The following is a 56,317-nucleotide window of genomic DNA, read 5'->3' as shown; positions in this document are numbered from 1 at the left end:
CGGCATCCACGCTCACCACGTCGCCTTGAGAAATGGCGTCCACCGCTTCGGGGCACTCCATGATGGCCAGCCCCGTGTTGATGGAGTTGCGGTAGAAGATGCGCGCAAAGCTCTTGGCGATGACCACGTCAACGCCCGCCGCCTTGATGGCGATGGGCGCATGCTCGCGGGAGCTTCCGCAACCGAAGTTCTCGTCGGCTACGATGATGTCGCCCGGCTTGACGCGCTCGACGAACGAGGCATCCAGATCCTCCAGGCAATGCTTCGCCAGCTCAACCGGATCAGACGTGGTCAGATGGCGAGCCGGAATGATAACGTCGGTATCGATATCGCGCCCGTAACGGTGCGCGGTTCCTTTGAAATGCATGGCAGCCTTCCTTTCCTAGTCCAGGTCTTCCGGCAGGCCGATATGACCCAGCACGGCGCTTGCCGCAGCAACGGCCGGCGAGGACAGGTACACCTCGCTGGTGGGGTCGCCCATGCGGCCGACGAAGTTGCGGTTGGTGGTAGCGATGGCGCGCTCGCCAGCGGCAAGAATGCCCATGTAACCGCCCAGGCACGGACCGCACGTAGGAGTGGATACGGCGCAGTTCGCGTCGAGGAACACGTCCATCAGGCCCTCTTCCATGCACTGACGGTACACCGCTTGCGTAGCCGGGATCACGATGCAGCGCACGTTGGGATGAATCTTTCGACCGCGCAGCACGTCGGCAGCTTGGCGCATGTCCACGATGCGACCGTTCGTGCAGCTTCCAATAACAGCCTGGTCGATGCGCACGTCGCGCGCTTCGGCAACCGGGCGCGTATTCGACGGCAAATGCGGGAACGCGACCGTCGGCTGAATGGACGCTGCGTCGATCCGGTAGACCTTCGCGTACTGCGCGTCCGGGTCGGAATGGTATTCAGTATAAGGACGCTCAACGCGGCCGTCCATGTAGGCGCGCGTCACGTCGTCAACCTCGATGAGGCCCGCCTTGCCGCCCGCCTCGATAGCCATGTTGGAAATGGACATGCGCTCGTCCATGCCCATGTTGGAAATGGCGCTGCCAGTGAACTCCATAGCTTGATACAAAGCGCCGTCTACGCCGATCATGCCGATGATATGCAAGATAACGTCCTTGCCGGTCACGCCGGGAGCAAGTTCGCCGTCGATCTTGAACAGCAGGCTTTCGGGCACCTTGAACCATGCCTTGCCGGTAGCGTATCCCACGCCCGCATCGGTGGAGCCTACGCCCGTGGCGAACGCGCCAAGTGCGCCGTACGTGCAAGTATGGCTGTCCGCACCGATGATAAGATCGCCCGCGCCCACAACGCCCTGTTCGGGCAGCAGCGCATGCTCGACGCCCATGCAGCCCACTTCGTAGTAATGGGTAATGCCCTGCTCGCGCGCGAAGTCACGGACGATCTTGGCCTGCTCGGCGCTTTTGATGTCCTTGTTAGGAACGTAATGATCGGGCACTAGGGCGATCTTCGTAGGATCGAACACCTTCTCAACGCCGATCTTGCGGAATTCCTTGACGGCGATAGGGGCCGTGACGTCGTTGGATAGCACGAGGTCGAGATCGCATTCGATCAGCTGACCTGGCTCCACTTCGTCGAGCCCCGCATGGGCGGCAAGGATTTTCTCCGCCATGGTCATGGGACGTGCCATGTTTCACTCCTTTGTATGCGGCGGTCTCGTCTGGACTCGCGTTCGAGCCGCGAGCAGATAGGGAATCGTTGCCCATTGTACCACTGGGATTTACCGGTAAAAAAGAAGAGCCCCAAAGGGCCCTTCAATGTGAAGCGATTTCCAGATAAAGCCGGCCAACTACCAAGATCCGTGGTAGTCGTAGCCGTAATAGCCGGCGGAGCCCATCGCTCCCGCAACGAGCGCCGTAACCATGCCGCCGATCATCAAACTCAGCAGGAAGCCGAGCACGATCCAGATAACGAAACCAATAATCGCAAACTTGAGCGCATCGTTTTTCACCTGCGCAACCTTGTCGGCGTTCACCAACCAGGCGATGATGATGCCCGGAATGCCCAGCAAAGCGCCCACTACCAGCCAGCCAAACTTCATGCCGCCGGTCAGCTGCATGAGCGGTGCAGGCGGATAGACGGGCTGCGGGACGTAAGGGGGCTGAACCTGAGGTTGGGGCTGGGACTGGCCCATCGGGGGCTGCTGCGGAGGGACCGGAGCTGTCGTCGGGGGCTGAGGAGCTGCCTGCTGCTCGGAAGCCTGCGGGGCCTCGGGAACAACCTGATCGTTCTTGTTCTCTTCGCTCATAATGAACCTGCTTTCCATCGGTGTACTTCGTTTTCGTCCATGCGATGCGGCTTTCTCAGACGTCTCGCATGGACGAAACGCGCGGCACGTCAATACCACCTGCCCCCAGTATAGAGGGCGCGCGCACCGCAAAAGAGCACCGTCAACGAATCGAAACCCAAATACATCGGATGGTGTAGCTTGAAAAAAGGAGACGAAGCGGGCGCTCCATGCTCTGCACGCAAAAAAGACCCTCCGCCGAAGGTCTTTGAGAGCATTTCGAAAGCAAGGAAAACCCAGAAGGCAGTCGCGTTTACGAAAGCGCCGTGCACAGCGCGTCGAGCAAGGCGATCGCAAAGTGCTGGGCGGATCGACCGACTCCAGCATCCTCCCACATGGTGCCGGGCAGCTCAATGGCAATGCGCGAAGGAGCGGACGAATCGGCAACCCCGATGGCCGTCTCCAAACGAAGCGACAAGGTGCCTTCGTCGTCAAAGCTCACGCGAGGAACGTTCTCGGTAACCTCGTCAGGTAAAACAATATGAACAAGCAGCATGTTGTCATCAGGGGCAACCAGCAGCGAATCAGCGCTCATGATCTTGGACGCAGGGTTGGTTGCCAACGCCAAGTTCGACATGCGCGAAGCCACGCTGCGCGTGAACTCCTGCGTTCCGAACAGGCAAAGCGCGTTGTGCTCCAGCACGTCGGCAGCACGCGCGAAGCCCAGGTGATTGGAGCCATGAACCGCTTCCTTGCCCTCCCAGGAGTGATGAAGATTGCGAATGGCAGCATACGTGTACGCCCCGGCGATTCCATCGGAAGGCAATCCCATGTTCAGCTGGAACTTGCGAAGGGCCAGCTCCGTGAACGCGCCGAAAATCCCATCGGTCGCGCCGCAGGCGAACCCGAGCGCGCCCAGCGCCCGCTGAAGCTCCAAAACGTCATGCCCGTGAAAATGAGGCATGCGCAGATACAGCGTACGATCGCCGAGCGTGAACGAGGCGTCGACCAAAGCCGCCCACACGCGATCGTCGATCTCGTCGGTCACGGGAATGTTCCGCTGCCCGCAGAACGCGCGAACGGCGGCGGCAGTCGCCTCGCCGAACGTTCCGTCAACGCCCGCAGGAGCCAGCAAGCCGATCGTCGCCAAACGCTGCTGCACGTCTTCGACGGCCGGACCGGTGTCATGTCGCTTAATGGTATCCATGGCTGCCATAGTAGCGTACCCCCGTCGAACAAACCCGGGATCCATATGATGTTCCACAAGAGGAACAGAGCAAAAGATCCAACGGGAAAGTCCGCCTCGCCCAAAGCCTCGCGCCCCGCCCGAACCCCAGCGAACCACGAGTCCGGAGCGGAAAGCGAGCAGGGCGACCGCTCGGTCGCCCTGCTCGAATCGCTCGTTCATCGAAATGAGACATTGACCCCGTCCCTTTGTCTCATTCCTTACCTTACTTCAGGCGATTGACGAACCAATCCGCCATGCCGACCAGCAGGTCGAGCGCCGTCGACGGCCGCACTAAATCGATCAGGCGATTCTTGGCGATGCCGGTCAGGTTTTCGGCGTAATTGCGCGCATAATCAATGCTGCCAGACTCCTCCATGATGGCCACGGCCTCGGCCAGCACCTTCGGATCTTTCTCCTTCGACGAAAGAATATCGATCAAGCGGTCGCGCTTTGGGGAATTCTGCAACGCATGAACCACCACAAGCGTGCGCTTGCCCTCGGTGATGTCGTTTCGGAAGTCCTTCTTCGTGCTTTCCTCGGACCCCACAAGGTTCAAAAGGTCGTCCTGGATCTGGAATGCAAGGCCCGTGTCCAAACCGTAGTTGCGCAGAGCCTCGATTTCAACCTCGGTACCGCCGCCAATGATGGCGCCGATAGCCAAGGGCACCGCACCCGAGTAATGCGCGGTCTTGTGCGTGGCCATGACCAAGTAATCCTCGGGCGTGATGTCGTAGCGACCGTCGCGCGCCCAGCCAATGTCAAGCGCCTGGCCCTCGATGGTTCGGCGCGTCATTTCGATAAGCTCGGAGATAACGCGCACCTTCATGGAGTCGTCGAGATTCGGATCGGAGATCACGGTCCCGTTCACCAGGGAAAGCGCGAGGTCGCCTGCGTTGATGGCCAAGCCGTAGCCCTCGGTCAAGTGCATGCACGGCTCGCCGCGCCGCAACTCCGCTTCGTCGGCGATGTCGTCGTGAATAAGCGCGGCCGTATGGAAATGCTCGATGGCAGCTGCGGCGCTCGTGGCGCGCGACATGTCTCCCCCGACGGCGCGACATGCAGCGAAGCATATGAGCGGCCGATGGCGCTTCCCCCCGTTTTTGCTGTACTCGATAAGAGGATCGTACAGGTAGCGATCCATATCGGGGTGCGAGTCCTTCGGAATATAGGCATTGACCAGGCTGCCGACATGATCGGCATAGACCGTCAAATACTCTTCGAACGACTCGGGGGTCTTTTCAACTGCGGCGATGATCTCGTTGATGTTGTCCATAGCGCTTTCTCTGTAGGCTTTGACAAATTTCGGAAATCTCATGGTATCACAAGAATTGAATATGGTTTCTCGACGGTTCCCCAGCGGTTCATTTTTTCGCTTTCTCCGCATATCCGCCAAAGATTATGCGAAATGGAACATAGCCGAAAGCATGAAGCCTCACCGAACGGGGCAGCGCCATGCATCAGGAACGCGAAATAGCCGAACGGCCACAGCCTCACACGGCTGCCGCACGCGCGTACAGTATGGTAGGAGCGGTGGGACTCGAACCCACAAGACCGAAGCCGGCGGATTTTAAGTCCGCTGCGTATGCCAATTCCGCCACGCTCCCCCGTTGCCGCGCATCGTCGATCAGCCCCAAACGCACAAGGCTTTTTTCGATGCGGTATATGGTAGCAAATTTTGAGCCGTATGACCGGATGAACTAGCGCGTTGCCGCATCCAGAATAATGCCGTGCAAGATATCCGACTCGCTTACCGTGAAAGAATCCATGCCCGCCGAATCAAGCACGCTCTGCAAGATGACCATCCCCGCCACGATCACGGGGGCGCGTCCGGGGTCCAGCCCCACGATCTGCTCGCGATCGGCAAGCGCAACGCTGCGAAGCTGTTCGTACACTTGGTCGAGCGCAGGACGGTCAACCAGCGCTTTGTGAACGCGAGCGGTATCGTAAACGCTCATGTGCTCGCGAATGGAAACCACCGTTGTAGCCGTTCCCGCCACCGCGACCAGCCGATCCGCATGAAAACCCGACGCCCTCAACTCTTCGAAAAACGAGGACATGCCCGAAGAAATCCACGCACGAGCGGCCTGCAACTCGGCGCAGCTTGGAGGATCGGAGGCCAAGAACTTTTCCGTCACGCGACGACATCCGATGTTGAACGAATGGGATTTCACGGGATCGCCGCCCGAAGGGCCTGCCACTATCTCGGTAGAGCCCCCGCCGATGTCGACGACCACAAGCTGCTCGCCGGGAAAATCGCACGAAGCCCCTTTGAACGAGAGCGACGCTTCCTTCTGCCCCGGAATAACCGACAGGGAAACGCCCAGCGCGGCAAGCATGTCTGCGAACTCCGCGGCGTTGCGCGCGTCACGCGCTGCCGACGTGGCCATAGTGGTCGCGCGCACGTGCGGATGATCGGGCGAGGCGAAGGAATCCAGCACCTCGCGATAGCCTTTCACGGCAGACGCCACCCGCTCCATGGCTTCAGGCTTCAGCACGCCCGAAGCGTCCACCCCTTCGCCGAGGTTCGTGATCTGGTATTCGCGATCCAGCTCGTGCAGTCGTCCCTGCTCGTCCACGTCCGCAACCAACATGCGGCACGTCACGGTTCCGATATCTATTGCCGCGTATCGGCCGGCATGCAGCGCACGCGAGCCGTCAACGTCTTTTTCCACGAAAGGCCTCCTACTTGACACCGAACAGCGCATCGAAAAACGGCGAGTACCAGGTATCGGGAGCCTCGATGCTGCCGGGGGTTATGTTGGCGCGAAACGTGCTGGCGTCCTCTTTCTCGATTTCAAGGCCGCGCACGGTAGCCGTTTCTTCGCCGTCTTTCACCCATCCGAACTGCTCATGAGCGCGCGCCTCCACGCCGGAATCGGTCTGAAGGGACGACACGTCGCTTTGCAGGGCCTCGTTGCGCTCTTCGAGAGCGGCATACTCAGCCTGCAAGCGATCGTTTTCACGAACCGCGTGATAGTACTGCTGGGCGGCCGGATACAGGAACACGCACGAAAGAACCAGGCACGCGGCAACCGCCGCCGTGGCTATGAACTTCGGAGACGACTTCAACGCCGCAACGGAGCCGAACGAAAAGCCGCGCTTCTTGGACGCACGGGGGCTCGACTCGTTCTGCATGCGCGCAGCCTGTCGATGCTTCGCGCCCATCTCGCCTTTGTACACGGCAGCGCGAGAGCCCGACGCTTCCCCGTCCGACCCCTGACGCGCGTCCCCGAACTGCTTGGCGAACGCCCGACCCGCCTTGTCCTTGGCGCGCTTCTTCTTGAAAGCGGCCATCCGGGACACGCGTTCGCCGCCGCGGTTCTCGGCGCGATCGCCATCGTCTCGATCCGCTTCGTCGCCGCGGCGCGAAACCGGACGATCCGCCGCTGCCGAACGGCTTGAAGCGCCGAACGGATCATCGGACAAGCGGGCATGGCGGCCGACCGAAGCCGGGCGAGACGACTCGACGCGCACGGCATCCCTTCCGCCGCGCGCAGAAACGCGGGGCTGTTCGAAACGCGAAGATGCAACGGCGCGCACCGTCGACACCGAAGCGCGCGACGAAGAGCCGCGGGCAGAAGTCTGCCTAAACGGCGATTCGAAGGTGGAAAGATCATCGGAGAACCGAGGGGGCATCGATGGCACGACCCTCGATGAGCGGTATGCGCCCACGTCGCGTTTTGCCTCATCGAACGAGAGAATATTCGCCTGCCTTGACACCTGGATTGCGCCCCTTTTGCATCGTGTTTCGTTGAATGGTTTGTTTAATGCGAGAGCTGCTGCAAGGATACCACACCGCAACCCGAGCTGCTACCGAAGGCAACGGCTCGAAACAGCCTGTCTCCAATTTGTTGAACGCCTTGATAGCCGCGAAAAAAGGGCCTCGCGAACGCGGCCCGAACACCCTTACAAATCGAGTTTCTTAATATAAGAACTCCATTTTTTATACGAATCATCGCTGATAGCATGCTCCATGAGGCACGCCTCTTTCTCGGCTTGCTCGTCCGGTACTCCAAGAGCCTTGGTCAAGAACGTGAACAGCATGTGATGCCGATCGAGCACCGACGCGCCGTATTCGTACCCCTCGTCGGTCAACGTGATATCCCCGTAGTAAGGTTGCTCGGCCAGGCCCTTTTCCTTGAGCAGCGAAACGGCTTTATTCACCGAAGCCTTGGAAACGCCAAGCTTCGTCGCAATATCGACCGACCTCACGGACACTTCCGTCGTACCCCCCAGCATGACGATCGCCTCAAGGTAGTCTTCGTGCGACATGGACATCTTTTCCACTGAATCCTCCTTCGATCACCGTGCTATGGTACCACACGACATCGCAAGAGCAGGGGAAGCCCAAACAGAATGGAAGTAGCGCGAGGAGAGTGCCGGCGAGGGAAGAGGGGGAAGATCCCTCGCCGGCTGCTGTGTGGTGGACGACCAGACGAGGGAGTCTCCACCACCGGGTCAGCAAAAGAGGAGGTGTCTTTCGGGTTTGCTTTCGCGTCCCTGTTGACATTTGTTAGTATAGGTTAACTTTGATCCGCACGTCAACTACTTTTGAGGAAAGTTTGCCTTGGCATACAATTCCTCCATATATCGCGGAGCCGGGGGCAATCCCCTTCGATGCTCGCTCAGCGATGAGAGTCCGCGGCCTTCTTCATGTCGGCCATCATCTGGTCGACGGCTCCGCAGCCAGCGCAGCCTCCGCAACCTCCCGAGCACGATCCTCCGTGAGCACCATCGCCCTTGTGACAGTCGCACATGCCGTTGCGCCACATGCGGCGCACAGCCAGAAACACCAACGCCGCGACCAACAGCCCCACGATCACCGTAGCAGGGGTGAATTCCAAACCAAACATGTCCAGCTCTCCTTTCCGATACGCTGCAAATGCGGGCGGGCGGCGCCCCGTCTTGGCGCGCCGCCCAACCCCTTCAGCAAGATTCCTGTTCGCGATCCAGCTTCACGAGCCTACGCAGTGCCGCCTTCGACCTTCAAACCGTCGACTGCGTTTTTCTTCTTGTACGACGGCATGGGACGAAACATCTGGAACAACATGCCGCCCAGAACCACGATGGCCACAACCGTCCACGCGTTGAACTCCACCTCGCCAGACAACAAGCCGCCGAACTGGTAGAACATAAGACCCACGCACCATGCGAACACGGTCATGTACCCGATGGCGAACCAGGTCCACTTCGCGCTCTCCATCTGACGACGGATAGTGCCGATAGCAGCGAAGCACGGCGCGCACAGCAGGTTGAAGGCGCAGAAGGCCAAGATCGCCGGAACGGAGCCCGCCATCATGTCGGCGAACGCGGCCCACATGGTGGGGTCGGTCTCGCCCGCATCGCCCAAGCTGGTGATGATGCCAACGGTAGCCACGACGTTCTCCTTCGCCACCAATCCGGTGACGGACGTGACCGTAGCCTGCCAGTCGCCGAAGCCAAGCGGCGCGAACACCCAGCCGATCGCATTGCCCAAGCCAGCCATAAGGCTTTGCTGGATATAGCCTTCGGCCTCGGAATCAAGCAAGCCGAAGCCCGTGCCCGTGTCGCCGAAGTTCATGAGGAACCAAATGACGATGGTCGACAGGAAGATAATGGTACCGGCCTTCACGATGTAGCTTCGAATGCGCTCCCACGTAGCCAGCAAGATGGACTTCACCGTAGGCAGATGGTAGGACGGCAGCTCCATGACGAACGGGGACACCTCGCCCGCGAACATGCGGGTCTTTTTCAGCATGATGCCGGAAACGATGATGGCGATGACGCCCAGGAAGTAGAACAGCGGCGCAACCCACCAGGTTTCTGCGGTATTGCCGCCCGCGATGGCGCCGAACACAAGCGCGATGATGGGCATTTTCGCGCCGCAGGGAATCATCGTGGTGGTCATGATGGTCATGCGGCGATCCCGCTCGTTCTCGATGGTCTTCGTGGCCATGACGGCAGGCACGCCGCAACCGGAGGCCACCAACATGGGGATAAAGCTCTTGCCCGACAGGCCGAACCGGCGGAAGACGCGGTCCATGATGAAGGCGACGCGCGCCAGATACCCGCAGCCCTCCAAGAACGCAAGCAGCAAGAACAAGATGATCATCTGCGGAACGAATCCGATAACGGCTCCCACGCCCGCGACGATGCCGTCCATGATAAGGCTTTGGAGCCACGGGGCGACGTCGGCCGATTCAAGGGCTCCTCCCAGCACCGTGCCCAAGCCAGGAACCCACAGGCCGAACTCGGAGGGATCGGGCTCCTCCTCTTTGAGGGATGCGATCTCCTCTTCGCTGGCCCCGGCCTCCTCGGCTTCGGCCACGCTCTCTTCCCAGGCCCCGACCGCTTCCTCGTACTGCTCGCCGCCGGTGTAGAGCCATCCATCACCGGAAATGCCGTCGTTCGCCCAGTCGGTAACGACGCCCGTTCCCACGGAAATGGCCAGGTAGTACACAAGCGCCATGATTACCACGAAGATGGGCAGGCCCAGCCAGCGGTTGGTCACCACGCGGTCGATCTTCTGCGTTGTGGTCATGCCCTTGTTCGAGCGCTTCACCGTGTCGGCAACCACCTGCGTGACGGCATCGTAGCGTTCGGTTGTGATGATGCTTTCGGCATCGTCGTCAAGCGCGTCTTCGACCTCTTTGCGCAAGGCATCGATGGCGCTGAGGTCTTTTGCGGGAAGGTCCAAGCTGGCAACGGTCATGCCCTCGCCCTCAAACAGCTTGATGGCGAACCAGCGCGCCGTAGAAGGAGAAACGCGCCTGCCCAGAATGCCCTCGATCTTGACAACGGCGTCTTCGACGACCGCATCGAAAGGCAGATGGGGCTTCGGAGCTGCGCCTTCCTTCGCCGCTTTCACGGCGGCGTCCAAAAGCTGCTCCATGCCATGGCCCTTGAGCGCCGAAGTCTCGATTACCGGGCAGCCCAGACGTGCGGACAAGCCGGGAACGTCAATCTTGTCGCCGTTTTTCTTCACCAGGTCCATCATGTTGAGCGCAACGACCACCGGCACGCCCAGATCGAGGATTTGCGTGGTCAAGTACAGGTTGCGCTCAAGGTTCGTAGCGTCAACCAAGTTGATAACGGCGTTCGGCCCGCCCTTCAACAGGTAGTCGCGCGTCACGATCTCTTCAGGAGAGTACGGGGACAGCGAGTACACGCCCGGAAGGTCCGTGATGACGATGTCTTTGTTGCGGGTGTACTTGCCCTCTTTCTTTTCGACGGTCACGCCCGGCCAGTTGCCAACGTATTGGCTTGCACCGGTCAGGTCGTTGAACATCGTGGTCTTGCCGCAGTTCGGGTTTCCGGCAAGCGCTATTCGAATTGTCATGGTCTGCCTTTCCAGCAAGTTAACTTCTGCTAACTCATTCCCAAAAAAGAAGCGCTTTCGCGCCGATCCTCGTCATCTGACGCATGCTTCGCGCACGCGCGAGAGCGTCAGCCGACGAGGATGCTTTCCGCTTCGCTTTTGCGCAGCGACAGCTCGTAGCCGCGCACCGTAACCTCGAGCGGATCGCCAAGCGGCGCAACCTTGCGAACGAACACGTCCGTGCCCTTCGTGATGCCCATGTCCATGATGTGGCGCTTAAGGGCTCCTTCCCCCGTTAGACGGCGAACGGTAGCCACCTCCCCAATCGCCACGTCGCGCAGCGTTCTGTTCTGACCTTCAGTCATGCACGTTCTCCTTCCTTAACTCTATTTCCGCTTTGCTCACCCGACAGAAACGCCCCGCGCGCGGCACCTTGGTCGCTGATTGCGAAACCGTTCGGCACGGCGTGGGACGAAGCACGCACGAAAGCGCACGGTGAAAGACCGTGCTTGCGCGCAGAAGCCGCTTTTTAAGCTGCAGTAATGATGCGCGATGCCACCTGCTGGCTCAACGCAACCTGGGAACCCTTGATCTCCACGATCAAGTCGCCAGCCGCATGCGCGACAACCTGCACCTGGACGCCCTCGACGAATCCCAGGGTTTCCAGATGATGACGCAACTCGCCTTTGCCCCGCACCTTCGCGATCACGGCCACCTCCCCGCTTCTCAAAAACGATAGCGGCATTTGATGAACCGTTGCGCTCGGCACCGAGACTTGAGAAATAGCTCCCTGCGTGCTGGCAGCCACTGCGTTGTCCATGTCGACTCCCATCGAGTTAGCTTTGTGTAACATAAAGTATCTTATAGCAAACATTCCGCAAATGGAAGCCATAGTTAACATTTTCTACAGACGGGCGTGAAAGCGAGATCGCAAGCCAATTGCGGTCTTGGAGCGCACGATGGGCGCAGCCTTCGGCGAAGCGCGCAATTCCCTTGCCGATTCTCCCGCCTGCCGACGAGGGCCGCATAGTATACTGAAAATGGATAATGAACTGCAGGACTTCGGGCAGAAAGCGCAGAACATGGCTGAAAACCTCTATATCGATACGCGCGGGCGGACCAAGCGACCGGTTACGTTCACGGAAGCCGTCGTCGACGGCCTGGCCGCAGGCGGCGGGCTGTACGTTCCCCAGAACATTCCGCAGCTTTCCCTTGAGGATATAACCGCGTTGGCCCAGATGCCGTACGCGCAGCGCGCATCCTACGTCTACCGCGCCTTCGACGTTGACCTGCCGGCCGAAACCGTGGACGCGCTTATGGCTCAGGCTTACGGCGACAACTTCGACGACCGGGCCGTCTGCCCCATTTCGTCGCTCAACGCGAACACGCACGTGCTGGAGCTGTGGCACGGCCCCACGAGCGCGTTCAAGGACATGGCGCTGCAGTGCCTGCCGCGGTTCTTCTCCGCCAGCGCCAGCCAGCTGCGCGACCAGGGCAAGCTGGACCACCAATTCCTCATTCTGGTAGCCACCTCCGGCGACACGGGCAAAGCGGCGCTCGAAGGGTTCCGCGACCAGGACGGCGTGTCCATTGCCGTCATGTACCCCGACGGCGGCGTGAGCGACATACAGTTCAAGCAGATGGCTACGCAGCAGGGGCGCAACGTGCAGGTGTGGGGCGTGCGCGGGAACTTCGACGACTGCCAAACGGGCGCGAAAAACGTGTTCAACGACGACGCGTTCGCGCAGAAGCTGCTCGACGAGCAGGGCGTGGCGCTTTCCAGCGCGAACTCCATCAACTGGGGACGGCTGCTGCCGCAGGTGGTGTACTACGTGTCGGCCTACGCGCAGCTGGTGGCGGATGGCAAGCTGAGCGCCGGCGACGAGCTGGACGTATGCGTTCCCACCGGCAACTTCGGCAACATCCTGGCCGCGTACTACGCCAAGCGCATGGGCGTGCCCCTTGGCATGCTCCTGTGCGCCAGCAACGAGAACCGCGTGCTGACCGACTTCATCAACACGGGCACGTACGACATTTCCGATCGCGACTTCGTGCTGACGCCGTCGCCGTCCATGGACATCCTGGTATCGTCGAACCTGGAGCGCCAGCTGTTCGAGCTGACCGACCGCAATGCCGAAGCCATCGCCGGCTGGATGGCCGACCTGCGCGAACAGGGCCGCTTCCGCATTGACGAAAGCACGTTCGCCCGCATGCGCGAGACGTTCGCATCCGACTCCATCGACAACGCCACGTGCCTGGCAACCATCAAGGCCGTGCTGGACGAGCACGATTACCTGCTGGATCCGCATACGGCCGTAGCTTACCAGGTGGCCGAGAACCTGCGCGGACAGAACCCGGTGCTCATTGCCAGCACCGCCCATTGGGCGAAGTTCGGCGACAACGTGTACCGCGCTCTGCACGGCATCGAGCCGGGCGCACCGCTGCCGGACGACGTAGCCGCCCTTACCGGGTGCGCGCTCAACGAGCTGATCGCGCGCGAAACGGGCAAGCACGACATCCCTCGCGGGCTTGCCGAGCTGGACGAGCTGCCCGTTCGCTTCACCGACGTTATCGACGCGGGAACCAGCGACATCGAAACCGCAGCACTGCGTTTTCTCGACAACCTGAGCAAACGATAGACGACCGGCCACGAGCGCCGTACGAGAAAAGGACGAGACCATGAGCGAGCTTGCGAACCTGAAGCCGACCATTCGACTTTCCATCATGAACCCCGATTCCGACAGCGGATCGCTGTTCGGACGCGGCATCGCCAGCCTATGCCTGGGCGTGCGAGAAACAGGATCGCTCAACGCTGCTGCGAAGAGCATGGGCATGGCGTACAGCAAGGCTTGGCGCATCATCAAAGACACCGAGTCGGCACTGGACATGCAGTTGCTGCATCGCGACGGGGCGCACGGCAGCAGCCTGACTGATTCATGCAACAAACTGCTTGACGCGTACCTGTCCATCGAGGAGAAGCTTCAGGAAGAGGCGGAGAAAGCGTTCGCCGACATTTTGGTGTAGCGCCGGGGCGCGAAAATCATGCGCCCCGATAGTACCAAACGGCAAGCTGGGTGCGGTTCTTGCATCCCAGCTTCTGCAGGATCGTGCTGATGTGATTGCGCACGGTTCCGTCGCTCAAGTACAGCTGCGCGGCGATCTCCTTGTTGTCAAGGCCTTCGGCCACCAGCGATACGACGGCCTGCTCGCGTTCGGTGAGCAGGCCGTCGTCGCAAACGCCGCGCGAGCCCGCCGCAGACGGGCAGCCTCCCATGAGCTTGCCCACGCGGCCCACCACTTCCTCCCCCAGCACGTTCTGGCCGAACATGACGCTGCGCAGCGCCGGCGCAATGGTGGCGACCTCCTGCTTGATCAGGTAGCCGCGCGCGCCCAGGCGCAGCGCGCGAACGATGTACTCGTCATCGGAGAACGTAGTCAGAAACACGATGCGCGCAGAGGGGCGGGCGTTCAAGATGCGCTCGGCCGCGGCCAAGCCGTCCGTGCCCGGCATCTGGATGTCCATGAGCAGCACGTCGGGCTCGTGCGCATCGTAGAGCCGTACCGCGTCTTCCCCGTTTTCGCCGCAGGCGACCACGTCCACGTCGGGCTCGGCCGACAGAATGGTCGCGAGCGACGCGGCAACGAACGCATCGTCGTCCACGACGACCACGCGAATGGACCGTCCGTTTGCCCGGGAACCGTCGATCATACCCGCTCCTCCCCCGCGCCCTTCGGCACGGATGCGAACACCTTGCATCCCTTTTCGAACGACACGCGAAACACGCCGCCCAGCGCACGGGCCCGATCTTCCATCGTGGTCAGGCCGATGCCGCGCCCGTCTTCGCCCATCGCGGGCGGACGCATGCCGTCGTCATGCACGACAAGCCGATAGAATCCCGGATGCTCCACCACCGAAACGTCCACCTTGCCGGCGTTGCTGTGGCGCACCGCGTTGGAAAGCGCTTCGCGCACGATGGCGATGAAGCCGTAGCCGATCTCCGCGGGGACGTGGTCCGCCCGAAACTCAAGGCGAACCGGCAGCGCGCATGCCTCGGCCGCAGCGCGCACCTGCGTTTCCAGGTCGAACGCGTCGTCGTGCAGGTCGTGGACGCTCGAACGCACGGTGCCCATGGCCTCGTGCAGCGTTTCGCCCACCTGGACAAGCTCCGAGCGCACGCGCTCGTCGTCTCGATGGACCACCTGCAGCGCCTCGGTTTGCATGATGGCGCGCGTCAGAAGATGCCCCACGTTGTCGTGTATCTCGCGAGCGATGCGGCCGCGCTCGGCCAGCGTGGCCAAACGGACCTCAAGATCTTGCCGCTCGCGCAGCTGGGCGTTTTTCTCCTCGAGTGCCAACGCTCCTTCCCGCAGGCCATCGCGCAAATGACGGGCCTCTTCCTTCTCGCGCAAGCTGACGGCGGTACGACGTGCAAGCGCGTAGGCGAGCACGCATCCGAACAGCATGACAACGGCCGCAAGCGGCTCCATGCGCAGAGCGCACACGAACGCGGGAAGCAGCCATCCAAACCGAAGAACCCAGCAAGAGCCGCGCGCCAGATCGTACACCGCAAGCGGAAGAAACGTGCCGAGCACCGGATCGACCAGGCACGCGAGCGCATAAGAGCACGGCAGCCACCGCGCCCAACGACGCGGAAGCACCTCCGCAAGTGCCGAGAACAGCACCGCGACCAGCATCGCGGCCACGTACGCGCCGCTCCACGCGACAACGGCCACGCCCAACGCCGTGCAGGCAAGCACGGCAATCTTGTCGACGATTCTCTCCATGCGCCCATGGTAGCAGGTCAACGCAAGCTTTGCGGAAAAGGCACGGCCGCGCCGACGCTTTCGTGACAGATGTCATGACCTCGCGACCAAGGGATGACCGCGCTCACTGGCGAACTCCGGCCAAACGGGCGATTATGGTGACAACGCTTGCGGGCTTGCGGAAAAACGCGCCGCGAAGCGTCCGAGAAAGGAACCTCCATGGACATCATAGCCGTCGACAACCTGGTCAAGCGTTACGGCAGCGCCATCGCGCTCGACCATTTCAGCCTGCATATCGCCCCCGGAGAAATATTCGGGCTGCTCGGTCCGAACGGATCGGGCAAGACCACCGCCATCAACTGCATCTTGCAGCTGCTCACCTTCGACAAAGGAACCATCAACCTGTTCGGAGAGCCCATGGCGCCGACGCGCTACGATCTGAAGCGACGCATCGGCGTGGTTCCGCAAAACGTCGCGGTGTTCGAGGAAATGACGGTGCGCGAGAACATCGACTACTTCTGCTCGCTGTACGTGTCCGACCGGCTGCGCCGGCGTGCGCTCGTAGACGAAGCGATCGCGTTCGTAGGCCTGGAGGAGTTCGTCAAGCACCGCCCCCGCAAGCTGTCGGGCGGCCTTTTGCGACGCCTGAACATCGCCTGCGGCATCGCGCACAAGCCCGAGCTCATCTTCTTCGACGAACCCACCGTGGCCGTGGACCCGCAAAGCCGCAACTCCATTCTGGAAGGCATCAAGCGCCTGAACGCCGGAGGCTCCACCGTGGTGTACACGAGCCACTACATGGAAGAGGTGGAGGACATATGCAGCCGCATCATGATCATGGATCGCGGCCGCACGATAGCCACGGGAACGAACGACGAGCTCAAAGCCATGATAAGAACCGGCGAGCGCATCCGCATCGAGCTGGACGAAGCTCCCGAAGCGCTTGTGACCGACGTGCGGGAGCTGCCGCACGTGCTGCGCGCATCGTTCGACGGCGAGGCGCTGGAAGCCATCTGCGACAACGGCACGCACAACGTGGCCGACGTGCTGGACGTGCTGAAGGCCCACGGCGCAGCCTCCGGGCGCATTTGGGCGGAACCGCCCACCCTCAACGATGTGTTCCTGGAAATCACCGGCACCGAGCTGCGGGATTCCTGAGGAGGAGCCATGTGGACCACGTTCAAATACACCGCGAAGATGCTCACGCGAACGCCGTCGCTGTTCGTTTGGGCCTTCGCCTTCCCCATTCTGCTTTCGACGCTGTTCATGTTCATGTTCTCGGGGCTTGATGCGCAGGAGTCGATCAGCCCCGTGCCGAGCGTCGTAGTTGCGGACGCCGCGTACGAAGGCTCTGCGTTTGCGCAGATGATAGATCAGTTGAGCACCGGTGACGACCCGCTTCTGGACGTTCGCCAAGTGGCAAGCGAGGACGCTGCGCGCGACCTGGTCCGAAGCGGCGAGGTAGCCGGCGGGTTCTCCGTCGACGACGAGGGCAACCCCGTGCTCATCGCAGCGGCGGGAACGCAAAGCCCTTACAGCAGCTTGAGCCGCATCAACGCGACCATCCTGCAGACCACCGCCGATTCCTACGCGCAGAACGCGGAGCTTTTGACGCAGATCGCGCGCACCAACCCGCTTGCGCTGGCCGACGCCGACGCCGTGCAGCAGGCGCTCGACGCCCCGGCAGCAACCGAGCAGGTGTCGCTCACGCACGGTTCGCCTTCCCAAAGCGTTCGGTTCTACTACGCGCTTTTGGGCATGGCGGCCCTGTTCACCAGCCAGGTTGCCATGTTCGCCCTATGCCAAGTGCAACCCAATCTCTCGATTCTAGGAGCGCGACGCACGGTAGGAGCGCTCAGCCGCACGAAAACGCTGGCAGCCACGTTGACGGCAAGCTGGTCGCTGGCCCTCGCGTGCCTTTTGGCGGCGTTCGCCTACATCCGCTTCGTCGTAGGGGTGGACTTCGGAGGAAGAGAAGGGCTGTGCATGGTGGGGCTGGCGGCTGCCGCGCTGTTGGCCACGGCGCTCGGCACCCTTATCGGCGCGCTGCCGAAAATGAGCCTTCCCGCGAAATCGGGCATCCTGACGGGCGCGACCTGCTTCCTGTCGCTGTTCGCGGGCCTGTACGGCGAACCGTGCATGCAGCTTGCCGACGACATCGCCCGCGCATTTCCGATAACCGCCACGTTGAACCCCGCAAAGCTGACGACCGATCTGTTCTACAGCCTGTACTACTACGACGCGCTGGGGCCGTTCTTCGAGAAGATGCTCGTTCTGCTTGCATTCGGCGCGGTCCTGTTCGCTCTGTCCGCTCTTTTCATCAGGAGGCAACGCTATGAGCATCTTTAAGGCAGCCCTGCGCGTTGCGCTCAGCCACCCTGTGTACCTGCTGGTGTACGCCGTATGGCTGAGCGCCATGGGCGTGTTCGTCACCAGCGGCGTTGCCGCGGACACCGGTCAAGACGAATTCGAAAGCTACACGGCCAATATCGCCGTGATCGACCGGGACGGGTCGGACCTGTCGCGCGGCCTGGAAGATCACCTTGCCGAACGGGCGACGCCGGTCGAAGTGGAGGACAATACGCTCGCTTTGCAAGACGCCGTAGCAACGGGCCTGGTCGAATGCCTGTTCATTGTTCCCGACGGCTTCGGGGAAGCGTACGTGAACGCAGCCCGGACGGGCGGAGACGCACCTGTTGTGGAATCGGTTTACAGCTACCAGTCGATGTCGGGATCGCTGTTCGATCAAGACGTCAACCGATACCTTTCCCTGGTGGCCGCCGCTGCCGCCCTTAACGAAACGGCCGACGCAAGCAGCCTGGTGAAGCAGGCGAACGAGGCGGCCGCGCATACGGCGAGCGTGGACGCCGTCACCTCGGCAGACGCCGCAGCCCCTACCGATCAGCTGGCGTTCTACCTGCAATGGAGCACGTACACGCTCACGGCGGCCATCATCGTATGCGTAAGCCTGCTTATGAACTCCTTCAACCGCACCGACGTATCCCGACGCAACGTCTCTTCGCCGGTGAGCCCGCTTTCGTACGGGCTGCAGATGACCTTGGGCTGCCTGTCCGTAACCTTGATGATAGGAGGGTTCAGCATCGGCCTGGGCGTGGCGGTGTTCGGATCGTCGCTAGGAAGCGTGCCGCCCGCTGGAATAGCCTTGACGTTTGCGGCTTCGCTGGCGTTCTCGCTTGTCCCGCTGGGCATCGGGTTCTTGCTCGGACAGATGGGGACGAGCGAGCCTATCGCGAACGCAGCCGGCAACGTGCTGGGCTTGCTCATGGCGTTTTTGGGCGGCGCATGGGTCAGCCTGGATCTGCTTGCCCCCGAAGTGCAGGCGGCTGCGTACTTCACGCCTGCATCTTGGTTCAACGACGCCGTGAGCCGAGCGCTTCGTCTCGACACCGCGTCCTGGGATGCGATCAGCCCCATTCTGGGCGATATCGGCATCGTGCTGCTGTTCGCCGCCGTCTTGATCGCGGCCGGCCTGGTTGCCGGAAAGCTGCGAGCGTCAAGCTCGGAGGCCGGCGGCAACGCCGCAGCCGCACGAGCGTAAGGAGAATTGCCGGGGGAGCCGACGCAGCACCGTCGGCTCCCCGAAAAGGCAACCTCGCAGGAACCCCTCTGCGACACGGCTCCCTACGACACGGCTATGCCGTCGTAGAGGGGAATGCGCCAGTTGAGGTACGCAACCGTGTTGCACGTGAGCACCGTGGTGCGCGCGGGCAGCCCCTCCGCCTCAGCCGTAGCGTAGGCGCCCGGCTCGCACGACGCTTCGCGCAGGCGATCGTGATCTTCGAACCACACGGAAGGCCCGCGAGCGAAGGTGATCCGATCGCCGTAGAAAAGCGTTTCGCCCGGCGGCAGAAGCGCATCTCGATCAAGCAACGAGCCCGCATCTTGATCGGCGTAGAGCGTGCGGTCGGCGAACAGCGCCGTGCTGCGATCGGTTTGCGCATAGCTCACGGAAACCTTGTTGCGGCCGTACAAGCGAAGGCCTTCGCTTGGCAGCGGGGACCCTTCCGCGTAGCGCTTCGTGCACGAAGCGTCCACGAACCATCCTTCGAACCCCGCGCAATCCTGTTTGACGGCCGCTGCGGCAGCCTCGGCGCTCGTTCGGTACGCCACTCCCGCGGGCAGAAGGTCCCCGAACCCCGAAAGAACCTGGCCATCCGCATAGTACGTCACTTCGGCGAGCGCTTGCCAACGCGCGTAGCACGTCGTATCGGCCGCTATCGAAATGGACGTGCCGGCTTTGCCCACGAAGTCGCCTCCCTCCGCAGCCGAATACCAGCCTTCGAACACGTGCCCGGGCTTTTCCCCAGGATCAGGAAGCGCAACGCTGCCGGGACGCCATTGGGCGTACAGCGTCGCCTTCCCCTTCGTGGATCGCATGTTCTTGACCAGGGAGCCGTCGCCGTAAGACTCGCCCGAGCCGTCAGGACGCGCGTTCCACGACGCCCACGGCCAAACGCATGCCAGCGAGGCGACGCCCGTCGACCCGCCTTGCGCGTCGCACGTCAGCCGGTACGAGCGCTCGTACCCGTTCATCGTCAAAGCTTTGGGCGAGTCGTACACGTGCACGGAATCGCTCGTCGACCCGCCGGTCGCGCCGTTTCCCTCGTACGAGACAAGGTAGGACACGGGCTTCCACTGGGCATACAGCGTGATGGCGTTCGAGCCGCTCGGCGAAGGGCGCCCCGCACTTGGATCGCGCCAGAAATCAGAGGGGCCGTTGTTCCACCCGTGCGGCACAAGGCTTTCCGCCTGAAGGTTCCAATCCTGATAGCCAATCTTCTGACCAGGACGAACGTTCACGGGACCCCGCCTTTGAGTCGACCACCCCTCGAACGTGTACCCCACCCGAACAGGCAGCTTCGAAGACACCGAGCCGATGCTGCCGATGTACTTGTAATGGGAGCCGGGCGCGCCCGAGCCGCCGTTCGCGTCGTAGCGTATGCTGACCCGCGGCCAGAAGTCGACGCTTCCGTAATTGAGAAAGCCCGTTCCCTCAGCGTTGCCCACCCCGGCAATCGTGCTGTGGATGTAGATATGGTTGTGCACGAGCCCGTCCAAGCCTCCGTGACGCGAAAGGACGTTGCCTCCCCATCCGTACCCGTACGTAGCGATGCAGCCGAACCCCGTGCCGTTTTTGCTGCCGGTCAAATCCCCGGTGCCCATGCTCGCACCGCCCCTGGACCAACTTCCGTTGCCCGCCGTGTACCAGACGAGGTCGTCCTGCCCGCCGGCATCCCCCCAGACCGCGAATTGGTAGGCCACCACGTAAGCGTTCGTCCCGCCCGGAAGTTCCCAGTTCGGCATGCCCGGCCTGGGACCATTCGGGTCCGAGCCGATCAGCTCAAGGTAGCCCGAAGGACTCGCAGATATCCAAGCACGGTTGTAGATGCTGGTCGTGTCGGAATGCAGGTACTCGTATCCGAACGCCTCGCGCGGGGAACACGCTGCGACCCCGGCGGTCAACAAAAGTATCGAAAGCAACAGCGAAGCGGCCTTCGCGTAAACCCTGCGCATACCTTACCCCCTTCCTTCGTCGCGCTTCGCCATTGCCCGCGAAAACGCCTTTTCGGCATCGCTTTGATCGCGAAAGCTCGACTTTGCGATTTCGGACAGATCTTGATCGGACAACGCAGCTGATTCGACATCTCGATAAGCAACAGCCGCCCGAGCAGGAGAGCCCGACTCATCGAACCGGACCGGGACCGGATCCCCTGCGGCGCGCATCGACCCGTCCTCCACCATGATCACGGGCAGTTGCAGCGACAGCTCGTAAAACCCCTCGGGGACATCGATGGCGCGCGCACCCGGCTCTTCGAACAGCACCTGCTCGTCGATTTTTGCGCCGTCGGCCGAGAACCCCGAGACGAACGCCCCCAAGGCAACGTTGTCGCCCGACCACCCTTCGCAGGAAACCGTCACCTCGAGACGCCGAAGGGAAGCGGGCGCTTCGGCTTGCCCCTCGCGCTCGAAACCGGCCGCGAACCCACCGAGCGAAAAGGCAGACCAGGCCGCAACCGCAGCCCCGAGCACGGCGGCGGCAATCGGGACGGGCCTTCGCGAAGCTGATTCGATCGCGCGCCGCATCCTGTTCGCAAGCGAACGCGACCCGCATGTTCCGTGCTGCATACCCGCCCCCTACGCCATCGTATCGTTCAAAAACTCCAGCAAGCTAACCACGGTGGGCACCACCACCAACGCAACCGTCGGCGGCAGAAAACACATCGACAGCACGATGTCGAGCTTCGTCGGCATCGTGCGAATGCGCTCGAGCACGTCAGCCTGCGCCGTTTCACGCGCCACGGCCGCCTGCGACGCAAGCCCTTCGGCAATGGACGACCCTTGGGTGATGGCCTGCGTCACGTGCGCTGCGAACGCGGATACGTCTTGGCTGCGGCAACGCGCGGCAAGGTTTTCAAGCGCAGCTTCGCGCGAATGGCCCAAAAAGTTCACCTCCTGGTCAACAATGAAAAGCTCCTCGGAAATAGGCCCGATCAGGCTTTCCGCAACCTCCCTGAAGCACTGCTCGACCGGAGATCCGGCGGCAAGCGCCACGCTCAACAGCTCCATGGCTTCGGGCAGAGCGGCCTCGATGTCCCGACGCCGACGTTTATCCTTGCATGAAACAACCAGAGCAGGAAACATCCACCCGACAGCAACCCCTATGCAAAAAGCAAGCATCCGCACGGCAGCGTGCGCACCGGGCGCAAACGCCGCCGCAAGCATCGCCAAAAGACCCGCTGCGACAGCGCAAACAACGCGCAGGCTTCGCCAAGTTTCCGGCTCAAGGCGAATTCCCGCCCGAGCCAAACGATCGCGACGCGCGTCAAGGTCCGTGCGGGCAACCGGGGCAAAACGGTCAAGTCCGCAGGACAAGGCGGACAGCACCTCGCGCGCGCAGCGGCTCCAAGCCCTTTCGCCACGGGCAGGCTCAGCCGCGCGTCCGCGTTGCACCGGCACAGCAAAAGCGCGCGATTGCGGCGCGCATGAACGAACCAAGATTTCGTACGATGCAAGCCCGAGCAACGCCCCCAACATAAGCAGCGATCCTATAACCACAGCGTCCAAAACGACCGCCTCCTTCAAATGGATGTGAACCCCAAAACTCGCCCTCGAGCCCATCACCGACCAATATTCGATACGCTCGTTATGCGCTGGCACGCCAGCAAGCCGCCGACCTCGCACAACGCAGCCGCCCCCACCACCGCCCACCCGAGCGGCTCCTCTGCGTAAAAGCGCGCGAAATCAGGGTTGGCGACGAACATGAGCAGGAAAATCACCGGCATGGCCGCCGCAACGAACCACTTCGCCAACCGCGTGCCCGCAAGCTCCGTGCGCAGCTCCCGGCTCATCTTCAAGCGCGCGTTCGCATGCGCGGCGATCATGTCGAGCACAGGGGCGATCGCTCCTCCGAAACGTTGCTGCACGCGAACGGCGGCGGCCAACGCCTGCACGTCGGGGCTGGCCGTCCTACGAGCCATCTCCTCAAGCGACACGTTCAACGGCGTCCCGTATGCAGCATCGGCAAGCACGCGGGCAAGCTCCTCGCGAAGCGGGTCGTCCACATGCGCTGCAACCGCGCGTATCGCACGCTCAAGCGTCAGCGAGCTGCGGACGCCGCCCGCAACCTGAGGCAAGGCCCGGCAGAACTGCCTGTCCAGAAGCGCGCTCCTGCGCGTTCGCAGCACGCCCACCCGCAGCCAAACCGCGGCGGCGGCCGCACCGCCCACGAAAAAGCCAACGGGATAGCTCCCCGAAAGCGCCACCGCCAAGCAGCCTGCAAGGAACACTGCGCACAGCGCCTGCGCAACCCACATCGAAGGAGCGGCTTCGATACCCGCCTCGTGCAGCGTTGCCGCAAGCGGGCTGCGCGAGGCCTTTCCGCGCGCCGCAGCAGCAGCCTTCCCGGCTGCGTACAGCTCGGTTTCGCCCAAGCTGCGCGATCTCAGCTCGGCGCGTTCCCGTCGAAACGAAGAGAACGCAATCAACGACAAGGCCGAGCAGGCGCATAGCAAAACCGCCGGTATCGCAAGACCAATCATGAAAGCCCCCTGTCACGTCGAGAAGAACCACGCAGGGTCGTACCACGCCCCCGCCGTTCGCATACGTTCCTTGATACGTTGCGGCTGCACGCCCCGCGCACGCCATGAGCCCGCAATCGCACCCGCCGCGTCAACGCCCTCCACCTCGAACGAGAACAGCTCGGAGCGCGGTATCACCAAACTTCCCTCGGGCAAAGAATCCACCGCGACAATGCTCGTCACCTTCCTCCTGCCGTCGCGCAGGCGCTCGACGTGCACGATCAAGCCGCCTTGCAGCGATTCGGCGATCTGCTGCACGATGACCTCGCGGCTCAAATCCCCGTCGGCGTACCCGACCATGGTTCGCAAACGGCTGATGGCGTTCGCCGGATCATTCGCATGCACGGTGGTCATGGACCCGGGATGGTCCGTCTGCATGGCCTGCAGCATGTCGTACGCCTCGGCCCCACGGCATTCGCCGATGACGATGCGATCAGGACGACGTCGCAAAGCAAGCGTCACCAGATCGCGCATGCTCACCGCGCCCTCGCCCTCCGCGTTCGCCTCGCGCGTCTGCATGCGCTCCACGTGCGGCGACAACAACCTCAGCTCCGGGGTGTCCTCTATGGTGATAACGCGCTCGTCAGGCGGAATGAACCCCGAAAGCGCGCCGAGCAAGGTGGTCTTGCCCGACCCCGTCCCCCCTGATATGACCATGGGGCAGCGGGATTGCACCGCCGAGCACAAGAACTCGGCCATGACCTCCGAAAGGGCCCCGACGCCGATCAAATCGCCGATCCCCAGCGCATCGGCCGAGAACGTTCTCACGTTGAGCGCCGGCCCATCCGGCGCCACGGGAGGAACCACGTAGGTTGCGCGGGCACGGCCTCCCGGCAGCATGGCGCATCCCATGGCATGGGATTCGTCGCAGCGCATGCCCGCCTGCTCGGCAATCCTGTTGATGATGCGCCGAACGTGCTGCGCGTCGTCGAACACCACGTCGGGCCTGCGCTCGATCATCCCAGCCCGCTCGACGTACACCACAGGATCCCGAAAAGGCAGCGCGGGATCGGACGCGTCGACGCCTCCTCCGTTCACCATGATCTCGGTGATGGAGGCGTCTTCGAGAAGCGGCTGCAGCGGCCCGTAATGGAGGAAGTCGTCTATCATGGCCTGCGCAAGCGCTTCGGATTCCAAAGGTGACAGGAAAAGCCCCCAATCCCGAGCAGCCGCGCCCACCGCGCTCCTGATCAAAGATTCGACCGCCGCCTCGTCGAACTGCCCGCCTCGCAGCTGAAGGGCCGCCTCGTCGCGCACGGCGCCCTTCAGCGAACGCTCGATCGCCCTATCCACGATCATCGCCTCCAAGCAGGGCGTCTTCCGAGGAAATCATCACCAAACTCACCCGCCCGGCGTACTGGGCCTCGCGAATCGCATCGGCCTCCTCGGGCTTCACCTCCACCGTAACCGAAGCGTACGAGCCGTCGCCGGACGCGGCGGCGTCGCCTACCGCAAGCACCCGCGCCTGCGCGCACAACGTGGAAAGAACGAAGGCTCCCGAAGAAGAGCCTTCGGCTGAAACCACGCGCACCGTGTCATGCACGCCGATACGACCGGCAAGGCCCGTTTCCGCATCCACCCCCACGGTAACCGCTTCCATCCCGGCATGCAGGCGAGCCGACAAGCGACCGCCGTCGGCGGAGCCCGCGACGAACGAAGGCAGCACCTGCGTTCCAGCAGCCATGTCCACGAGCGCGCACCTGCCCTCGAGGCCTTCCTGGCCCATCTGAGCAAGCCCGATAGCCTCGGACGCGCGATACGCGGCGGGTATGTCCTTCTCCACGAACGATTCCGACGTCAGCACGTCGCCCGCGCGAATGTCAGCGGCGGCCACCAGCACGGGAACCGCCCCGGCCGTCGCCTCCTCGACCGCCGATGCCGAAGCAGCCCACGCCCACAAACCGTAGACGATCGCCGCGAACGACACGGCAACCGATACGGCAACCAACGCGGCAAGCATCCGCACGCGCCGGTACGTTCGCTGCGAACCGTCCGGCAACCGAGCGCCGGAGGGACGAGACTCGACCGAAGGGGAATCCGGCGCTTGCACAACCGGCTCCCTTCGATCGAAGCCTCCGTAGCGGGACGTCCGCGCAGACGCGTCGCCCGCCTGCGCATCGGCAGCCTTCGACGCCCGCTGCGCGAACCCTCCTTTTCGAACCGAGGGCCGCAAACCGTCCATCGCCATTTCAACGCTCCTTCCCTTTACGCAGCCTGCCGCTCCGGCAGCGCTGAGCGCAACGCTTCCACCAGGGGAGCGGGGTATTCGTCCAACGACCCCATGGAAACGAACGAAACGCCGTTCGATCCCGCTCCCGCCCCGTACCTGCCGCACCGTCGTTCCTCCGGTCGCCATGCGCGCTCGCTTGCGTAGGGCACGGCCACCATCACCTTATGCGAGGCGACGGGCAAGCTCGGCACCCCGAAGCCGCGCGCGAACACCGTAGGAACATCCTCTTCAAGCTGAACCCCTATCCCCCAGAGCCGCTCGGACGACGGCAGCAAGGATTCCTCCGCCTCGTAGAACCACACCGTTGCAGAACCGGCGAACCCTTCCTCCCGAGCCGTGCGAACAACAAGCTCGGCCACCTCCCGTCCCGGGTCCTCGACGTTTTTCGCGTACAGGGCGAACGCCGGGTCCATGCAGGCCGAGCGAACCGCATCGAGCGCGTTTTCCTGCCTGGCCTTCGCGACGTACGCAATCCCCTGGTCGATGGCGAACGACAAGACCGAGAAAAGGAAGAGCGTCGCGATCACCGCAAGGGGCAGCATGTTCGCCGTCTCGTTGCAGCGCAGCCGACGGCTCACGACGCCCTCCCCAGTTGGATCTCGACCGCACAGCCTTCGACGTAGCGGCAATCAACCTGACGGACGAACGACTGCCCGCTCAGGCCGGGCACATCCAAAATCGAAGGAACGTCGTAGCGCACCTCGTAGGAAAGAGCCGTCACCTTCGAGCGATGATCGACAGGCTCGCCGGAAACCGAGAAGCCCGACGCCTCAACCTCCTCAAAACGGGATAGAACCCGGGCGACGCTCAAGCTCCCAGGATCCAACTGCGTAGCCGAGCCCAGGATGCCCGCCTTGACGAAAGCCTCTTTGTCGGCGGCATGCCGCAGCCCGGCCACGTCGAGCTGACGGCACGCCCGAACGATATCGGACGACAGCTGAGTCGCCGCAAGCATCATGCCGCCCACCTGCATGGTCGAGAACACCACCAGCAGCAGCAACGGCGCTGCAATCGCAAACTGCACCGTCTCGCTCCCTTTATCCGAGCGAACCATCAAGACCTCCTTCCCTATCCTTCGACGACAACCCCGGCCGAACGGGATTCGCACGAAAACCGTCCCTCGGCATTGCCCGTCACCGCAGACAACGCGTCTCCTATCGGCGTGAGATACCGACCTTCGAGGCGCACGGCAACCTGAACGGGCCGGCGCAGCAGCCTCACCGGACAAGCCTCGAACGACTCGCCCGCATCGACGTAAACGCGATGATCGTAGGCAACGACCTCTTCGGCCCCGTATTCCACGACAACGTCCACGACAAGCCCCTCGGCACCCAAGGAGGGCGCAGCCCTGAGCGCCGCATCGTAGGCGATCGGCGTCGCACCGCCGACAGGAGCCGTCGAGGCGGCCATGCATGCCGCACGGGCCGCATCGTCCGCCGAAACCCGCAAGAACACCGCGCGCCCGATATCGAGGATGCCGCACAGGAACACCAGCAGGATCGGGAGCGACACCACGAACGCGACGACGCTTCCTCCTCGTTCGGCGCAAACCTGCGCGCCCCCTTCGCGCAGCGGAGCGCGCAAGCCGCAAAACCTCACGCCGCGCCCGAAGTGACCTTCGAGAACATATCGGTCACCGACGTGCCCGCTTTGGTGATGGCGCCCTGAATGTTGCCCTGCAGCAGAATCAACGCCGCGCCCAAACCGACCGCGAACCCCAGCACGATAACCGTTTGGACGATTTCCGAACCCCCGTCTTCCTCCCCGCGAACCAAAAGCGCCTTGACCTTGCTCTGCTTCGACCATGCGTTTCCCCGCTTTTCCATAACTCCTCCTCGATTCGGTTTCGCCAACGCCCGATAGCGCTGGCTCCTTTACATGCATACGGCAACGCACACGCCGCCGATCAGCCACAATGCTAAAAACGGTGCCATAGGGATGCCGTCGCGAAGCGAAAGCCTGCGCGTTGCCAAGCCCACTGCCGCAACCACGCCGGCACCTGCATAGCATGCCGCCAGCCCCACCGGCGCCGCCGCTCCGGTAGCCAGGGAAAGAGACGCCATGCATCGCACGTCGCCATGTCCGATGGGGGCCGGCCCGCGCACGCCCCACCAACGGTTCACGGCGAAGCACACCGCAACCACAACCGCCCCGAACGCACACCCGGCGCCCATGCTCGCAAAGCCCGCCCACGACGCTTGAAACGCAGCCCCCGCAACAGCCAGCGCGATGCAGCATTCGAGCGGCAGCATGCGGGCGCGAAGATCGCACGCAACGGCCGACAGCATGAAGAACGCGCACACCGCCAGGCATGCCGACGGCACCACAGGCAAGCCCGCAAGGGCAATCGCGGCGCCCGATGCGGCTCCGATCAGCGCAAGCGCCGCCCGCTTGGGCAAAGTTGCCGGAAAGGAGCACCGTTTTTCCTGCTCGCGCTCCGTGCGTGCCGCGCTCGCGGGCGCCACCTCCAGGCCCTCGTCTTTCAACGCTTGGACCCTCTCCCGCGCAAGGCATCCCGACCGGGCGGCCCTTAGGGCATCTTCGAGCCACAGAGCCACGGCTCCCTCTTCCCCGCGCGCAGTCGATGACAAAGGCCGATCGGGAAAAGACCGCTTGAACGACCGATACCCCTCGAAGGACTGCCACCACCAAGACGTTGCACGACCGTACGCCCGCTTCAACAGCGCATCTGCCGCCCAAGGGACCAAGCACCATCCCAACGCGCCGCCCGCAAGAGCAGCAAGCGCCAAGCCGAGCACAACCTGCCCGGTCATGCTTTCTCCGTCGTTGGAGAAAGCATGCGCGAATCGATCATCGAGGCGCGCACGTGGCTGGCGTGCGAGGGGCGTCGCCGAGCGCCCTCGTCGCGCGGGGCGTCGGGTTGGAATCGAACGATGAACCCGCATGCGTCGTTCTTCGACTCGGACGATCCCGCCGCAGCTTCGCCGCCTGCCGAGCCGACAACGCAACCGGCTGCAGCGCCTTCATGGCGGCCAGCCGAGCAAGAAACCGGGGCGAAGCCGGGGAATTCGAAGCGAAGCGTCCAGCTTGCGCACTCGGCGACCCCAAGCCCCCGTGCCGCATCGCGGGCGCCCTCGTCGGCAAGCCCACCTGCCCGAACAGGCACCGCTCCTTCTTCCGCCGATACGCCCGTCACGCCAGACGCCGCAACCGCCTCGTTTTTCGGTTGAACTGAAAAACCCGAATCAGCTGCGCCATCGCACGCGCTGCTGACCTGCCGCGCAGCAGGCGCGACGGGCCGAGGCAACGACAGCCCTCCCTGACTGGAACCGCTTCCGTACCGGTGCAAGCACCCGTAGCAAACCTCGGCGTCGTCGAACGCCCCCGAACCGCACACTGGACACGTCTTCACGATCCCTCTCCTTTCATCCGTTCCAACCCTATGCGATCCCCTTCCACGAACCAGGGCTCAGCGCATGACGAGAACCGCTCGATCACAGCAGCGGCGCCCCGCTCGCGAAGCCTGCGAAAAGGACCGACGTCCCGACACGACCTCATCACCACCCCTTCCGCATCAACGAACGCGATGTCCAGACGATGCCGCATGCCCACCGTATGCACGTCGCTGCACGGCAGCAAAAGCAACGCCCTGCCCGTCGGCTTGGCCAGCAGCAAGCCTCGAACGCGGCGCGAAAAGCCGGTCGCCACGTCCAGCGGCACGGCGTTCGCCGAGACGCAACCCGACGGGACGCGGCAATCGGCATCGACGCCCCGGCCGTCGCCGCCGACGCTCCCCGAAGCAGCCCTGCCCTCTTCCCCTTCTTGCGCGCACATCAAGACACCCCTCCTTCCAACGTGTAATGCACGGTCACGCTCGTCGCATCGCCCACGCGCGTGCAGACGACGAACAGCCAGCGATACGCCCCCGAACCCTTCACGAACGATCCGCAGCCGAACCGCTCGCCCTCCGCTGCAACCCAGCCCTTTTGCGACAGCAGGTCCCGAAACGAATCGAACGCGCGCTCCGATTCTTCGAAAACCACGAACCCCACCACCCCGCCGCCTGCGCGAGCATCCACCCGCACGTCGTCGGCGCCATCGGGCAGGCCGACCTCGTCTTCGAAGCCCCTGGGAAGCTGCTGCGACCCGAAGGATTCGGTCGAGCGAGCAGCCGAATCGAAAGGCTCCCCGATTATTCCCGCTCCCCGCAAAGCCTCGACCGCGGCCTCTTGGAGGGGGCCCGGCCGTGCAAGCTGAAAAACCAGGTCGAGCAGCGAAGCTGCGGAGATGATCGCAACCACCGCCAGACCCGCTCGCTTCGCACGTCGCGCCATCGTTTTCCGAGGCGAGCGATCCGCCCCGTCAATCGCTCGCTTCCGATCCTTGCCCTGAGTCGAGCTCATACGATCACCCCCGGCTTGTAGCAGCTCACCACGAAAGACGCCGTATGGCTCAAGGAAGGAAGCGCAACCCCGAACACCGACGATTTCAAACCAAGTCCGAACAAAGTGGGCGAGAACTCAAGCGTAGCCGTGAAGCGCGTATGCCCCGCCGCCACGCCCTCGACCGAAACCTGCGCTGCCTCGAAGGGACGATCGAACGATGCGGCAAGGTCGGACGCCACCCGCGCTCGGCTTTGCTCGACGCCCTGCCCGTAAGCAGGGGAGGTCGCGTGTATCCGGACGGCGTCGCGAAACGCATTGTCGAACGCCGCGCACTCCGAAAAGAACAGCAGCGCGTTCGTCGCAACCACGGCCACGACGATAAGCGCCGGAAACGCCACCGCAAGCTCGACGGTCATCTGGCCCGACTCTCGAAGCTTTCGCCCTACTCCCATACCCTCACCCCCGTCACGTGCGCGTACACGGCCCTCACCTCGTCGGCTGCGCGCTCGACCACGTCGATCGCCGCATCTTTCACAACGGGCGGCAAGGTGATCTCGATCGGAACGGACGGGCCTCCCTCGCCCAGCAGCTCCACAACGGCGATCTGCACCTTCCCCTCGAACGACGCGATCCCCTCGACCGCCCCTTGCTCCACCGCGCCCACCATCGACGTGAACACGTCGTTTGATTTCGCAGGATGCGCGATAGCCTGCTCTTTCAAGGTCAACAGACGTGCGGAGAAAACGCTCCCGTCGGCCCGCGCAACATGCGCCGAGCTCACAAGCACCGGCTTCAAGGCATCGAGGCTTGCAGGCTGAAGCCCCACGGCCGCAATAGCGTCCCGAAGGGCGCGCGCCGCCCAGGGACCCAGGCCGCTGCTCCCCGCCAAGGGCATGCCGTCGAGAGCCGTCGAAACGGCGTCGTCGAGCGCTTCTTGCCCGCGCGCGTACGATTCGAGCAATGCCGACCAGCAATCGAGCACCGCGCTCAAAGCGCCCGCGGCAACGCCCGCATCCGGCAACCCGTCCAGCACCGACGAGATCACGTTCGACCCCTCGCCCGACGGATCGGCCCCGAGCGTGGCCGCCGAAACGGCCGCGCGAGCCCCCAATGCTTGCGATCCCTGCACGAACGAGCTGGCGAACCCGTTCGACGCCGCCTCCCTTCCCGTGTTCGCTGCAAGGACCACCACGCCGAACCTTCCGGGCGGCTCGGCGCTTATGCGCATGTCGCCGGCATGGCCCACCGCTTCGCGAATGCGGTCAAGCAGGCCGGAAACGCGGGTTTTGACCTCGCTCGACAAAGGATCGAGCTCCGCACGTGCCTTTTCATAGCGCTCCGCCGCCACCGCCACCGCCTCGTAGTGGTACTCGAAGCCGTTTTCGATCGAGCTTGACGCGGCGGCAACCTTGCCCATGCTGGAAGCCGAGAATTCGCACTGGGCGCACGTCGGGTACGAACCGGCTTCCATGTGCGCGATGGAACCGAAGCCGTCCGCCCCGCCGGCGCCCGGGCATCCCGACCAAGCATGCATCGTCGTCCGCCCCTCGGAATCCGTCGTGCATGGGTAGACGGCTTCGGTGTACAGGCTGGTAGCCCTCATCTCCGCGGTGTTTTTCGGCAAGCGCGGGAACAGCGCGTCGAAAGCATCCTCGGTCTCCCGCACGTACCCGCGCGCAACCTCTTCCGAAGCGAACGCGTAGAACCTCGAACGAAGCGCCGATCGAGCGCGATCCCCGACGGACGGCCCCTCGGGAACCTCCATCGCAAGGCGCCGCGGGTAGTACGCCTGGGCCCGCTCGAGGGCAACCGAGAACGACCATGCGTCAACGCTTTTGTACAGCGGGTTCTCCAATCCCGACATTCCCGCGAGCGCAGACGCGCGCTCGTACATGCAGGCTTCGGGGTTCGCGCCGCAATCGCGTTCGAAAGCGGCCCTTTTCGCCTCGCTCGCCCGCTCAGCAGCACGTTCCGCCTCTTCAGCCGCACGCTTCACGTCGGAAGCGTCGCGATCGACCTCGTCTTGCACGGTCGACGCGCCCTCATGCGCGCCAACGGCGATGTCCTTCCCTTCGAAAGGAGCCAGAACCGCCAACGCCACGTAATTCGATGCGCCCGCATTGTTCGCCGCAGCCACCGAAGCGGCGCTCGCCCCCGAGAAGAACGGCAGAAGACGCTGCAAGCGACTCAAGCCCGAAGCTGCTTTTTCGGCAAACGAATCGCGCGCACGGGACACGTCGCGGCCCGCCTTGAGCAGCGTTTCGGACGCCGACGCCATCGTCGGCACGCACAGGGCGACCACGCCCAAGCCCGTCGCCACAAGGCTCGTAAGCGAAAGCGAGAGCACCACCGCATCGCACACGCGCACGACCACCATGAACTCGGCTACTTCGTTTTGAGCTGCCAAAGCGGCGGCGTCGGCCACGTTCTGCACCTCCGAAGCCGCGGCGTTCACCCGGCACACCTGTCCAGCCGAAAACACCAGGGACAGAGTGAGCAGCAGCGCCAGGACCATTCCCGCCGAAGTCAGCCCCGTTTCGTCGCGAAACGGATCGCGCCACCTCATTGCAACCACGCCCCTATCCAATCCCTCGGGCTTCGGCCCGCCTCCATGCGGCTCGCCCAATCGGGCTGCGCGGGCTGCCGGCAGCTCACTTGCACTTCAAGATTCCCCCGTTCGTTCACGAGGCCCAGCAAAGCCGCTCCGGCATCCAGCAGCGGTAACGGCCGCAGCTCGTTGGAGACGGTCACGCTCACGGTGTCGGATCGCTCATCGCCCTCGAAGACGACGTCCCAGCTGCAACCCCCTTCGTGCACGTGAAAGCACGCGACCGGAGGCACGGCCCCCAAGCGATGCCTCACGAACGCTTCGCAGCTTTCGTCCATCGGCCCTGCAGCATCGGTCTTGGTCGCCAGAAGACGGCATGCCTCCGAAGCGGCCGCATGCATGATCATGCGGTCGTACAGCACGATCGCCGGCTGCATCAGCAGCAGAAGCCCGACCAGCAGAACCGGTATCGAAACAGCCGCCTCCACCGTCGCCTGCCCTATGGGCTCACGTGCGCGCAGCGCCGTCGCCGCTTCTCTTGCCATGCCCGATGCCACCTCCTTCGAACCTTCCGACCTTCAGTACAGGAACACGTCCGCAATACCGCCCGCCAGCACTCCTTGAACATGATGGGAAGCCGAAGCCAAGGCGTGATCAACGAACGAACCGCTCTCCAAAGAGCGCCGCAGCGCCCCCAGCGCCACAAGGACCGAGACGAACGCCGCCGCAACAATGGCAAACTCCACCGTGCTCTGACCTGCGCATTTCCAGCGAATCTGCCCATCAAGCCAAGCTACAGCCCATTGATGCCCTCCGCGATGGCGTTCCAAAGCTCTTGGAGCTTGGGTCTGAACACCGTGATGGCGATAATCGCAATGACCACCAGCACGCCGACCAAAATCGCGTACTCCGTGGTTCCCTGCCCCTCCTCCCGACGCCGCAAACGGCCTACTTGGCACGTCGCCTTCGCCAGTAACCTGCGGTATTCGTCCATGAACGTCCCTCCTTGCTCCGGGGGCCATCTCAAAACCCCTCCATCAGTTCCAACAGCACGGGGCCCAAAACCAGCAGCAGCATGGCTGGCAGGATGAGCGTCCCCGTAGGCACCATCATCTTCACGGGCGCTTTCGCCACGCGCTCCTCCACGCGAGCGCGATGGTCCGCGCGCGCTTCCGCCGAAGCCGCCTCCAGGATCTCCACGAGGGACGTCCCGAAGCGCAACGACCTGACCACGCTCTCCACCACCCGCCCAAGCGCGGGCGCATCGTAGGAGGCGGCCAAGCTGCGAAGCGCCTCCTCCCTGGTGGAAAGCCCCGACGTCCAAGCCCTCTGCGCCGCAACGCACTCCCGAGCGAAGGGGGTCTTGAAATGGGTCCCGTACAGCTGAAAACTCCTATCGAACGAAAGCCCGCTTCGCAATCCCAAAGACACCACTTCGAGCATTTCCGAAAGGCTTCTGCCAAGCGCTTCGACGCGCTGCCGCTCGGCCCTGCGAACCGCCCGCGCGGGAGACGCCGCCCCCGCCGCCGCCCCGGCCAGCGCCCCGATTGCCGCCAGCTCCACCGAGAACAACGATCCCGCTGCCATGCCGCCCAGCATGCCCGCGCCTGCGAGGCGCACGGACGCCTCGACGAACCCCTGCGCGGACACGCCGTCCCTCAAACCCGCTTTCCCTGCATGCTCGGACAACCAGGCTTGCGCGCCAGTAAAACGCGCGCCCCCCGAAAGCGGTCTGGTGGCGCCCAAGGCAAGCAGCCGGGTCAATCGCTGCAGATAGCCAACGACCCCGCGCGCCGCGAGCATCGGCTCCGCCTCCAGCGAGACGCACGCACGCCTGCGCCGATAAGCTACAGCCCGCGCATCGGCCCACACCGCGGCGAAGCACCATCCGCCGACCCCGGCCGCCGAAGCCGCGCCAGCAGCCAAGACGAAAGAAAGCTCCGCGAACGACATCAGTCCACCTCCACGGCCAGCATGCGCCGCACGGCAAGCACGCCCGCCGCCTGCATCCCAAGCGCAAGCGCCAAAAGCCCCACGCCCAGGGGGCTTTCGAAAAACGGCTCGAGAAACCCCTCGCTGACAAGGGAGAAAACCGCTATCAGGGCAAAAGGCATGACGCTTACCACGCGCGCCGACAGCTTGGCCTGCGCCGTTTGAACGCGCAGCGACCTCTTCAAATCCAGCTCGCCTTCCACCATGTCCCGCGCGGCATCGAGCACCTGCCGCATGCTGCCGCCCGTCTGATGCTGCACGTCCAGCGCAACCGCGACGAACGCCAGCTCGGGCACCGACGCTCGGCTTCGCAGCGTTTCAAGCGCCTCATGGGCCCCGCGTCCCGCCTCCATGCGACCGGCCGCACGTTCGAACAGCTCCTTCAAAGGACCCTTCGATTCGTTGGCTACCTGCTGGAACGTCTGCATAAGAGACAGCCCCGACTGAAAGCACGCGCCCATCGACTGCAAAGCGTCGGGAACGGATTCCCGCAAAGCATCGCGCCTTTTATCCCGCACGGCCCTCAGCCGAGCAGCGAGCATCGCGCACAAGCACGCCAAAACCGCCGCGCTGCACGCCCAAGAAGACGTCGCCAAGCTCAAAGCCGCCGCAAGCGCGCCCGCCCATGCCACGAACACGGAAAGCAGGGATTCCTCGGAAGCCGAAAAACCACGAGACCGGGCAACCCGAACCGCCTCCTTGGCCAAATCATCCAAGCCAGGCCACCGCAGCAGCCACCGGGAGGCAGGACGCGCCCACCGAACCCCGTTTCTCAACCGCCACGCCAGGCGGCCCGTTCTTTCTCGAGCTGCAACCGAAGCGGATCCGAGGATCGGGGCAAGAGGGCGCCCGCTCGCCGCGAGCACCGCGGAAAGCCCGAACCCGAATGCCGCAAGCGCCCCTACGCCGCCAAGCGCGCCATAGACTTCCACCGCTCGACCTCCTTCCAATCGGCAACGCCCATGCGCGGCAACCGGTCAAGCCATCGAGGAGCAGCCGCCCATGCGCCCGCATCGGACGAAGACTCGCGCATGAACAACGTATGCACCTCGCAGCGGCGCCGTTCCTGATCGAATTCCAGCTCAGCCACTTCGGAAACGAATCGACGCCCGTCCAGCGAGCGGGTCGTCTGCACGACGACGTCGAAGGCGCTTGCCACGTTCGACTCGATCACGTCCACCGGAAGGTCCACCGCGTATCGAACCATCGTGGTCAACCGCGACACGACATCGACCGGGGAGTTTGCATGCAAGGTGGTCAGCGACCCGTCATGGCCCGTGTTCATGGCCTGCAGCATGTCGATCGCCTCCGCCCCGCGGCATTCTCCCACCACAATACGGTCGGGCCTCATCCGCAGCGCATTGATGACCAACTCGCGGATAGGCACTTCGCCCGTGCCCTCCGCAGAGCGAGGGCGGGCCTCCAAGCGAACCACGTGCGGATGCTCGAGGAACCGAAGCTCCGCAGAATCCTCGATGGTTATGATGCGCTCGCTTTGCGGAAGCGCGCACGAAAGCGCGTTGAGCAGCGTGGTCTTGCCGCTGCCGGTGCCCCCGGACACCGCGATGCTCCTGCGCGCGCGAACGGCCCACACCAAGCATTGCCGCATAACCTGATCGAAAGACCCTTGCGCAACCATGTCCTCAAGCCTCATGACGCGCTTGGCGAACTTGCGCACGGTCATAACGGGCCCGTCGAGCGCAAGCGGAGGTATCACCACATGCACGCGATGCCCCTCGGGCAAGCGTGCGTTCACCAGCGGCGACGCCTCGTCGACGCGACGCCCAAGCGGACCCAAGATGCGGTCTATCAACGCCCTCAGCTGATCGACGCTTGCAAAGCGCTGATCGCTGCGGTGCAGCTTCCCTTCACGCTCGAAATACACGCTGTCGGGCCCATTCACCATGATCTCGGTGACCTCGTCGTCAGCGAGCAACGGTTGAAGCGGGCCGAACCCGAAAACCTCGTCGACCAGTTGCTCGACCAAGGTGCGGCGACGATCCTCGGAAAGCGATGCCCACGACGCATCTTCGAACGATTGACGGCAGGCGCACTTCAACTCGTTGCGCGCTCGACCAGGATTTTCGGCCATCATCGAAGCGATATCGTCTATCGAGACGTACCGCTGGATCTGGCTTCTCAAATCCTCCAGGCCAAACGGGCGAACGCGGTCCCTCTGAGCGCATCCTCCATCCACGGCAAGCACGCGTCCCCTCAAAGACATGACGACCCTCGCTTTCCTCCCCGCGAGCGCCTTCCCTTCAGCAGCCGCAACCCCGATCCTCGTGCGCCGAACAAGCTCTCGCCCGCAACGGCGCTTGCATTGGGAAGCACTTCGAGCATCAGCCGCTCAAGGCTTGTGCATAGGTCGTTCTTCGATTCAAGCAGGTCAAACGGCATACCCGCGCCCAGCAACTCCTCAACGTCCCGCCCGCCGTTTCTCACCTCCGCAACATGAGCGCCCTGTAGCGCGCACGATACGTCGATGGACGTGAGCGGAGCGTTCTTGGCGCAACGATTCAACGCGAAGAGAAACGGACTGGTGGCGATGCCGCACCGTACGCACAAATCAAGCGCATGCTGACAGGCGCGCAGCGAAGAAGGCCTCTGATCGATAAGGAAGAGCGCCTTCGAGCTCCGTTCGAGCAGCACGGCATGCTGCTCGGCCCAAGCGGCGCCGGTGTTGCAGACGATCACGTCGAAGCGCTTCATAAGCTCGTCGAGAAGCTGAGGCGCCGCTTGCACCACGGCCTCCGCATCCTCAAGACGCTCGGGAGCAGCCAGCAAGGCGGGCATGCGGCCCTCCGGACGCAAACCGGAAAGGCGAGCGGGCGCGGCCAGAGCGTCCTCTATGCGCAGCGGGCTTCGAACTCCCAGCAAGTCGGGCACGTCGCCGAACTGCAAATCGAAATCGATCAGCAACGTGTCGAAGCCAAGTCCCTGCGACAGCAAGGCGGCGATCGTCGAGATGCTGCTTTTCCCCGCCCCTCCGCTTCCGCTTACCACCGGCATGAGAAACGCCGATCCGGAACGCACCGCAACGGCAGACGCGGACGAAGCACCGGGAAACGACCGGGTTCGGCTCGCCGCGAAGTCCTGGAAAGCGCACGTTGGAGCCGACGCCGCAGCTGAGGCTGCGGATGCAGTTGCGGCCGAGGCTATGGAAAAAGCCTGGTTCCCCGCTCGCGCAGGCCCCTCGACCCGCGCTCCCGATGCGGAAACGGCTTCCGCTGCCGCGCGGCGCTTGCGCTGCGCGTAACGCCCCAAGAACGCCTGCCGCGTCAAGAACGCATCGATCCCCGTTGCGCTCACGCGGCTCTTGAGCGACCCCGACTCCTGGAAGGCCAGCATGCACACGACCCTGTCCGGTCGGTCGCTTTTCAACGTAGCCGCCAAGTTGACGGGCGCCACATCCTCGCTTGAAACCACCCACACCTCATCGACCAGGCGATCTTCGCGCAAGAACGTGCGCGCATCCTCAGCAGAGGAGAACAGGCGCAGCCATGCCTGGGACGGCAGGTTCTCCCCCGCAAGCCCCATGGTTTCCGGATGCTGCAAGCAAACGGCATCTGCACAAAGCGCTACCGACGGCATCGTCATTTCCCATCGCCTCCTTTTCCTTCGTTCGAACCGGAATCGCCGACAGACGTCGTTGCCCTCGCCGCCGGCAACGCGAAGTACAGTTCCGTTTTCTGAGAAGCGGCAACCAGCTCCTGCACCGACTCCGGCTCGACAGCCACCGTTATCCACGACATCTTGGCTTCCGACGAACCGCTCGCAGCGCTTGCGCTTGTAGCCAGCACGAGAACGTCTTTGGCGATCGTCTCGGTCGAAGTCCCTCCCGTCGCGTACACGTCGACGCGCGACCCGGACGCGACGGCGCCCCCGACAGCCTGCACATCCTTTGCCGGCACGCTGACCGCGGTCAAACCTTCGGGCACCTCCAGCTGCGCACCCGAATCGCGAAAACGGCGCTCCGAAAGAACCTCGCCCGCAAGAATGGTCGAGGACGCCTTGCGTCCGATCACCTTTTCGACGTCCTGAATGGATTCGCTGGGAAGAAGGTCCGCCACCCATAAGCGAGCTTCTATCAGTCCGGCGTCGACAACCTCGCCCGCCGCGATATCGCGCTTCGCCACGCATACTTCCAACTGCTCCCCTCCGTAGCGCGCCAACGCTTCGGAGCGGGCGGCGTCCGCCTCGCCGCGCACGCCTTGCGTATAGGCAAGTACGCACGCCGCGCATGCCAAACCGCACACCACGCCTACCGCCATCGTCTTGCCCCGCTTCATGAGACCCCCTCGCCATCCGGTTCCTTACTACCAGTATGACCAGCTCATCTAGCAGATACATGACGCAGCTCTCCCTGAAAAACCGTCCAGATCCAAGACGTTTCCAGCACTATGGACAACCGTTTCAAGCGGAATTGCCACGGCGTTCCAGCAGGGTTACCCCTCAAATCAAGCGCGGATCTAGCGCGGATCTAGCACAAAACCAACGCCGCAGGTCAACGCGACGACAAAACAGGCGCGGTCGACCCGTGCAAGACGAATCCGCGCATCGTTTCGAGAGGTTGAAATCAGCAAGGAGCGAACCGACGTCGCATGCCGCGTTCTTTCCACCTGCTTCGATCGCGTAGGGCGATGACCCGAACCAGGCAGGGACGACTTCACGTCGAATTCTTGTGCAGAGAGGCGCCGATCGAGCAAAACATGCACGAAACAATTTGCGCAATGGCAACTTCTATGGGAGAATGGGAACCCGCCGAAAGGCGGAACGTTTTTCGGGCGATTGGCGCAGCGGGAGCGCAGGTCCCTTACAAGGACAAGGCCGGGGGTTCAAATCCCTCATCGCCCACCATGAATTTCAAAGGCCAGACGATCGTCTGGCCTTTTTCCTGCACTTCTCAACCCCTGGTCCAGGGGCGCGAACGAGCCAAGCCCGAATCCGGGTCCAACCGCCAGCAAACGTCTAGCGCCCGTACGGCAAAGCTCAGCTTACGCTTCGCCGCGCCGCCACCTGAAGAAAGAACACGTCGCAACCGCGCCGGACAGCGCCGCAAGCGCAGCAGCATCCGCGTACGCAAAGCCGTCGCCCGTCTTCGGAATTGCCTTGACCTGCGAGCTTTGAGGCAGAGGACGCGGAGATTCGTTGCTTGGAGCATCGGGCTTGGGCGTGGGCTTCGGATCGGGGCTGGGCTCCGGGTCCGGTCCAGGGCCGGGCTCAGGTTCGTCCGGAACCACCGGAAGCGCCCTGTTCGTCACCACGATCGAAGGATCTGCAATCGTGCCGTACGCATAGTCCACCTCGAACAAAGCGGCAACCGACGGATCCACGAACGCTTCGCTCACCGTATACGAAAACGGCCGGCCCTGCATATCCGCCTTGGGAAGATTCCTCCACACCGTTTGCCAGGGAGCAAGCTCGAGTTCGTCTTCCGTCCCGTCAAGAACAACGGGCGCACCGTAAGGCTCTCCGTTTCTCAGCAACTGAAAAACAACGGCCGGGAAATTGTCTGACACGCCTTCCCATGCTTTGCGCGCGGGAACTTCGATCGTCGACGGCACCACAACAACCACGTTGCTATGCGCGCCGTACCCGTTTATCGTGAACGTCCCCTCGTTTTCGATCGGGTGTCGAGCCTCCTCCTTCAAAACGACGGAAACCCTCATGACGACCTCACGAGACGAAGCGGCTTCCGGATAGCTCACGACAAGCTGCGCGAGCTTTTCGCGCGTCAGCGCTGCGGAGACGAACGTCCCCTTGCCGCCGCGGTCTTCCTGAACGATAGCGCACTCCTCGGGAGCAAGAAGAACCCCGTCCAGAAAGCACTCCACGCGCTCAACCTGCAGCATAGGATCAACCAAATCGCTCAACACGACCGAATCGTAGGAAATGCGCAGATCAGCAGCCGGCAGGAAGCTGAACGCATACCCCACCGCCGATCCCAACGTCGAGGTAACCTCGAACACAAGCTCATCGCCAGGTTCGGATTCGATACGATCGACGCCGTTCACCGTCTTGGAAACAGAGGGGAGCCGATCAAAATACAGTTTGAACGGGGTTTTGCCCCCAAGATGGTTCACGCCGGGAAAGGACGGAGTCGGAGCCGCAGCGTTTCCGCTTTTCCCGTCAACCAGAACCCATCCCTGCGACGTGACCGTGATCAGGTATTCGTCCGATCCCGCCTTGTACTGATGCCGCACGGGAAACATCCCGTCAGGCATGTCGGTCACCTTGAACGTGTACGTGCCGTTCCATGCCAGGCCCTTGAACACCAGGTACCCGTTGCCCGACGACGACGCCACCGCCACCACTGCCCCAGCGTCATCGTACAGCGTGCCCTCCACGCCCGAAGCCATGTTCCCCGGGTCAACCAAAGCAGGTTGAGCTCCCTGCGCCATGACGCAGGCAAAGTACAAGGTCGAGGTCTGCGTCTCTTCGTCGTTCCATTCGTCAGCTTGCGCGGCAACAGCACCGAAGATCGCCGTCCACGCAAAGGACGCGACCACAGCCGCCGCAAGCATGCAGAAAACCTTCTTCAACGCCATCGTTGCCGACTCCTTCGATTCAACCGGCCGCTTATTCGACCGAGCAACATCGCGCATTCCGAATTCGCAAGACGCGCAGCAAGCGCGAAGGGAACGTGCGAGATCCGAAGCAGCGCAGCCCTCGCATGCGGCGAGCACAGCGTTTTCTGCAACGCCCTGCGCGATGTTGAGGCGCATCCTAGCAAAAATAGCGCGAATCAACAATTAAGAAACCAAAGCATTGCCCCAGGCAAACCGCATAAAACAGCAGAAAGTAAGGAAAGGCGAACACGTATTGAAAGCAAAGGAAAAGCATTTCGAGCGAAGTCAACCGTCAACGAGCCTTGGCAGACATTCTGTCGTAAGCGAAGACCACGCCCGCTACGACAACGGTCATAACGGCTAGGAAAGCCAGAATATCCGAAAAGGAGCACATGCCCACCAGCACGCCCATAACGACGCTCAGCGCAGACGTGCCCGCATACGCGGTCAAATTGATGGATGAGATAATGGCCGACGTCTCGGAAACATCCACCGCCAACAGCAACATGCGCAACGTTGTGGACACGCATATCCCCATGGACAGGCTAAACGACACCGCCGCCAGCAGAAACGCCGCCTGGAATCCAGCCGCCAGGAGAAGCGACAGCAAAACAGTGGAGACGGCAAACAGCAGCACGCCCGCCTTCAAGGCGACCATGGGGGCCAACCGCGCCGCCAGCGGACCGCCGAGCGCGCTCGGAGCCATAGCGCATGCCAATACAAGGGAAGCGGTCAGGGTCGAATCGGCGGCAAAGCACTCCACGGAGAGCGGAGCGGAAAACGACTGGAAGAAGGTCCCTACGCTCCAGGTGGCAATGTAGACGCACCCGGAAATCAAGAACAGCATCCGAGCCGAGCAAGGAACCAGCACGCGCACTTTCGTTGCCGTCCGCCACGAAACCCGCTTCTCAAGCGGCTCGGGAACCAGCGGCAAAAGCAAAGCGATCAACGCCAAAACGGCGATCATCGCCCCGTACACAATATCGGTGCTGGTCGTAGCGCCATAGAGAAATCCCACGCCAAGCGAACCCAGCATGATGCCCACCATAGATCCGCAGCTGGCCATAGCCGAACCCCAGCCCATCCGATAATCGGAAATGCAATCGACGATAAGCGCGGAAACGGCGCTCATAGCCAAACCGCCGGCAACTCCTTGCACGAACCGCGCGGTCAAGATAGCGCCGGCATCGGCGGCGAACAGGAACAACGTGCAGCCAGCCACCGCCAGCAACAGCGCAACGAAAGTCGTAGCTTTGCGGCCAAGCGCATCAGACAAGCGGCCCGCCAGCAAAAGCGTCAGAATGACGCCGCTCAAATAAGCGAGCATCGTGAACGAGATCTCGGTATTCGTCAAGCCAATGGTCGCCTGATACGTCGCGTACAGAGGAATGGGAACGGCCGTGGAGGCGAATACCGCGAAGAACGCCGCCGTGGCAACGAAGAACCCGCGAAATGCCTGGCCTTTCGATAGCGACCGCCTTTTCATGCGCCCTCCCCGTTGCTGAAACCCGAAAGCATCCCCTTGAAATCACGTGGCCCCGCGCCATTATAGAAGCGCGTTGCGCCTGATGGCAAGCATAATTTGCAATCGAGGAAAAAGAGATGTCCCCCAGGATCGAAGAAATCGAGCTCACCGTCGAATCAAAGTCGACGGAACGTCGCGAACCGGTTCGCCGTCAGCGCACAGGCTCCAAGACGAATGAAGCCGAAAAACCTCGCGCCCCTACCCTTTCTTTTCCTTCGGAGCCCAATCGCGCAAACCGGGAACCGCGCCTCCAGCTACGGCCCACAGATACAAGCTGGCCACGCTTCCGTACGGAGAATACCGCCGCCGATACTTCGCAAACAACTGAGGCGTGATGCGACGATGATGGTGCACCATGCGCAGACCACGCTGAATGGCCAGGTCGCCGTAGCTCATGATGTCGGGACGCTGCAGGGAGAACAGCATGAGCATTTCCGCCGTCCACACTCCGATACCGGGAAGCTTCGAAAGCCGCCGGCACACCTCGTCATCGGACAGGCCGTGCAGCTCCTCCAGATCGATCTCGCCAGCCAGCACGCGCTCGGCGGCGCCCTTGATGTAGCCGGCTTTGCGATACGTGATCCCCACCGATTGCAGCTCGTCCTCGGAGCACGACGCGATGCCTTCGGGAGACACCGTACCGAAGGCATCCAGCATGCGGTTCCAAACGGTTTCCTGCGCCTTGGTCGATATCTGCTGTCCCACGATGCTGTTCACAAGAGCGGCGAACAAATCCGGATGCACCTCGCGCTCGATATGTCCGACCGCCGCAATGACCTCGGCCATCCGCGGATCGCGCGCGGCCAGGTACGCCGTTTCTTCTTCCCCGTATCGAAACACCGGCATGACCGCTCCTTCGTCGTTGTTTCAACCAGTATAGCAACCCTGCGCAACGCGAAAGACCCGGCCGAGGGAGGAGGCCGGGTCTTCGACTATCTTGCGGGCGACGGGGAGGGAGGGTTGCCGCCCACAAGCGGATATGCTTGGTTGCTTTCCTGTCGGCTACTCGCGCAGCTCGTGGCAGGTGCCGCACTCGAACGTGCCGCGGTGGTGACACTGCGCGCAATACTTCATCGCGTCTTTCGCAAGCGCCTTCGAGTGATTGTTGTGGCAGCTCGTGCACGTCGGCGGATTCGCGTCGTGCTTCTGGCCAGCGGGAATGTCGTGAGGGTTCACGGTGGTGCCCTTGTCGTCGGTCAGCGCCTTGGAGTCGGCGGTCTTGGCCGCAACGTCGGCCATCGTACCGTGGCACGACTCGCACGTGGCGGGATCAACCGTAACGACGGTCGCCTTCGTAGACGTCTTGTCGCCGAACTTCACGTCGGCATGCTCGGTCTTGAGAACGTCCTGCTCGGTATGGCACTGAACGCAGGTCACGTTCTGAGCCCCGTGAGCCGCGCCCTGCGGGCAAGCGGCATCGGTGGCAGACTCGGCCTCAGCCGTATGGCACATAGAGCAGTCGGACTCCATGGTCCAGTTGACGGGCTGTCCGTCCATGGCCGTCGCGCCGGAGCCCTTGTCCTCGGATTGCGCGGGGGCCTGCGAAGCCTCCTGTGGCGCGCAGCCGGCCAGCGACCACATAGCGGCCGCCAGCGCGAGGACGACGCCGAGGACGGCGAGCACGACAAGACGCTTGTCGGCGGTGTGTGCTTGCACGGTCATGCGTTACTCCTATCTCGTCTTGAAAGCTCCTCGAAGGGAGCGGTCGTTCATCCGGCCCCGCCGCGCAAAGCGGCAGGGCCGAACCAAGAACCGGCGGGCGCATCCGGGGAGGATGGCGCCCGCACGATTGCTACAGGGATGCTACTTCGCGTCCCATGCGTCCAAACCGGCAGCATGGCGAGCGGAGATACGGCCCCACACCTGGTTCTCGGCGTTGTTGCCGCCGGTGATGCCGTAGCTGTGCGCCTGGAAGTTGCCGAAGCAGCCCGCCGCGTACAGACGCGGGATGGGGTTGCGCTGCGGATCCAGCACCTGGCCGTTCTCGTTCTTCATGGGGCCGCCCAGCGTGGAGCAGGAGCCGGGGTACACCGAGATGGCGTAGTACGGGCCGCCGTCCAGCGCCACGAGGCTCTTCGCCGCGCGGTCGAAGCGCGCGTCCTTGCCGGCCGCGCAGAAGCCCTGATACTCCTCGAACGTGGCCTTCAAGGCATCGACGTCCATCCAGTGGTCGAATTCCTTGATCTTCTTGCCAAGCTCCTCGATGGTGTCGGCCTTGATGATCCAGCCCTTTTCCACCTCGGCCTTGTTGTCCTGGCTCCAGCCGTCCCATGCACGCACGGAATCGGGCAGATCGGAAGCGAAGTTGCCGCACTCGAAGAAGTCGCCCTGGCTGGTGGACAGCTTGCCGGCGTCGAAGCAGCTCTGGTCGAAGATGCACCACGTGGGGATGCGATCGTAGTCGTCGATGGCGTCGTCGAAGTGCAGCAACGTGTGCCAGCCGTTGTGCGGCGAGCCCATGGCTGTGTCGTCCACGAAGCGCTTGCCCAGACGGTTCACATTGAAGTAGCTGAAGCCGGGCATGAAGTACAGGATGGAGAAGTCGTTCTCCGGGTCGCGCGTCCACATGGAGTACATGGAGATGACCATGTCCATGTGCCACAGCTTCGCTCCCACGTCCTCGACCATCTTGATGCCGTCGCCCGTGTTGAACTGCCAGCCCTCGAACTTGAACGGATAGCACTTCAAGTACTCGTTCTTCAGCTCCTCGTTGAACTCGAAGCCGCCCAGCGTGAGGATGACGCCCTTGCGAGCCTTGACCGTCTTCTCCTCGCTGCCGATCATCGTGTACGCGCCGACGATCTCCTTCGTCTCAGGGTTCTGGATGAGACGCTCGTCGTGACAGTCGAAGAACAGCTGCACGCCCAGCTCTTCGCGCTTGGCGTCGAGCTCGTGGAAGGACAGCATGCCGAAACCGTCGACGGAGGACAGCTTGCAGGAGCCCTCGTAGGCGTTGTCGTCCAGGAAGTAGTACTCGGGAATGGCGCCGGCCAGCGCAACCTCGGTCACCTCGTAGGTCATGCCGTACTTGTCGGCGTACTCGGTGTTGCGAGCGCACTCGTTGACCCAAGCGTCGATCATCGGCTCAGGAGTCTTGCCATGCGTGAACGCCTTGATGTACTTCTTGAAGCGATCCTTCTCGCTCTCCTCGACGATGGTCCATTCGCCGTTGTTGATGGAGCTGTTTCCGCCGCCGCGCTCGGGAGCCTTCTCCAGCACGATGACTTCCTGGCCGCACTCGTCGGCGCCGATGAGCGAAGCCCACATGCCCGCTCCGCCGTAGCCGATGACCAGAAGGTCGCACTCGTAATCCCAATTCTTGGGCATCCAGTCGCCCGTTGCCGCGCCCGTAGAACCCGAAGCGCAACCGGCCAGCGCAGCGGAACCCGCCACGGCGGCAGCGGCAACGCCAGCGCCCTTCAGGAACGAACGACGGGAAACTCCGCCCTCCATGCCGTTGCTCATACTGTTCCTCCTTCTCGGTGGAACGGGCCCCTCCGTTTGAGCACCCGTCCTTACTCGCCAAACTGTACCGAGGAATGGCCCCCTCGCGCATCTGATGGGCTGTCGGATTTTGCGCGCGCCTTCCGATGATGAATAGGATTTTGCAGGTCAGCAGCCTATCGGATTGTCAATCCGATAGGCTCGCGGGGTACAATTACGTATGATGAGTGCTATCATTTTCACGCACGCTCATGCACACGGGAGAGGGACGCGGACGTACTGCCGCGCCCGTGGCGACAACCACCGGGGAGAGACTGTATGCCGCACCGCACGAAACGCGAAGACGATCGCCGCGTCGCAGACGCTTGCGAAACAGCGAAGCCATCGCAGCAAGAAGCCAACCAGACGTTGCGGCAATCGGAAGGCGACTTTAATGCCGCAGAAGCGGCGAAAGACGCCCTCACCCTTGACTACCTTGTTACCATCATCGGGTTCGGCCTCTGCCGCGCGTGGATCATTTTCTGCCTGGGAGCACCTTTGGTTGCGGGTGCAACCGCTTCGCTGCACTGGATGTATCTGGTGTTCGGAGCCTTGAGCGCGCTCATCGTTTCGTTCGCGGTGAACCGCCAGGGAAAGCACGGAAACGCCGTTCGCGTCGGAATGTTTCGAATAACCCCGTTTGCACTACTGGCAAGCGGCCTGTTGATTCCTCTTGCCATCTGGGTCGACAACGAAGCGCTCATCGCTTTGGGTTTCGTGGCGGGCGGACTTGGAGCAGGCCCCCTGCAAGTGCTCTGGGGCGATCGCTTCGCCGGACATCCCACGCGATTCGCCGCGCTGGCGTCGCCGGCTGCAGCGATCGTGACGGCACTGGTAACGGCCATGTCCACCGACAACACCAGCTTCGTCGGATTCGCCGTGATTCCGCTGCTTTCGTTTGGCCTTCTGATGTTCGAAGCGAACCGAACAGGCTGCCCTTGGCGAACCCTTGTTAAAAGCGCCGGAAAACCTTATGGGGAATCCACCCCCGACGCCCCCGTCGAACCGTGCGAAACCGCGGGCGGCAACAGCGAACGGCATCAGATGGGCCTGGGCGTTGGCAAGCTCATGTTCTCCATCATGACGTTCTCGTTTCTCTGCCGTCTGTTCGACGCCGCGCCCCGGCAAGACGATCCGTTCGCATTCATAGGCGGAAGCGCCATATTCGCGATCATCGTGGTTGGCGTGGTGTTTTTGGGAATCGTGGCCAAGCTCAAGGACAAGTTCGACCCCTCGCTCACCTATCGACTGTCTCTGCCTATCATGGTGGCGGGCTTCGTAGCCATCGCGCTGTTCGTCGACACGCACGCCGCCGCATCCATCCTGCTCATCAACATAGGATACGAGTTTTTCGACATCCTTGCCTGGATTCTGTTCGCCGACGTATCGCGCCGCAAGAACGAGAACGCACTGCATATTTTCGGCTTGGGCGTAGCGTTCATGTTCGTTGGCATGGCGCTGGGGAACCTGGCGGGAGGCGTTCTCAATCCGCTTGTTGCCGACGGCAGCGTTCAGATCACCGCGGTGGCCATGCTGGCAACGTTATGCCTGGTGATTGTGGCATTCATGGTACTGCCCGAAGGCGTGATCACGCAGCTTTCCGGCACGAAGCGCTCGGGGCGCAAGGATAGGGAACCCGAAAACCCGCGTCCGGACAACGCCGAGAAACCCGCCGAAGCAGAGGTTTCCGGCCGCCTGGAATCGCGCTGCGCCGCCGTAGCGCAGGACTTCGGCCTGACGCCCCGCGAAAGCGAGGTCATCGTGCTGCTGGCCTACGGCCGCACGCTCTCCATCATCGCGCGCGACCTGCAGATTGCGAAGGGGACGGCACGCACCCACATCGAGAACATCTACCGCAAACTCGACGTGCACAAGCAGCAAGAGCTCATCGACCTGGTAGAAGGATACGAGATCAGCTGATGAGACGAAGGGACGGGGTCAATGACTCATTTTCTGGCCTGCGGCCGAAAATGAGTCATTGACCCCGTCCCTTCGTCTCATCCACCCCGCCGTTTCGCTTGCCCCGACAATGCCCAAGCGAATTTACGCCTGGCCCTCCACGGGAAGGCCGTCAGCCTCGGCAACATCTTGGCTTTGAGCGGCGGCTTCGCTTTCCGCACGTCGACGTTCCAGTTCTTCGAGCACTTCTCGAGCCGATTTCGGGCGAGGCGTTTCGTGAGAGATGGCCTCTGCCAACGCATCGTCGTCGGCACCTTCGATGACGATGCTCTTGATGATGTCGCCGATGGTCAGCTGCTCGATCACGTCGATGCCTTCCACGGCTTGGCCGAACACCGTGAACTTGTCATCGAACTCCGGCTGCTCGGACAGCGAGAAATAGAACTGGCAGCTGCCGGAATGAGGATCCGACTTATGCGCCAGACACATGCTTCCCAGCACATGCTTGTTGTTCGGATTCGTCTCCCACTCATCAACGATAGTGTAACGCGCATCTCCGGTGCCAGGATGAATGCCGCGAATCAAACCGCGGGCGGCCGAATCCACCTGCGCCGGTCCCAAAGTACGCGTAGTCGGACATCCGCCCAGCACCACAGAACCGGGCTTATGCGCATGAAACTTCAAATTGCTGTAAAACCCGCGCGCGGCAAGCTCGATGAAGTTGCCGACCGTAACGGGCGCATCCTTGCCGGCCAGCTGCACGCGGATCGTGCCGCGAGACGTCTCTATGACGGCCGCTTCGTTGCCATTGGGAAGGTAATGCGGGGTGTATTCGGGCAAAACGATTCGTCCCATGTTGATTCCTCCTTCAAACAGATCCCCTGTATGCCGCCCCGCATCGCACGCGGCGGCACGTTTCGTTCGATCGCGCTTCATGATACCGATACGCCCTCCACGCACATCCGATGGAGCATCGTATTTTTACGAGATACCAGTTCAACAAGCAAATATCAGAGCTCGCATGCAGGCATGCAGCCAAAACCGGGCCAAGGTCCGTCCGGGCGGGCTGCTCCCCGTCCCGAGCACCAAGACATGGATTCGAGCCGTTGTCGAGCCTGCGCAAGACCGCGACGCCGGAACTCGGGAGTACCATAAGACAAACGAAAAAGACGAAGGGGGAGGCTATGCCAGCAACCGTCCATGCCATGTACTTCAGCCCGACGCGCACGACAAGAACCATTACGGAAACCGTGGCGGAAAAGATCGCGAACCAGCACGAATGCAAGCTTTCCTTCACAGATTTCACGCTCCCAAGCGCTCGACCCGTAAACGCGAGCTTCGGTGCGGACGACGTGCTCGTGTTTGGGTTCCCTGTTTACGCAGGGCGCGTGCCGACGCTCGTGGCCGGCCAAATAGCCCGCCTGCAAGGCAACGGAGCGCATGCCGTCATCATAGCCTTGTACGGCAATCGCCATTACGACGACGCCGTGCTGGAAGCCGCCGACCTGCTTGCTGGCCAAACGTTCTGCGTATCGGCTGCCGGAGCGTTTATCGGAGAGCACGCCATGACGGCCAACGTGGCCGCCGGACGGCCCGATGCTTCCGACTTGACGGTTGCCCGGCAATTCGGGGCGGACGCGGCAGCGCGGCTAGCCTCCGGTGAAAAGAAAACGCCGGGCATCAAGGGATCCCGCCCATACAAGGAGCATCCCGCTGCTGCGGACATTCGACCGCTCACGACCGACTCCTGCACCGCATGCGGCATCTGCGTCCGCCGCTGCGCCATGGGCGTGATCGACCGGGAAGATCCGACACAGGTCAACTTCGGATGCATTCGCTGCAATGCTTGCGTAAAGGCGTGCCCCGAAGGAGCGAAACACTTCGACAGCGAACTGCCCAACCGGATAGTCGCCATGCTGGAAAGCCAGTTCACCGAACGAAAAGAGCCGGAACTGTTCTTGTAGCTCGAGGACGACCCGGTCCTCCGACCAAGCACGCATAAGGATGGCCGCCGATTGCCAGGTCCTTCGCATCGAGCACCTGGCAATCGGTGCTCGTGCGCAGACCGCCGCACATGGCGAGCAGGCTAGCAACAATCTTTCCAGCGTAGAACGGCGGATCCATGACCTCGCCCACAACCTCGGGGCGTTTGCCGAAGTCCAGATCCTTGCCCAGATCGCAGATGCCGCCTGTCGCCGCGCGAGATCGAGGCGTTCTTTCTGCTGGAACAAGAAGGCAATCGGGAGAAGTAAGGTCAAGCCGTCACAAGCTTTAGCAGATCACCAGGCACAACGGTCGCCACGGGCGCATGGCGAAGCAGGATCTCGTCGCTGGTGACGAGAAAATCCGCCTTCGAGCGCTCTACCGCCGCAAGCAGCAAGTTATCTTCGAAATCGCCATGGAACGAGCGATATTTCGTCGCGATCCATATATCCGATTGATCGACGGGAACAACGGTCGCGATCTCCTCCATAGCGCGAATGCAACCCCATGCGTACTCGTTGATGGCAGCAGCAGAAGCCGGAGTGATCTCCTTGCCCGCGGCGCGCATCCTGCGCTTCTCCCGCTCTTCGAGAAGATAGTAGACGTCCTTGATCGAGATCGCAGCATACAGCAGATCCACCTCGCGGTCCACCGCCCAGCTGACGAGCGCTTGGGCGTTTTCCCGTCCAGGACGGTCGCTGGCGAACAGGTCGATCCACACGTTCGAGTCGAGAAGGAGTCTCGAGGGCGCGGCGATCATGCAAGCCCTCGCTGTTCCCAACGGCCGAACAGCGCTTCCCCGCGCAACTCTCGATCGGGAGGGTCGCACTGATCGCAGGGCGGCAGCGGGCCGAGAGCCGCCGCAAGACGATCATGCAGGCCCAAACCACATTCAAGCGCGCGGCGCTTCGCTTCGATGCGCTCGTCGCACTCAAGACCACGCTCGGCTTCCGCCTGCCGCAGCAAACCCTTGATGGCATGCGGATCGTTGGCATGTTCGGCGGCGAACGCCCAGATGACGCGCACCGCCTGCGAAGGCGTGTAGCCCGCTTCCGCCAACGCGGCATCCCCGCGTTCTTTGATCTGCGCCTCGATCCGTAGATTCATCTGCGTGCCCGCCATAGCCGCCTCCCATAAGCTGAATAGGTGCTGCTAGCAGTATAGCACGCAAGAGCCCTCCGGGAGCTACCGTGACCGCTTTTCCAGCCATACCTCGGCACTCGTCAGACTCGCCGTTTATCCCACGTCGACGGACTCCAGAAGCTGCAGCAGCTCTTCGCGATTGGACGTATTCGTTTTCGCGTAGATGTGATTGAGATGGGTCTTGACCGTGTTCTTCGAGATGAACAGACGCTTTTCTATATACGCACCGGTATGGCCGGTCGCCCAGATGGCAAGAACCTCCTGCTCGCGCGGAGACAGCTTGCAACGCGCGGCAACCCGGCCAACCCGCCGCTCCAAAACGCTGGCGGCATCTTCGGCAACCGCAACGCCCTTAAACGACGCGGGGGATCCCATGATGATCAACAACGCGGCCATAAGCGACAGCAACACGGCAATGGAAACGGACTCCGGCGTAGGGAGCGCATCCGCCGCGACCTGGCCCAAGCAGCTTCCCGCCCATTGCACGAAGCGCATGAGCGCCAAGCACAACAACGCTGCCAGCCCGTCTTTGAAAAAGGAATCGATGAGCAGGAACCACACCAAGTACTTGACAAGCTCCGCCCCCACGAGCGCCACGCAAAACGTGGTGCCGCCGCCGAACGGGTCAAGCGATGCAGGCAGCAGCGAAGCCAATGCCATCAGGGGAAACGCTAAATAGAACGCCAACATGGCATTCTTCCGATAGAAGAAGTACGCAAGCACGATCGCCGCGAACGAAGCCAATGCAGGAGCGCCCGCCAAAGCGCCATGAAACACGGCAGCGGCCTCGAAGCCTCCCACGATGCCGTTCACCCTCGTGGCGCCATAGCTGAAAAACGCCAAGGAAATAGCGGCCATCAGCTTCCAAGGAACCGAAGACGCCCGCGCCCGAAAGCCTCGAACGTCCTGGCCGCCAAAGGAAGCGTCCGCTTCGGCGGGGCTTCCCGAAGATCCGGCGCGATCGGTCGCCGCCAACAAAGCGAATGCGCCAAACGGCAACAACGCAGAAACAACCAGCGCAGGCCACTCGGGCAGCAAAGAAACGAACGCGAACAGCAAGAAGCCGAAAAGGTACGCCGTCCCGGCGCACACGGCCGTCCGATGCACCCCCTGCATGCTCAGGCGCTCCTCCCAACCCAAGCGCAACGTGCTTCCGATGCCGCTCAGCGCGAACGCAGCCAGCATCCAGCCCATCGGAACCTTGCCGAAGCCCGCAAAAGCCGCAAGCACGATAGCCAAGCTGGAAACCGCCGCGAGCAGCGCAAGAAGCGCGCGCCGACGGCGCAAAGGGGCAATCCTGCGCGCCAACAGGGCCAGCAAAAGGGCAGCCACGGCCGTCAGAAGACCTTGCAAGACCTGAGCCTCGCCAACGGGGACCTCGCGACGCAAATCGCCAAACAGAATCGAGCCGTTCCAGAAAACGAAACTCCACGCTATATAGCATGAAAGCCCTAGGCTATCGAGCATGATGCCCCGATCGAATTTGGGGAAGATCGAGAAATCCTCTGCCGAAGATGTCCATGGAGTTGGGTTCTTTGTTTTGAACGCGTCGCTGCTCATGGGGGAATCATAGAGGAACCGGCCCTTCCGCACAAGAAGACGCCCGCCCGGCGCAATCGGCCGGGCGGGCAAAGAGGAACCCCTAAGAGATCACTCGCTATGCAAGGGCCGCCGCATTAGCACCGGCTATGCGCCCGAATACGAAAATGTCCGTGATCGAGCACGACCCCAAACGGTTCGTGCCCATCTTGTGACCTGCCTGCTCGCCTGCGGCGAACAGACCCGGGATGGGATTGCCCGCACCGTCCAAAACGCGCGCGTCGGTGTCGATATGCAAACCGCCCATCGTGTAGTGCACGGAAGGCTTGTATGCCAGAAGATAGTAAGGGCCGCCTTCAATAGGATGCATCGCGGCACGGTAGTTAAAGTCGGGATCCTTCCCGTCCTTGCAGTACCCGTTCCACTTCTCAACCGTTTTCGCCAGCTCGGCCGCATCGACGCCAAGAGGTTCGCAAACCGCCTCGATGGTATCGCCCTTCACTAGCTGGTTGCGCGCCATCAGCCCATCGAACTCCGCGGCGTTCACCGTTGCGATGTCGGTAGCATCCAAGCCGGCCTGATTGAACAGCATGTAGCCAATGCCGTCGGTTTGCTTCTTGATGGCGTTGGAGATGACGTCGCGGCGCTCCATCTCCTCCACGAACCGATCGCCTTCTTTATTGATGCAGATAGCGCGGTTCTCCAGACGCATGTTTCCCACGTAGAGCAGCGCGCCCGTTTGCGCATCGCAGGTGGGATACGTCTGGATGTACTGCATGTCGATCAGGTTCGCGCCGATCTTCTCGGCCATCACGTGGCAGTCGCCCGTTGCGCCCACTGAGTCGGTCGACAGGATCTTCTCGTCCATCTCCGGGTTGTACTTCATACGCATTTCAACGTTCGAACCGAAGCCGCCGGCCGACAAAACGACCGCCTTGCAAGCGAACTGATGCGCGTCGCCCGTCAGGAGGTTCGTTGCCTTCACGCCCACGACTGCTCCCGATGCATCGGTGACCAGCTCTTCTGCCTTCGTGTTGCGGCAGATCACAAGGTTCTTCAAATCCTCGGCGCGCTTTTCAAGCTTGCAAATGATGCCGCTGCCCTCGTTGCCCTCGGGGATCAGCGAGCGCGCAACCGAGTGTCCGCCGAAAAAGCGCTCGTAAGGCTGCCACGCCACGCCGCCTTCGAAGATCAGCCAATCCAAAGCTTCGGTGGCGCCATTGCAGATAACGTTCACCAAGGCGGGATCGCCCACATGGTCGCCGCCCACGATCATGTCCTCGGCCATTTTCTCCACGCTGTCGGCAATGCCCGCCTTCGCCTGGAACCAATTGTTCGGAACGGCCATGGCACCGCCCGAAAGAATGGTGTCGCCGCCCGTGATGCCCAGCTTCTCCAGCAAGACGACCTTCTTGCCGGCGCCGGCGGCCGTAAGGGCCGCAGCGTAGCCTGCGCCGCCCGCGCCGACCACCACCACATCGACGGATTCTTCCAAACCGGAGGGCTCGTCGGGCACCGCCCGATCGCGCTTCTTCCATTCGCTCGACTTCATGCCGGACGCATCGATAGCATCGGAGACGGCGGACATGAACGCCATGCTGGTGACCGTAGCGCCCGTCACCATGTCCACGTTAAGCGTTTGATTATCGATGACAAGATCGGTCAAAACATCCATCGCAGCGGTTCCCACGCCGTACGATTCGCGTGATTTCACCAGATTGATGCGGGCGATGGAATCGCCTTCGGTGATGACCTCCACGGAAAGCTCGCCGCCCTTGCCATTGGCCGTGCCGGTCCATGCGCGCGCCCCTTCGCCCGAAGCGCCCTTCTGCCCCGAACCGCTTTTTCCCGTCGGCGCGCACCCTGCAAGCGCGAGCGTTCCGCCCAGCGCGGCAACGGCGCCTCCGGCAATGAAGTTCCTGCGTGACAGGTTCGACATGATTCCCTCCTATATTCGCATATCGTTCAGTCGAACTCCCGATTCGACCGCAACGATGCTAGCCGCCTCAAAGAGAACGGCGCATCACCGTAGAGGTTTGAACAGTCCCAAAACCCCCGCTTTAGCCTCTCAAACCTCAGGGGTGATGCCGCTGAACTGGGGAGATAACGATATTGAAAACGAGCCTTCACGTGCGTCGCCCACAGAGCCATCCTTGAACTAGGATAAAATGAGCAGCAACCGAGGACTCCTGGAGGGCGAAGCAAGCGTGTGCGCCTTGCTGTGCGCCGGTCGTGCGTCGAGCGGGCTTCCTGAGCCCCCGATGCGCACCGGTTTTGTTCGCCGCGGCACCGGTTCCGCTCATCCCGTCAAAACGAGCGAGTTTTGCTGGTCCTCGAACCAGGATAAAGAGTTCTTGCACCGCTGTAACCTGGGGAGATACAAAACGCGTTTGAGAGGCTGCTCTCTCAGGGGTGGAAAATCGCCTCAAAACTCGTCCGTTTTGACAAGCGGCGCAAGACCTGCGAACTCAGGCGCAGTAGCGCCTCCGCCCTTACCCCGCAGCGCGCAAAGCCACTCGCACCCTGCAAGCGCGAGCGTCCCACCCAACGCGGCAACGGCACCTCCGGTAATGAAGCTTCTGCGCGACAGATTCGACATGATTCCTTGATGTTCGTGTATCGTTGCAAAGAAAACGGCGTGTTGCCGCGGAGGCTTGAACGGTTCCAAGACCTTCGTTTCAACCCCTCAAACCTCAGGGGCGACGCCGCCGGATCCCTGTACCGCACTCCCCCGTTTTCGGGTATCTTCTACGTTTTACCTGGACAAGAGCCGATATACCCGGTTCCGCGCGATGACGCGGCAGACAGCGGCGCGTAGCATGCGACTCGTCGAAATCGTACGAACGAGGAGGGAACCAATGGGAGAGAACACCATCAGCCGCCGCAACTTTCTGGCGGGACTGGGCGCAACCGGCGCGCTCGCTGCAGCCGGAGCGCTCGCAGGCTGCGCGCCGCAGGCGCCGAACGGGGCAGCATCCAGCAAGGACGGCGGCGCTCAGGCCAGCTGGCGCGACAAACCGAACATGCCTACCGACATCGTCGAGACGCTAGAAGCCGACCTTGTGGTTATCGGCGCCGGCAACGGCGGATTGGTGGCAGCCACCACGGCAGCGCAAAACGGCGCGAAGGTCATCGTGCTCGAAAAAGGCGGCGCAGTCCAAGCGGCCCGCGAGGCCATCGGCGCGCTCAACTCCGCACTCGAGCCCGATCATCGCGAAGACGTCCCCACGTTGCTGAACCATGCGAACCAAACGCAGTCCGGCGATGCCAACATGCTCATGTACAAAACCTGGGCGGAACAGTCCGGCGAGATGATCGAATGGATGAAGGAAACGCTCGAGCCTAAGGGCATGCTCTTCCCGTTCGAATGGCACTGCCCCGACGACCCGCACGCCTACTATCCCGCCATGTGCTACAACCC

Annotated in this window: 56 protein-coding genes and 2 tRNA genes (2 of these 58 cut by a window edge); 9 read left to right on the top strand and 49 right to left on the bottom strand. The window is 62.5% G+C overall.

The annotated features are described in order from the left end of the window. The 13 genes from DMP08_RS00780 to DMP08_RS00720 all read right to left on the bottom strand — a co-directional run. Positions 1-367, bottom strand: the 5' portion of a protein-coding gene (locus tag DMP08_RS00780; protein WP_123191103.1) for a 3-isopropylmalate dehydratase small subunit. Its footprint begins 128 nt before the window's first position; the window shows 367 of its 495 coding nt (coding positions 1-367); it begins with the start codon at positions 365-367; the stop codon falls past the left edge of the window. A gap of 15 nt (positions 368-382) precedes the next feature. Then, positions 383-1,651: a 3-isopropylmalate dehydratase large subunit gene (gene leuC / locus DMP08_RS00775; RefSeq protein ID WP_123191102.1), complete on the bottom strand. Its 1,269-nt coding sequence runs from the start codon at positions 1,649-1,651 to the stop codon at positions 383-385. Positions 1,652-1,810: 159 nt separating this feature from the next. Continuing rightward, positions 1,811-2,269 (bottom strand): spore coat protein SP96, encoded by a 459-nt coding sequence (locus tag DMP08_RS00770; RefSeq protein WP_123191209.1) that lies wholly within the window; start codon positions 2,267-2,269, stop codon positions 1,811-1,813. 292 nt (positions 2,270-2,561) lie between these two features. Then, complete coding sequence (locus DMP08_RS00765) at positions 2,562-3,464, bottom strand: peptidoglycan-binding domain-containing protein (RefSeq protein WP_123191208.1); 903 nt, start codon at positions 3,462-3,464, stop codon at positions 2,562-2,564. Positions 3,465-3,699: 235 nt separating this feature from the next. Then, a complete protein-coding gene (locus DMP08_RS00760) occupies positions 3,700-4,749 on the bottom strand; it encodes a polyprenyl synthetase family protein (RefSeq protein WP_123191101.1) in 1,050 nt (349 codons plus the stop codon). 246 nt (positions 4,750-4,995) lie between these two features. After that, positions 4,996-5,080: transfer RNA gene (locus tag DMP08_RS00755), tRNA-Leu, on the bottom strand. Positions 5,081-5,173: 93 nt separating this feature from the next. After that, on the bottom strand, positions 5,174-6,148 hold the full coding sequence (locus DMP08_RS00750; RefSeq protein ID WP_244596711.1) for a Ppx/GppA phosphatase family protein: 975 nt from the start codon (positions 6,146-6,148) through the stop codon (positions 5,174-5,176). 10 nt (positions 6,149-6,158) lie between these two features. Then, positions 6,159-6,950, bottom strand: coding sequence for an FtsB family cell division protein (locus DMP08_RS00745; RefSeq protein WP_244596710.1), 792 nt, complete (start codon positions 6,948-6,950; stop codon positions 6,159-6,161). A 432-nt stretch (positions 6,951-7,382) separates the two neighbouring features. Beyond that, entirely contained in the window at positions 7,383-7,763 is a 381-nt protein-coding gene (locus tag DMP08_RS00740; RefSeq protein ID WP_123191099.1) for a metal-dependent transcriptional regulator, read from the bottom strand. A 338-nt stretch (positions 7,764-8,101) separates the two neighbouring features. Then, a complete protein-coding gene (locus DMP08_RS00735) occupies positions 8,102-8,329 on the bottom strand; it encodes a FeoB-associated Cys-rich membrane protein (protein WP_123191098.1) in 228 nt (75 codons plus the stop codon). Between the two features lie 110 nt (positions 8,330-8,439). Next, positions 8,440-10,794: a ferrous iron transporter B gene (feoB, locus tag DMP08_RS00730; RefSeq protein ID WP_123191097.1), complete on the bottom strand. Its 2,355-nt coding sequence runs from the start codon at positions 10,792-10,794 to the stop codon at positions 8,440-8,442. Positions 10,795-10,901: 107 nt separating this feature from the next. Further along, on the bottom strand, positions 10,902-11,138 hold the full coding sequence (locus DMP08_RS00725; RefSeq protein ID WP_114566251.1) for a FeoA family protein: 237 nt from the start codon (positions 11,136-11,138) through the stop codon (positions 10,902-10,904). A 164-nt stretch (positions 11,139-11,302) separates the two neighbouring features. After that, on the bottom strand, positions 11,303-11,593 hold the full coding sequence (locus tag DMP08_RS00720) for a FeoA family protein (protein ID WP_244596709.1): 291 nt from the start codon (positions 11,591-11,593) through the stop codon (positions 11,303-11,305). A 220-nt stretch (positions 11,594-11,813) separates the two neighbouring features. Here DMP08_RS00720 and thrC point away from each other — a divergent pair, with 220 nt between their 5' ends. Both thrC and DMP08_RS00710 read left to right on the top strand, forming a co-directional pair. Beyond that, positions 11,814-13,412, top strand: a complete 1,599-nt coding sequence (gene thrC, locus DMP08_RS00715; protein ID WP_123191096.1) for a threonine synthase — start codon at positions 11,814-11,816, stop codon at positions 13,410-13,412. A gap of 40 nt (positions 13,413-13,452) precedes the next feature. Beyond that, entirely contained in the window at positions 13,453-13,797 is a 345-nt protein-coding gene (locus DMP08_RS00710) for a winged helix-turn-helix domain-containing protein (protein WP_114566249.1), read from the top strand. 16 nt (positions 13,798-13,813) lie between these two features. On the opposite strand, the gene DMP08_RS00705 is transcribed toward DMP08_RS00710, so the two are convergent. Both DMP08_RS00705 and DMP08_RS00700 read right to left on the bottom strand, forming a co-directional pair. Next, positions 13,814-14,482: a response regulator gene (locus DMP08_RS00705; RefSeq protein WP_123191095.1), complete on the bottom strand. Its 669-nt coding sequence runs from the start codon at positions 14,480-14,482 to the stop codon at positions 13,814-13,816. After that, positions 14,479-15,558, bottom strand: coding sequence for a sensor histidine kinase (locus tag DMP08_RS00700; RefSeq protein WP_123191094.1), 1,080 nt, complete (start codon positions 15,556-15,558; stop codon positions 14,479-14,481). The genes DMP08_RS00705 and DMP08_RS00700 overlap by 4 nt, the downstream gene beginning before the upstream one ends. Positions 15,559-15,756: 198 nt before the next feature. Here DMP08_RS00700 and DMP08_RS00695 point away from each other — a divergent pair, with 198 nt between their 5' ends. Genes DMP08_RS00695 through DMP08_RS00685 form a run of 3 tightly spaced genes read left to right on the top strand, consistent with a single transcriptional unit; the run spans position 15,757 to position 19,096 of the window. Continuing rightward, positions 15,757-16,695, top strand: a complete 939-nt coding sequence (locus DMP08_RS00695) for an ABC transporter ATP-binding protein (protein ID WP_123191093.1) — start codon at positions 15,757-15,759, stop codon at positions 16,693-16,695. Between the two features lie 9 nt (positions 16,696-16,704). After that, the gene (locus DMP08_RS00690) at positions 16,705-17,886 is read left to right on the top strand and encodes an ABC transporter permease (protein WP_123191092.1); all 1,182 of its coding nucleotides are present in this window, start codon (positions 16,705-16,707) and stop codon (positions 17,884-17,886) included. Further along, the gene (locus DMP08_RS00685; RefSeq protein WP_123191091.1) at positions 17,873-19,096 is read left to right on the top strand and encodes an ABC transporter permease; all 1,224 of its coding nucleotides are present in this window, start codon (positions 17,873-17,875) and stop codon (positions 19,094-19,096) included. The genes DMP08_RS00690 and DMP08_RS00685 overlap by 14 nt, the downstream gene beginning before the upstream one ends. An 83-nt stretch (positions 19,097-19,179) precedes the next feature. Here the strand turns inward: DMP08_RS00685 and DMP08_RS00680 are convergent, their stop codons facing one another. The 24 genes from DMP08_RS00680 to cpaB (DMP08_RS00565) form a co-directional block, all read right to left on the bottom strand. After that, positions 19,180-21,072, bottom strand: a complete 1,893-nt coding sequence (locus DMP08_RS00680; protein ID WP_123191090.1) for an InlB B-repeat-containing protein — start codon at positions 21,070-21,072, stop codon at positions 19,180-19,182. 3 nt (positions 21,073-21,075) lie between these two features. Then, positions 21,076-21,684, bottom strand: a complete 609-nt coding sequence (locus tag DMP08_RS00675; protein WP_123191089.1) for a hypothetical protein — start codon at positions 21,682-21,684, stop codon at positions 21,076-21,078. A gap of 9 nt (positions 21,685-21,693) precedes the next feature. Next, complete coding sequence (locus DMP08_RS00670) at positions 21,694-22,614, bottom strand: type II secretion system F family protein (protein ID WP_244596729.1); 921 nt, start codon at positions 22,612-22,614, stop codon at positions 21,694-21,696. Positions 22,615-22,676: 62 nt separating this feature from the next. Further along, positions 22,677-23,597 carry a type II secretion system F family protein gene (locus DMP08_RS00665; RefSeq protein ID WP_123191087.1) on the bottom strand — a complete coding sequence of 307 codons (921 nt, stop codon included), beginning with the start codon at positions 23,595-23,597 and terminating at the stop codon, positions 22,677-22,679. A 12-nt stretch (positions 23,598-23,609) separates the two neighbouring features. Then, positions 23,610-24,929 (bottom strand): TadA family conjugal transfer-associated ATPase, encoded by a 1,320-nt coding sequence (locus DMP08_RS00660; RefSeq protein WP_123191206.1) that lies wholly within the window; start codon positions 24,927-24,929, stop codon positions 23,610-23,612. Continuing rightward, positions 24,922-25,824 (bottom strand): Flp pilus assembly protein CpaB, encoded by a 903-nt coding sequence (cpaB, locus tag DMP08_RS00655; RefSeq protein ID WP_123191086.1) that lies wholly within the window; start codon positions 25,822-25,824, stop codon positions 24,922-24,924. Before cpaB (DMP08_RS00655) ends, DMP08_RS00660 begins: the two co-directional genes overlap by 8 nt. A gap of 17 nt (positions 25,825-25,841) precedes the next feature. Beyond that, positions 25,842-26,444: a hypothetical protein gene (locus tag DMP08_RS00650; protein ID WP_123191085.1), complete on the bottom strand. Its 603-nt coding sequence runs from the start codon at positions 26,442-26,444 to the stop codon at positions 25,842-25,844. Continuing rightward, complete coding sequence (locus tag DMP08_RS12400) at positions 26,441-26,920, bottom strand: TadE/TadG family type IV pilus assembly protein (protein ID WP_161555394.1); 480 nt, start codon at positions 26,918-26,920, stop codon at positions 26,441-26,443. The genes DMP08_RS00650 and DMP08_RS12400 overlap by 4 nt, the downstream gene beginning before the upstream one ends. Positions 26,921-26,934: 14 nt before the next feature. Continuing rightward, complete coding sequence (locus tag DMP08_RS00640; RefSeq protein ID WP_161555393.1) at positions 26,935-27,450, bottom strand: TadE/TadG family type IV pilus assembly protein; 516 nt, start codon at positions 27,448-27,450, stop codon at positions 26,935-26,937. Between the two features lie 11 nt (positions 27,451-27,461). Further along, complete coding sequence (locus tag DMP08_RS00635; RefSeq protein ID WP_123191083.1) at positions 27,462-27,692, bottom strand: hypothetical protein; 231 nt, start codon at positions 27,690-27,692, stop codon at positions 27,462-27,464. A 48-nt stretch (positions 27,693-27,740) separates the two neighbouring features. After that, a complete protein-coding gene (locus DMP08_RS00630) occupies positions 27,741-28,640 on the bottom strand; it encodes a prepilin peptidase (RefSeq protein ID WP_123191082.1) in 900 nt (299 codons plus the stop codon). Beyond that, the gene (locus DMP08_RS00625; protein ID WP_123191081.1) at positions 28,637-29,239 is read right to left on the bottom strand and encodes a hypothetical protein; all 603 of its coding nucleotides are present in this window, start codon (positions 29,237-29,239) and stop codon (positions 28,637-28,639) included. Before DMP08_RS00625 ends, DMP08_RS00630 begins: the two co-directional genes overlap by 4 nt. Then, positions 29,236-29,661, bottom strand: coding sequence for a DUF192 domain-containing protein (locus tag DMP08_RS00620; protein ID WP_123191080.1), 426 nt, complete (start codon positions 29,659-29,661; stop codon positions 29,236-29,238). Before DMP08_RS00620 ends, DMP08_RS00625 begins: the two co-directional genes overlap by 4 nt. Next, a complete protein-coding gene (locus tag DMP08_RS00615; RefSeq protein WP_148042311.1) occupies positions 29,661-30,161 on the bottom strand; it encodes a hypothetical protein in 501 nt (166 codons plus the stop codon). The genes DMP08_RS00620 and DMP08_RS00615 overlap by 1 nt, the downstream gene beginning before the upstream one ends. Positions 30,162-30,226: 65 nt before the next feature. After that, complete coding sequence (locus DMP08_RS00610) at positions 30,227-30,664, bottom strand: hypothetical protein (protein WP_244596708.1); 438 nt, start codon at positions 30,662-30,664, stop codon at positions 30,227-30,229. Further along, the gene (locus tag DMP08_RS00605; protein WP_123191078.1) at positions 30,655-32,778 is read right to left on the bottom strand and encodes a molybdenum cofactor biosynthesis enzyme; all 2,124 of its coding nucleotides are present in this window, start codon (positions 32,776-32,778) and stop codon (positions 30,655-30,657) included. Before DMP08_RS00605 ends, DMP08_RS00610 begins: the two co-directional genes overlap by 10 nt. Further along, positions 32,775-33,305 carry a TadE/TadG family type IV pilus assembly protein gene (locus DMP08_RS00600; protein ID WP_123191077.1) on the bottom strand — a complete coding sequence of 177 codons (531 nt, stop codon included), beginning with the start codon at positions 33,303-33,305 and terminating at the stop codon, positions 32,775-32,777. The genes DMP08_RS00605 and DMP08_RS00600 overlap by 4 nt, the downstream gene beginning before the upstream one ends. Before the next feature lie 33 nt (positions 33,306-33,338). Further along, positions 33,339-33,506, bottom strand: coding sequence for a hypothetical protein (locus DMP08_RS00595; RefSeq protein WP_244596707.1), 168 nt, complete (start codon positions 33,504-33,506; stop codon positions 33,339-33,341). Positions 33,507-33,553: 47 nt separating this feature from the next. Further along, complete coding sequence (locus DMP08_RS00590; RefSeq protein ID WP_123191076.1) at positions 33,554-33,754, bottom strand: Flp family type IVb pilin; 201 nt, start codon at positions 33,752-33,754, stop codon at positions 33,554-33,556. A gap of 29 nt (positions 33,755-33,783) precedes the next feature. Then, the gene (locus tag DMP08_RS00585; RefSeq protein ID WP_123191075.1) at positions 33,784-34,713 is read right to left on the bottom strand and encodes a type II secretion system F family protein; all 930 of its coding nucleotides are present in this window, start codon (positions 34,711-34,713) and stop codon (positions 33,784-33,786) included. Next, positions 34,713-35,684: a type II secretion system F family protein gene (locus DMP08_RS00580; protein ID WP_123191074.1), complete on the bottom strand. Its 972-nt coding sequence runs from the start codon at positions 35,682-35,684 to the stop codon at positions 34,713-34,715. Before DMP08_RS00580 ends, DMP08_RS00585 begins: the two co-directional genes overlap by 1 nt. After that, positions 35,654-36,976, bottom strand: coding sequence for a TadA family conjugal transfer-associated ATPase (locus DMP08_RS00575; protein ID WP_123191073.1), 1,323 nt, complete (start codon positions 36,974-36,976; stop codon positions 35,654-35,656). The genes DMP08_RS00580 and DMP08_RS00575 overlap by 31 nt, the downstream gene beginning before the upstream one ends. Continuing rightward, on the bottom strand, positions 36,967-38,352 hold the full coding sequence (locus tag DMP08_RS00570) for a CpaE/TadZ family protein (RefSeq protein ID WP_123191072.1): 1,386 nt from the start codon (positions 38,350-38,352) through the stop codon (positions 36,967-36,969). Before DMP08_RS00570 ends, DMP08_RS00575 begins: the two co-directional genes overlap by 10 nt. Then, positions 38,349-39,044 carry a Flp pilus assembly protein CpaB gene (gene cpaB, locus DMP08_RS00565; RefSeq protein WP_123191071.1) on the bottom strand — a complete coding sequence of 232 codons (696 nt, stop codon included), beginning with the start codon at positions 39,042-39,044 and terminating at the stop codon, positions 38,349-38,351. Before cpaB (DMP08_RS00565) ends, DMP08_RS00570 begins: the two co-directional genes overlap by 4 nt. A gap of 493 nt (positions 39,045-39,537) precedes the next feature. Between cpaB (DMP08_RS00565) and DMP08_RS00560 the strand changes: the two genes are divergently transcribed. Then, positions 39,538-39,612: transfer RNA gene (locus DMP08_RS00560), tRNA-Val, on the top strand. 137 nt (positions 39,613-39,749) lie between these two features. Here the strand turns inward: DMP08_RS00560 and DMP08_RS00555 are convergent. From DMP08_RS00555 to DMP08_RS00535, 5 genes are all read right to left on the bottom strand, one after another. Next, positions 39,750-41,303, bottom strand: a complete 1,554-nt coding sequence (locus DMP08_RS00555) for a Cna B-type domain-containing protein (RefSeq protein WP_161555392.1) — start codon at positions 41,301-41,303, stop codon at positions 39,750-39,752. Between the two features lie 313 nt (positions 41,304-41,616). Next, on the bottom strand, positions 41,617-42,810 hold the full coding sequence (locus DMP08_RS00550) for an MFS transporter (protein ID WP_123191069.1): 1,194 nt from the start codon (positions 42,808-42,810) through the stop codon (positions 41,617-41,619). A 237-nt stretch (positions 42,811-43,047) separates the two neighbouring features. After that, positions 43,048-43,695: a DNA-3-methyladenine glycosylase family protein gene (locus tag DMP08_RS00545; protein ID WP_123191068.1), complete on the bottom strand. Its 648-nt coding sequence runs from the start codon at positions 43,693-43,695 to the stop codon at positions 43,048-43,050. Between the two features lie 156 nt (positions 43,696-43,851). After that, on the bottom strand, positions 43,852-44,511 hold the full coding sequence (locus DMP08_RS00540) for a cytochrome c3 family protein (RefSeq protein ID WP_123191067.1): 660 nt from the start codon (positions 44,509-44,511) through the stop codon (positions 43,852-43,854). A gap of 141 nt (positions 44,512-44,652) precedes the next feature. Further along, positions 44,653-46,314 carry an FAD-dependent oxidoreductase gene (locus tag DMP08_RS00535; protein ID WP_123191066.1) on the bottom strand — a complete coding sequence of 554 codons (1,662 nt, stop codon included), beginning with the start codon at positions 46,312-46,314 and terminating at the stop codon, positions 44,653-44,655. A gap of 297 nt (positions 46,315-46,611) precedes the next feature. Here DMP08_RS00535 and DMP08_RS00530 point away from each other — a divergent pair, with 297 nt between their 5' ends. Next, positions 46,612-48,252 carry a LuxR C-terminal-related transcriptional regulator gene (locus DMP08_RS00530; protein ID WP_123191065.1) on the top strand — a complete coding sequence of 547 codons (1,641 nt, stop codon included), beginning with the start codon at positions 46,612-46,614 and terminating at the stop codon, positions 48,250-48,252. A gap of 123 nt (positions 48,253-48,375) precedes the next feature. Here the strand turns inward: DMP08_RS00530 and DMP08_RS00525 are convergent, their stop codons facing one another. Further along, positions 48,376-49,086, bottom strand: a complete 711-nt coding sequence (locus DMP08_RS00525; RefSeq protein WP_123191064.1) for a peptidylprolyl isomerase — start codon at positions 49,084-49,086, stop codon at positions 48,376-48,378. 329 nt (positions 49,087-49,415) lie between these two features. Here DMP08_RS00525 and DMP08_RS00520 point away from each other — a divergent pair, with 329 nt between their 5' ends. Then, on the top strand, positions 49,416-50,195 hold the full coding sequence (locus tag DMP08_RS00520) for a 4Fe-4S dicluster domain-containing protein (RefSeq protein WP_123191063.1): 780 nt from the start codon (positions 49,416-49,418) through the stop codon (positions 50,193-50,195). Positions 50,196-50,485: 290 nt separating this feature from the next. Here DMP08_RS00520 and DMP08_RS00510 read toward each other — a convergent pair whose 3' ends face one another. From DMP08_RS00510 to DMP08_RS00495, 4 genes are all read right to left on the bottom strand, one after another. Further along, positions 50,486-50,974, bottom strand: coding sequence for a type II toxin-antitoxin system VapC family toxin (locus DMP08_RS00510; protein ID WP_123191062.1), 489 nt, complete (start codon positions 50,972-50,974; stop codon positions 50,486-50,488). Beyond that, positions 50,971-51,336 (bottom strand): translation repressor RelB, encoded by a 366-nt coding sequence (locus DMP08_RS00505; protein ID WP_123191061.1) that lies wholly within the window; start codon positions 51,334-51,336, stop codon positions 50,971-50,973. Before DMP08_RS00505 ends, DMP08_RS00510 begins: the two co-directional genes overlap by 4 nt. 114 nt (positions 51,337-51,450) lie before the next feature. Beyond that, complete coding sequence (locus tag DMP08_RS00500) at positions 51,451-52,917, bottom strand: helix-turn-helix transcriptional regulator (protein WP_123191060.1); 1,467 nt, start codon at positions 52,915-52,917, stop codon at positions 51,451-51,453. 97 nt (positions 52,918-53,014) lie between these two features. Continuing rightward, positions 53,015-54,835 (bottom strand): flavocytochrome c, encoded by a 1,821-nt coding sequence (locus tag DMP08_RS00495; protein ID WP_123191059.1) that lies wholly within the window; start codon positions 54,833-54,835, stop codon positions 53,015-53,017. A 919-nt stretch (positions 54,836-55,754) separates the two neighbouring features. Between DMP08_RS00495 and DMP08_RS00485 the strand changes: the two genes are divergently transcribed. Beyond that, a protein-coding gene (locus DMP08_RS00485; protein WP_123191057.1) for an FAD-dependent oxidoreductase crosses the window boundary here: on the top strand, positions 55,755-56,317 show its start. It continues 1,150 nt past the right edge of the window; only the first 563 of its 1,713 coding nucleotides appear in the window; its start codon is at positions 55,755-55,757; its stop codon lies off the right edge, out of view.

It is taken from the genome of Paraeggerthella hongkongensis (assembly GCF_003726035.1).
GTDB classification, from domain to species: domain Bacteria; phylum Actinomycetota; class Coriobacteriia; order Coriobacteriales; family Eggerthellaceae; genus Paraeggerthella; species Paraeggerthella hongkongensis.
Note: the sequence above shows the minus strand (reverse complement) of the source record. Positions and strands in the feature narration are given on the sequence as shown.

What these genes read in the sequence shown, in the direction of transcription:
- leuC (WP_123191102.1), bottom strand. Translation starts at nt 1,651, where the DNA reads ATGGCACGTCCCATGACCATGGCGGAGAAAATCCTTGCCGCCCATGCG.
- DMP08_RS00770 (WP_123191209.1), bottom strand. Translation starts at nt 2,269, where the DNA reads ATGAGCGAAGAGAACAAGAACGATCAGGTTGTTCCCGAGGCCCCGCAG.
- DMP08_RS00765 (WP_123191208.1), bottom strand. Translation starts at nt 3,464, where the DNA reads ATGGCAGCCATGGATACCATTAAGCGACATGACACCGGTCCGGCCGTC.
- DMP08_RS00760 (WP_123191101.1), bottom strand. Translation starts at nt 4,749, where the DNA reads ATGGACAACATCAACGAGATCATCGCCGCAGTTGAAAAGACCCCCGAG.
- DMP08_RS00735 (WP_123191098.1), bottom strand. Translation starts at nt 8,329, where the DNA reads ATGTTTGGTTTGGAATTCACCCCTGCTACGGTGATCGTGGGGCTGTTG.
- feoB (WP_123191097.1), bottom strand. Translation starts at nt 10,794, where the DNA reads ATGACAATTCGAATAGCGCTTGCCGGAAACCCGAACTGCGGCAAGACC.
- DMP08_RS00725 (WP_114566251.1), bottom strand. Translation starts at nt 11,138, where the DNA reads ATGACTGAAGGTCAGAACAGAACGCTGCGCGACGTGGCGATTGGGGAG.
- DMP08_RS00720 (WP_244596709.1), bottom strand. Translation starts at nt 11,593, where the DNA reads ATGGACAACGCAGTGGCTGCCAGCACGCAGGGAGCTATTTCTCAAGTC.
- thrC (WP_123191096.1), top strand. Translation starts at nt 11,814, where the DNA reads ATGGATAATGAACTGCAGGACTTCGGGCAGAAAGCGCAGAACATGGCT.
- DMP08_RS00710 (WP_114566249.1), top strand. Translation starts at nt 13,453, where the DNA reads ATGAGCGAGCTTGCGAACCTGAAGCCGACCATTCGACTTTCCATCATG.
- DMP08_RS00705 (WP_123191095.1), bottom strand. Translation starts at nt 14,482, where the DNA reads ATGATCGACGGTTCCCGGGCAAACGGACGGTCCATTCGCGTGGTCGTC.
- DMP08_RS00700 (WP_123191094.1), bottom strand. Translation starts at nt 15,558, where the DNA reads ATGGAGAGAATCGTCGACAAGATTGCCGTGCTTGCCTGCACGGCGTTG.
- DMP08_RS00695 (WP_123191093.1), top strand. Translation starts at nt 15,757, where the DNA reads ATGGACATCATAGCCGTCGACAACCTGGTCAAGCGTTACGGCAGCGCC.
- DMP08_RS00690 (WP_123191092.1), top strand. Translation starts at nt 16,705, where the DNA reads ATGTGGACCACGTTCAAATACACCGCGAAGATGCTCACGCGAACGCCG.
- DMP08_RS00685 (WP_123191091.1), top strand. Translation starts at nt 17,873, where the DNA reads ATGAGCATCTTTAAGGCAGCCCTGCGCGTTGCGCTCAGCCACCCTGTG.
- DMP08_RS00680 (WP_123191090.1), bottom strand. Translation starts at nt 21,072, where the DNA reads ATGCGCAGGGTTTACGCGAAGGCCGCTTCGCTGTTGCTTTCGATACTT.
- DMP08_RS00675 (WP_123191089.1), bottom strand. Translation starts at nt 21,684, where the DNA reads ATGCAGCACGGAACATGCGGGTCGCGTTCGCTTGCGAACAGGATGCGG.
- DMP08_RS00665 (WP_123191087.1), bottom strand. Translation starts at nt 23,597, where the DNA reads ATGATTGGTCTTGCGATACCGGCGGTTTTGCTATGCGCCTGCTCGGCC.
- cpaB (WP_123191086.1), bottom strand. Translation starts at nt 25,824, where the DNA reads ATGGCGATGGACGGTTTGCGGCCCTCGGTTCGAAAAGGAGGGTTCGCG.
- DMP08_RS12400 (WP_161555394.1), bottom strand. Translation starts at nt 26,920, where the DNA reads ATGGTTCGCTCGGATAAAGGGAGCGAGACGGTGCAGTTTGCGATTGCA.
- DMP08_RS00635 (WP_123191083.1), bottom strand. Translation starts at nt 27,692, where the DNA reads ATGGAAAAGCGGGGAAACGCATGGTCGAAGCAGAGCAAGGTCAAGGCG.
- DMP08_RS00630 (WP_123191082.1), bottom strand. Translation starts at nt 28,640, where the DNA reads ATGACCGGGCAGGTTGTGCTCGGCTTGGCGCTTGCTGCTCTTGCGGGC.
- DMP08_RS00620 (WP_123191080.1), bottom strand. Translation starts at nt 29,661, where the DNA reads ATGTGCGCGCAAGAAGGGGAAGAGGGCAGGGCTGCTTCGGGGAGCGTC.
- DMP08_RS00615 (WP_148042311.1), bottom strand. Translation starts at nt 30,161, where the DNA reads ATGGCGCGACGTGCGAAGCGAGCGGGTCTGGCGGTGGTTGCGATCATC.
- DMP08_RS00610 (WP_244596708.1), bottom strand. Translation starts at nt 30,664, where the DNA reads ATGGGAGTAGGGCGAAAGCTTCGAGAGTCGGGCCAGATGACCGTCGAG.
- DMP08_RS00605 (WP_123191078.1), bottom strand. Translation starts at nt 32,778, where the DNA reads ATGAGGTGGCGCGATCCGTTTCGCGACGAAACGGGGCTGACTTCGGCG.
- DMP08_RS00600 (WP_123191077.1), bottom strand. Translation starts at nt 33,305, where the DNA reads ATGGCAAGAGAAGCGGCGACGGCGCTGCGCGCACGTGAGCCCATAGGG.
- DMP08_RS00590 (WP_123191076.1), bottom strand. Translation starts at nt 33,754, where the DNA reads ATGGACGAATACCGCAGGTTACTGGCGAAGGCGACGTGCCAAGTAGGC.
- DMP08_RS00585 (WP_123191075.1), bottom strand. Translation starts at nt 34,713, where the DNA reads ATGTCGTTCGCGGAGCTTTCTTTCGTCTTGGCTGCTGGCGCGGCTTCG.
- DMP08_RS00575 (WP_123191073.1), bottom strand. Translation starts at nt 36,976, where the DNA reads ATGTCTTTGAGGGGACGCGTGCTTGCCGTGGATGGAGGATGCGCTCAG.
- DMP08_RS00570 (WP_123191072.1), bottom strand. Translation starts at nt 38,352, where the DNA reads ATGACGATGCCGTCGGTAGCGCTTTGTGCAGATGCCGTTTGCTTGCAG.
- cpaB (WP_123191071.1), bottom strand. Translation starts at nt 39,044, where the DNA reads ATGAAGCGGGGCAAGACGATGGCGGTAGGCGTGGTGTGCGGTTTGGCA.
- DMP08_RS00555 (WP_161555392.1), bottom strand. Translation starts at nt 41,303, where the DNA reads ATGGCGTTGAAGAAGGTTTTCTGCATGCTTGCGGCGGCTGTGGTCGCG.
- DMP08_RS00550 (WP_123191069.1), bottom strand. Translation starts at nt 42,810, where the DNA reads ATGAAAAGGCGGTCGCTATCGAAAGGCCAGGCATTTCGCGGGTTCTTC.
- DMP08_RS00545 (WP_123191068.1), bottom strand. Translation starts at nt 43,695, where the DNA reads ATGCCGGTGTTTCGATACGGGGAAGAAGAAACGGCGTACCTGGCCGCG.
- DMP08_RS00540 (WP_123191067.1), bottom strand. Translation starts at nt 44,511, where the DNA reads ATGACCGTGCAAGCACACACCGCCGACAAGCGTCTTGTCGTGCTCGCC.
- DMP08_RS00535 (WP_123191066.1), bottom strand. Translation starts at nt 46,314, where the DNA reads ATGAGCAACGGCATGGAGGGCGGAGTTTCCCGTCGTTCGTTCCTGAAG.
- DMP08_RS00530 (WP_123191065.1), top strand. Translation starts at nt 46,612, where the DNA reads ATGCCGCACCGCACGAAACGCGAAGACGATCGCCGCGTCGCAGACGCT.
- DMP08_RS00525 (WP_123191064.1), bottom strand. Translation starts at nt 49,086, where the DNA reads ATGGGACGAATCGTTTTGCCCGAATACACCCCGCATTACCTTCCCAAT.
- DMP08_RS00520 (WP_123191063.1), top strand. Translation starts at nt 49,416, where the DNA reads ATGCCAGCAACCGTCCATGCCATGTACTTCAGCCCGACGCGCACGACA.
- DMP08_RS00510 (WP_123191062.1), bottom strand. Translation starts at nt 50,974, where the DNA reads ATGATCGCCGCGCCCTCGAGACTCCTTCTCGACTCGAACGTGTGGATC.
- DMP08_RS00505 (WP_123191061.1), bottom strand. Translation starts at nt 51,336, where the DNA reads ATGGCGGGCACGCAGATGAATCTACGGATCGAGGCGCAGATCAAAGAA.
- DMP08_RS00500 (WP_123191060.1), bottom strand. Translation starts at nt 52,917, where the DNA reads ATGAGCAGCGACGCGTTCAAAACAAAGAACCCAACTCCATGGACATCT.
- DMP08_RS00495 (WP_123191059.1), bottom strand. Translation starts at nt 54,835, where the DNA reads ATGTCGAACCTGTCACGCAGGAACTTCATTGCCGGAGGCGCCGTTGCC.